Source organism: Microbacterium sp. Au-Mic1 (assembly GCF_021341785.1).
GTDB lineage: Bacteria > Actinomycetota > Actinomycetes > Actinomycetales > Microbacteriaceae > Microbacterium.
Genome location: NZ_JAJTTF010000006.1, coordinates 228,994 through 286,348 on the forward strand (window position 1 = coordinate 228,994; position 57,355 = coordinate 286,348).

50 protein-coding genes (2 of these 50 running past the window's edge) are annotated in these 57,355 nt (G+C 70.4%); 24 read left to right on the top strand and 26 right to left on the bottom strand.

The window, feature by feature from the left end:
* The 4 genes in view from LXM50_RS10345 to LXM50_RS10360 are tightly spaced (at most 2 nt apart) and all read right to left on the bottom strand, a layout consistent with a single transcriptional unit that may run on beyond the window.
* Positions 1-134, bottom strand: partial view of a GNAT family N-acetyltransferase gene (locus tag LXM50_RS10345; RefSeq protein WP_233311236.1) — the start only. The gene continues 412 nt to the left of window position 1, outside the view; the window shows 134 of its 546 coding nt (coding positions 1-134); the start codon lies at positions 132-134; its stop codon lies off the left edge, out of view.
* Positions 131-1,780: a cytochrome b/b6 domain-containing protein gene (locus tag LXM50_RS10350; RefSeq protein ID WP_233311237.1), complete on the bottom strand. Its 1,650-nt coding sequence runs from the start codon at positions 1,778-1,780 to the stop codon at positions 131-133. Before LXM50_RS10350 ends, LXM50_RS10345 begins: the two co-directional genes overlap by 4 nt.
* Positions 1,781-1,782: 2 nt before the next feature.
* Positions 1,783-2,763: an electron transfer flavoprotein subunit alpha/FixB family protein gene (locus LXM50_RS10355; protein WP_233311238.1), complete on the bottom strand. Its 981-nt coding sequence runs from the start codon at positions 2,761-2,763 to the stop codon at positions 1,783-1,785.
* Between the two features lie 2 nt (positions 2,764-2,765).
* Complete coding sequence (locus tag LXM50_RS10360) at positions 2,766-3,542, bottom strand: electron transfer flavoprotein subunit beta/FixA family protein (RefSeq protein ID WP_233311239.1); 777 nt, start codon at positions 3,540-3,542, stop codon at positions 2,766-2,768.
* 220 nt (positions 3,543-3,762) lie between these two features.
* Between LXM50_RS10360 and LXM50_RS10365 the strand changes: the two genes are divergently transcribed.
* The 3 genes from LXM50_RS10365 to LXM50_RS10375 are packed head-to-tail and all read left to right on the top strand — an operon-like array spanning position 3,763 to position 5,232.
* A complete protein-coding gene (locus LXM50_RS10365) occupies positions 3,763-4,299 on the top strand; it encodes a MarR family winged helix-turn-helix transcriptional regulator (protein ID WP_233311240.1) in 537 nt (178 codons plus the stop codon).
* Positions 4,299-4,781, top strand: coding sequence for an SRPBCC family protein (locus tag LXM50_RS10370; RefSeq protein ID WP_233311241.1), 483 nt, complete (start codon positions 4,299-4,301; stop codon positions 4,779-4,781). Before LXM50_RS10365 ends, LXM50_RS10370 begins: the two co-directional genes overlap by 1 nt.
* A 10-nt stretch (positions 4,782-4,791) precedes the next feature.
* Positions 4,792-5,232, top strand: a complete 441-nt coding sequence (locus tag LXM50_RS10375; protein WP_233311242.1) for a YdeI/OmpD-associated family protein — start codon at positions 4,792-4,794, stop codon at positions 5,230-5,232.
* A 181-nt stretch (positions 5,233-5,413) separates the two neighbouring features.
* Here LXM50_RS10375 and LXM50_RS10380 read toward each other — a convergent pair whose 3' ends face one another.
* From LXM50_RS10380 to LXM50_RS10430, 11 genes are all read right to left on the bottom strand, one after another.
* On the bottom strand, positions 5,414-5,947 hold the full coding sequence (locus LXM50_RS10380) for a putative immunity protein (RefSeq protein ID WP_233311243.1): 534 nt from the start codon (positions 5,945-5,947) through the stop codon (positions 5,414-5,416).
* A 5-nt stretch (positions 5,948-5,952) separates the two neighbouring features.
* Positions 5,953-6,735, bottom strand: coding sequence for an enoyl-CoA hydratase-related protein (locus LXM50_RS10385; RefSeq protein WP_374107823.1), 783 nt, complete (start codon positions 6,733-6,735; stop codon positions 5,953-5,955).
* 251 nt (positions 6,736-6,986) lie between these two features.
* Positions 6,987-7,871 carry a 3-hydroxyisobutyrate dehydrogenase gene (gene mmsB, locus LXM50_RS10390; RefSeq protein WP_233311245.1) on the bottom strand — a complete coding sequence of 295 codons (885 nt, stop codon included), beginning with the start codon at positions 7,869-7,871 and terminating at the stop codon, positions 6,987-6,989.
* Complete coding sequence (locus LXM50_RS10395; protein WP_233311246.1) at positions 7,868-9,055, bottom strand: acyl-CoA dehydrogenase family protein; 1,188 nt, start codon at positions 9,053-9,055, stop codon at positions 7,868-7,870. The genes mmsB and LXM50_RS10395 overlap by 4 nt, the downstream gene beginning before the upstream one ends.
* 38 nt (positions 9,056-9,093) lie before the next feature.
* Positions 9,094-10,608, bottom strand: coding sequence for a CoA-acylating methylmalonate-semialdehyde dehydrogenase (locus LXM50_RS10400; RefSeq protein WP_233311247.1), 1,515 nt, complete (start codon positions 10,606-10,608; stop codon positions 9,094-9,096).
* Between the two features lie 304 nt (positions 10,609-10,912).
* Complete coding sequence (locus LXM50_RS10405) at positions 10,913-12,436, bottom strand: hypothetical protein (RefSeq protein ID WP_233311248.1); 1,524 nt, start codon at positions 12,434-12,436, stop codon at positions 10,913-10,915.
* 233 nt (positions 12,437-12,669) lie between these two features.
* Positions 12,670-14,193, bottom strand: a complete 1,524-nt coding sequence (gene araA, locus LXM50_RS10410) for an L-arabinose isomerase (protein WP_233311249.1) — start codon at positions 14,191-14,193, stop codon at positions 12,670-12,672.
* 68 nt (positions 14,194-14,261) lie between these two features.
* Complete coding sequence (locus tag LXM50_RS10415; protein WP_233311250.1) at positions 14,262-15,845, bottom strand: xylulokinase; 1,584 nt, start codon at positions 15,843-15,845, stop codon at positions 14,262-14,264.
* Positions 15,842-16,564 (bottom strand): L-ribulose-5-phosphate 4-epimerase, encoded by a 723-nt coding sequence (locus tag LXM50_RS10420; protein ID WP_233311251.1) that lies wholly within the window; start codon positions 16,562-16,564, stop codon positions 15,842-15,844. Before LXM50_RS10420 ends, LXM50_RS10415 begins: the two co-directional genes overlap by 4 nt.
* A 249-nt stretch (positions 16,565-16,813) precedes the next feature.
* Positions 16,814-17,854, bottom strand: coding sequence for a LacI family DNA-binding transcriptional regulator (locus tag LXM50_RS10425; RefSeq protein ID WP_233311252.1), 1,041 nt, complete (start codon positions 17,852-17,854; stop codon positions 16,814-16,816).
* A 135-nt stretch (positions 17,855-17,989) separates the two neighbouring features.
* On the bottom strand, positions 17,990-19,237 hold the full coding sequence (locus LXM50_RS10430; protein WP_233311253.1) for an FAD-binding protein: 1,248 nt from the start codon (positions 19,235-19,237) through the stop codon (positions 17,990-17,992).
* 79 nt (positions 19,238-19,316) lie between these two features.
* Between LXM50_RS10430 and LXM50_RS10435 the strand changes: the two genes are divergently transcribed.
* The 5 genes from LXM50_RS10435 to LXM50_RS10455 all read left to right on the top strand — a co-directional run bounded on the left by LXM50_RS10435 (position 19,317) and on the right by LXM50_RS10455 (position 25,217).
* The gene (locus tag LXM50_RS10435) at positions 19,317-20,363 is read left to right on the top strand and encodes a LacI family DNA-binding transcriptional regulator (protein WP_233311254.1); all 1,047 of its coding nucleotides are present in this window, start codon (positions 19,317-19,319) and stop codon (positions 20,361-20,363) included.
* Positions 20,364-20,483: 120 nt separating this feature from the next.
* The gene (locus tag LXM50_RS10440; RefSeq protein ID WP_233311255.1) at positions 20,484-21,818 is read left to right on the top strand and encodes an extracellular solute-binding protein; all 1,335 of its coding nucleotides are present in this window, start codon (positions 20,484-20,486) and stop codon (positions 21,816-21,818) included.
* Positions 21,815-22,768, top strand: a complete 954-nt coding sequence (locus LXM50_RS10445; protein ID WP_233311256.1) for a carbohydrate ABC transporter permease — start codon at positions 21,815-21,817, stop codon at positions 22,766-22,768. The genes LXM50_RS10440 and LXM50_RS10445 overlap by 4 nt, the downstream gene beginning before the upstream one ends.
* Positions 22,765-23,661, top strand: coding sequence for a carbohydrate ABC transporter permease (locus tag LXM50_RS10450; RefSeq protein ID WP_233311257.1), 897 nt, complete (start codon positions 22,765-22,767; stop codon positions 23,659-23,661). Before LXM50_RS10445 ends, LXM50_RS10450 begins: the two co-directional genes overlap by 4 nt.
* A gap of 20 nt (positions 23,662-23,681) precedes the next feature.
* Positions 23,682-25,217, top strand: coding sequence for an alpha-N-arabinofuranosidase (locus tag LXM50_RS10455; protein ID WP_233311258.1), 1,536 nt, complete (start codon positions 23,682-23,684; stop codon positions 25,215-25,217).
* 132 nt (positions 25,218-25,349) lie between these two features.
* Here the strand turns inward: LXM50_RS10455 and LXM50_RS10460 are convergent, their stop codons facing one another.
* From LXM50_RS10460 to LXM50_RS10485, 6 genes are read right to left on the bottom strand one after another with little or no spacing between them, the layout of a single operon-like run.
* Positions 25,350-26,510: an ROK family transcriptional regulator gene (locus LXM50_RS10460; protein WP_233311259.1), complete on the bottom strand. Its 1,161-nt coding sequence runs from the start codon at positions 26,508-26,510 to the stop codon at positions 25,350-25,352.
* A gap of 37 nt (positions 26,511-26,547) precedes the next feature.
* The gene (locus LXM50_RS10465) at positions 26,548-28,116 is read right to left on the bottom strand and encodes a glycoside hydrolase family 43 protein (protein ID WP_233311260.1); all 1,569 of its coding nucleotides are present in this window, start codon (positions 28,114-28,116) and stop codon (positions 26,548-26,550) included.
* On the bottom strand, positions 28,113-30,545 hold the full coding sequence (locus tag LXM50_RS10470) for a glycoside hydrolase family 3 N-terminal domain-containing protein (RefSeq protein ID WP_233311261.1): 2,433 nt from the start codon (positions 30,543-30,545) through the stop codon (positions 28,113-28,115). Before LXM50_RS10470 ends, LXM50_RS10465 begins: the two co-directional genes overlap by 4 nt.
* Before the next feature lie 2 nt (positions 30,546-30,547).
* A complete protein-coding gene (locus LXM50_RS10475; RefSeq protein WP_233311262.1) occupies positions 30,548-31,438 on the bottom strand; it encodes a carbohydrate ABC transporter permease in 891 nt (296 codons plus the stop codon).
* Positions 31,435-32,442 (bottom strand): carbohydrate ABC transporter permease, encoded by a 1,008-nt coding sequence (locus LXM50_RS10480; RefSeq protein ID WP_233311263.1) that lies wholly within the window; start codon positions 32,440-32,442, stop codon positions 31,435-31,437. The genes LXM50_RS10475 and LXM50_RS10480 overlap by 4 nt, the downstream gene beginning before the upstream one ends.
* A 9-nt stretch (positions 32,443-32,451) precedes the next feature.
* Positions 32,452-33,744, bottom strand: a complete 1,293-nt coding sequence (locus LXM50_RS10485) for an extracellular solute-binding protein (RefSeq protein ID WP_233311264.1) — start codon at positions 33,742-33,744, stop codon at positions 32,452-32,454.
* 147 nt (positions 33,745-33,891) lie between these two features.
* Between LXM50_RS10485 and LXM50_RS10490 the strand changes: the two genes are divergently transcribed.
* From LXM50_RS10490 to LXM50_RS10540, 11 genes are all read left to right on the top strand, one after another.
* Positions 33,892-34,887, top strand: coding sequence for a LacI family DNA-binding transcriptional regulator (locus LXM50_RS10490; protein WP_233311265.1), 996 nt, complete (start codon positions 33,892-33,894; stop codon positions 34,885-34,887).
* A 117-nt stretch (positions 34,888-35,004) separates the two neighbouring features.
* Complete coding sequence (xylA, locus tag LXM50_RS10495) at positions 35,005-36,195, top strand: xylose isomerase (RefSeq protein WP_233311266.1); 1,191 nt, start codon at positions 35,005-35,007, stop codon at positions 36,193-36,195.
* Positions 36,196-36,197: 2 nt separating this feature from the next.
* The gene (locus tag LXM50_RS10500) at positions 36,198-37,538 is read left to right on the top strand and encodes a xylulokinase (RefSeq protein WP_233311267.1); all 1,341 of its coding nucleotides are present in this window, start codon (positions 36,198-36,200) and stop codon (positions 37,536-37,538) included.
* A 10-nt stretch (positions 37,539-37,548) separates the two neighbouring features.
* Complete coding sequence (locus LXM50_RS10505) at positions 37,549-38,514, top strand: acetylxylan esterase (RefSeq protein ID WP_233311268.1); 966 nt, start codon at positions 37,549-37,551, stop codon at positions 38,512-38,514.
* 245 nt (positions 38,515-38,759) lie between these two features.
* Positions 38,760-39,917 (top strand): ROK family transcriptional regulator, encoded by a 1,158-nt coding sequence (locus LXM50_RS10510; RefSeq protein WP_233311269.1) that lies wholly within the window; start codon positions 38,760-38,762, stop codon positions 39,915-39,917.
* A gap of 58 nt (positions 39,918-39,975) precedes the next feature.
* A complete protein-coding gene (locus LXM50_RS10515; RefSeq protein WP_233311270.1) occupies positions 39,976-41,310 on the top strand; it encodes an ABC transporter substrate-binding protein in 1,335 nt (444 codons plus the stop codon).
* Positions 41,310-42,317: a carbohydrate ABC transporter permease gene (locus tag LXM50_RS10520; RefSeq protein WP_233311271.1), complete on the top strand. Its 1,008-nt coding sequence runs from the start codon at positions 41,310-41,312 to the stop codon at positions 42,315-42,317. Before LXM50_RS10515 ends, LXM50_RS10520 begins: the two co-directional genes overlap by 1 nt.
* The gene (locus LXM50_RS10525) at positions 42,314-43,195 is read left to right on the top strand and encodes a carbohydrate ABC transporter permease (protein ID WP_233311272.1); all 882 of its coding nucleotides are present in this window, start codon (positions 42,314-42,316) and stop codon (positions 43,193-43,195) included. Before LXM50_RS10520 ends, LXM50_RS10525 begins: the two co-directional genes overlap by 4 nt.
* Before the next feature lies 1 nt (position 43,196).
* Entirely contained in the window at positions 43,197-44,471 is a 1,275-nt protein-coding gene (locus LXM50_RS10530) for a 6-phospho-beta-glucosidase (protein WP_233311273.1), read from the top strand.
* The gene (locus LXM50_RS10535) at positions 44,459-45,508 is read left to right on the top strand and encodes a BadF/BadG/BcrA/BcrD ATPase family protein (protein WP_233311274.1); all 1,050 of its coding nucleotides are present in this window, start codon (positions 44,459-44,461) and stop codon (positions 45,506-45,508) included. Before LXM50_RS10530 ends, LXM50_RS10535 begins: the two co-directional genes overlap by 13 nt.
* Before the next feature lie 117 nt (positions 45,509-45,625).
* A complete protein-coding gene (locus tag LXM50_RS10540) occupies positions 45,626-46,222 on the top strand; it encodes an antibiotic biosynthesis monooxygenase (RefSeq protein ID WP_233311275.1) in 597 nt (198 codons plus the stop codon).
* 80 nt (positions 46,223-46,302) lie between these two features.
* Here the strand turns inward: LXM50_RS10540 and LXM50_RS10545 are convergent, their stop codons facing one another.
* From LXM50_RS10545 to LXM50_RS10565, 5 genes are all read right to left on the bottom strand, one after another.
* Entirely contained in the window at positions 46,303-47,430 is a 1,128-nt protein-coding gene (locus LXM50_RS10545) for a bifunctional 2-methylcitrate synthase/citrate synthase (protein ID WP_233311276.1), read from the bottom strand.
* 33 nt (positions 47,431-47,463) lie between these two features.
* Positions 47,464-48,375, bottom strand: coding sequence for a methylisocitrate lyase (gene prpB, locus LXM50_RS10550; protein ID WP_233311277.1), 912 nt, complete (start codon positions 48,373-48,375; stop codon positions 47,464-47,466).
* Positions 48,375-49,901 (bottom strand): MmgE/PrpD family protein, encoded by a 1,527-nt coding sequence (locus LXM50_RS10555; RefSeq protein WP_233311278.1) that lies wholly within the window; start codon positions 49,899-49,901, stop codon positions 48,375-48,377. The genes prpB and LXM50_RS10555 overlap by 1 nt, the downstream gene beginning before the upstream one ends.
* Positions 49,898-50,647 (bottom strand): GntR family transcriptional regulator, encoded by a 750-nt coding sequence (locus LXM50_RS10560; protein ID WP_233311303.1) that lies wholly within the window; start codon positions 50,645-50,647, stop codon positions 49,898-49,900. The genes LXM50_RS10555 and LXM50_RS10560 overlap by 4 nt, the downstream gene beginning before the upstream one ends.
* A 96-nt stretch (positions 50,648-50,743) precedes the next feature.
* Entirely contained in the window at positions 50,744-51,724 is a 981-nt protein-coding gene (locus tag LXM50_RS10565) for a DMT family transporter (RefSeq protein ID WP_233311279.1), read from the bottom strand.
* Positions 51,725-51,763: 39 nt separating this feature from the next.
* On the opposite strand from LXM50_RS10565, the gene LXM50_RS10570 reads away from it, so the two are divergent.
* From LXM50_RS10570 to LXM50_RS10590, 5 genes are all read left to right on the top strand, one after another.
* Entirely contained in the window at positions 51,764-52,300 is a 537-nt protein-coding gene (locus tag LXM50_RS10570) for a CGNR zinc finger domain-containing protein (RefSeq protein ID WP_233311280.1), read from the top strand.
* A 197-nt stretch (positions 52,301-52,497) separates the two neighbouring features.
* Positions 52,498-53,775 (top strand): ABC transporter substrate-binding protein, encoded by a 1,278-nt coding sequence (locus LXM50_RS10575; RefSeq protein WP_233311281.1) that lies wholly within the window; start codon positions 52,498-52,500, stop codon positions 53,773-53,775.
* 95 nt (positions 53,776-53,870) lie between these two features.
* On the top strand, positions 53,871-54,806 hold the full coding sequence (locus tag LXM50_RS10580; RefSeq protein ID WP_233311282.1) for a carbohydrate ABC transporter permease: 936 nt from the start codon (positions 53,871-53,873) through the stop codon (positions 54,804-54,806).
* On the top strand, positions 54,806-55,723 hold the full coding sequence (locus LXM50_RS10585; protein ID WP_233311283.1) for a carbohydrate ABC transporter permease: 918 nt from the start codon (positions 54,806-54,808) through the stop codon (positions 55,721-55,723). The genes LXM50_RS10580 and LXM50_RS10585 overlap by 1 nt, the downstream gene beginning before the upstream one ends.
* 2 nt (positions 55,724-55,725) lie before the next feature.
* A protein-coding gene (locus tag LXM50_RS10590) for a hypothetical protein (protein WP_233311284.1) crosses the window boundary here: on the top strand, positions 55,726-57,355 show its 5' portion. The gene runs 314 nt beyond the window's last position; only the first 1,630 of its 1,944 coding nucleotides appear in the window; the start codon lies at positions 55,726-55,728; the stop codon falls past the right edge of the window.

A 57,355-nucleotide genomic window follows, 5' to 3' on the forward strand; every position in this document is an offset into this window, starting at 1 on the left:
TCGTCCTGGAAGAGCGCGACGAACGCCTCTTCGTCGGCGCGTTCGTAGGGGCGCAGGCGCAGGCGCTCCGTCGCGAGCTCCGCTGTCGGCGCCGCCGTGACGCCGTCCCGGGGTGCCGCTCCGTCTCCGGTCACCGGCCGGACACCTGCCCGAACATCTTCGCGATGGGGGCGAGCACGAGCGGGCGCGCAGCGACCCAACCGCCGGCGATGACGACGAGCGACAGCACGAACACCCAGAACCCGGTCCACGTGACGGCATCCTGCGCGGCGAACATGTGGTTCAGGTTGCGCAGCATGCCGGTGAGCAGCACCAGCGCCACGTGCACCACGATGAACGCCGTGAAGAACAGCATCGTCGGGAAGTGCACGGCGCGCGCGATCTCGATCGGATACGCCTTCGACAGCCCCTCCGCCTTCTTCGGCCACAGCCCCGACATCCGGAATCCGGTGGCGATGGCCACCGGCGCGGCGAGGAACACGATCGTGAAGTAGGCGAGCTGCTGCAGGCTGTTGTAGTTGACCCAGCCGTTCTCGGTCGGCCAGTCGAAGGAGACGTACTGGAGCAGCGCCGAGAGCGCGTTCGGGAACACGTCCCAGCTCGTCGGCACGATCCGCATCCACTGCCCGGTGACGAACAGCAGCACGACGAAGATCACGCCGTTGACGATCCAGAGCAGATCGAGCCCCTGGTGGAACCACAGCGTGAGACTGATCTTGCCCTTCGGGTTGCCCCGTGGCGTCCAGAACGCCGTCGGCCGCTTCTCGCTGCGCACGCGCAGGCCGGAGCGGATGATCAGCGTCATCAGGAACACGTTGAAGAAGTGCTGCCAGCCGATCCAGCCGGGGATGCCGACGGGTGCCCCTGCAGGCAGGTGGTACTCGCCGGGGTAGGTCGTGAGGAAGTCCTGCATGAACGGCAGGCTGAGGAACGCCCGCACGATCGCGATCGCGGCGCCCGCGAGCACGGCGAGGCCTGCCGCGGCGAACAGCCCGCCGATCGCCTGCGGCCAGGTCGGTCGGAGCTTCGACGCTGCGGGCTCGGTCGCGAGGCGTCGCGGGGCCGAGCCGTTCCAGACGGTCCGCGTGAACGGCAGCGGCGCGGAGACATCTGGGCGCACGGCGACCGCGGACTCGGGCGCTGCCGCCGCGACGGCGATGGCGGCCGCCTCCGTTGCCGCGGGGGCGACCATGCTCTCGGCGACCACGGCTGCCGTCCCGGCCGGAGGCCAGGGCTCTCCCCCGACGACGCGCGGCAGACCGCGGCGCAGTGCGGATCCGGCCTGTGCCGGGGCAGTAGCGGCCGCAGCGGCCGGCGACGTCCTCGCGGTCACCGGGACCGCCGCGGTCGTCGCGCCCGTCGAAGCCTCCGAAACGACGACATCGCTCTCTTCGACGAGCTCGGGGACCGGGCTCGCGGCAGCCAGGACTCCGACCGCACCGGCAGGGGGCCAGGGCTCCCCGCCCGCGACCCGCGGCAGACCACGGCGCAGCACAGCCCCGGCAGGCGTGGACGCTGTCGCCGCACCCACGAGGTCGTTGAGCGACGACGCCGCAGGCGTCGGAGACGAAACGTCGTCCGCGCCGTGCCGCGTTTCGTCTCGCGGCGGCTCCGCCGGTGCTCGCTCACCGACCACGGCGGTGACGGTGTCCGCAACCGCAGCCCCGACGGGCTCGGCGACCGCCCCCACCTCGGTCTCGATGCCCGCCGCGACCACCCCGGCCGGTGGCCAGGGCTCGCCGCCGCGGGTGCGGGGCAGTCCCCTGCGCAACGTCGCCATCGCTACTTCTTCCGTGCGCGCAGCTGTTCGATCAGCTGGGGCACGACCGTGAACAGATCCCCCACGATGCCGAAGTCGGCGACATCGAAGATCGGAGATTCCGGATCCTTGTTGATCGCGACGATCGTCTTCGCGGTCTGCATCCCGGCGCGGTGCTGGATCGCGCCGGAGATACCGAGCGCGATGTACAGCTGCGGCGAGACCGAGACACCGGTCTGACCGACCTGGTGCGCGTAGGGGATGTATCCGGCGTCGACCGCGGCGCGGGACGCACCGATCGCGGCGCCGAGCTCGTCGGCGAGGTCCTCGACGAGGGAGAAGTTCTCCTTGGATCCGAGACCACGACCACCCGCGACGACGACCTTCGCCCCGCGCAGCTCAGGCCGGGACGACACCGCCTCCACGGCCTCGACCGGCTCACCCGTCGCGGCCGCAGCACCGGATGCCTCCACGGCGAGCGCCTCGACCCGGGCATCGGCCACGGCCTCCGCGCGGGCGTCGACCGCGCCCTGACGCACCGTGATCACCGGGGCACCGAACGTCGGCGCCGAATCGGTGAGGAACGCGCCACCGTAGACGGAGTGGTGCGCGACCACGCCATCGTCGTCGCGGGAGAGGCCGATCGCGTCGACCGACAACGCCAGCCGTTCGCGCACGGCGAGGCGCCCGGCGGCGTCGCGGCCGGCGATCGAGTTCGACACGAGCACCGCGTCAGGGCCGACCGCGCGGTACGCGGCCTGCAGCGCGTCGACCACGGGGACCGTCACAGCCCCACCATCGATGTCCGCGGTGAGCACGACCTGCGCGCCCGCGGCTATGGCGGCGTCGACCGCTGCCTGCGCCGTTCCTACCGGGGCGGCCACGAGCGCGACCGGGGAGCCCAGTTGCGCCGCAGCTCCCAGCAGGGCCGCGGTCGAGGGCGCCGCGGCACCGGCCGGGGTCACGTCGACGAGGACCAGGATCGGCTTCTCGGGGTACGCCATGCTCACACCAGCCTGTTCTGCGCAAGGAACTCGACCAACTGCGCGGCCGCGTCCCCCTCGTCCGTGATCTTCACGCCTGCCGCACGCGGCGGCTTCTCGGCCACCGCGGTCAGGATCGTCTGCGGCGCCTCCGCCGGGTCGGCGCTCACGCCGAGGTCGGCCAGCGACAGCACCTCGAGCGGCTTCTTCTTCGCCGCCATGATGCCCTTGAAGTTCGGGAACCGCGTGTCCGGGAGCGCCTCGGTGATCGAGATCACCGCCGGCAACGGGGCGCTCACCTGCTGGGATCCGAAGTCCGTCGCGCGCGTGCCCGACACGGCGTCGGTCGCGATCGTCACCGCACTGAGCGCCGTCGCCTGCGCGAAGCCGAGATGCTCCGCCAGCATCGCCGGGATGACCCCGCCGGACCCATCCGTGGAAAGGTTGCCGGTGATCACCAGATCCGCCCCACCACGCCGGATCGCCGCCGCAAGCACCGCCGCGGTCACACCCAGGTCCGCACCACGCAGTCCCTCATCGACCACATGCACCGCGGAACCGGCACCGATCGCCAACGCACGGCGGATCGACGCGGTCGCCGACTCCGGGGCCATCGACAGCGCCACGACCTCGGTCCCGGGGTTCGCATCGGCGTAGCTCAGTGCGACCTCGAGAGCGCGCTCGGTGATCTCGTCGAGCACGACCTCCCCCGCGCCGCGGTCCGCCAGACCCGTCTCCAGGTCGAGCTTGCGATCCCCGTAGGTGTCGGGAACCTCTTTCACCAGGACGTAGATCTTCATCGAACCTCCGTTTGCGCTTGCGCTGAGTCTACCGGGCGACCGTAGTGGAATTCGATCTCAAGATAGGTGAGATTCAGTCTCAACGTGCGCGAGGGGCGATCGCACCCGCATCACGTCGCACGCCGGTCGTCTGCGCGTCGGCCGCTGCGCCCCCGATGGTGCCGTCCGGGACGCCAGCGAGCCGACGCGGATCCGATTCCCGCCCCGGTAACGTAGGGGAATGGCCCGTCCGCACCCCCTGCCCGTCGACCCGCTCGCCGAGGCGAAGCGGCAGTGGCTCGCGCACGGCTGGGACCACGCCGCCGACGGCATGTCGCTGGTCACCTCGGTCATGCGGGCCCAGCAGCTGCTGCTCGCCCGGGTGGACGTCACCCTGCGCCCGTTCGCGCTGTCCTTCGCACGCTACGAGGTGCTGCGCCTGCTCGCGTTCAGCCGCACCGGCACACTTCCGCTGTCGAGTGTGGTCGCGCGCCTCCAGGTGCACGCGACGAGCGTCTCCAGCACGGCGGACCGGCTGGTCCGCGACGGCCTCATCGCCCGGCACCGTGACCCGCACGACGGCCGCGCCGCGCTGCTGGAGCTGACGGAGACCGGACGCGAGCTCGTCGAACGCGCCACCACCGCGCTCAACGACGAGGTGTTCACGGATCCGGGGATCTCCCCCGAGGACGGCGCCGACCTCGTCGCCATCGTCGCGCGCATGCGCAAGGCAGCCGGAGACTTCGCGGATCCGCGCCCGCAGCCGGATCCGCTCTGATGGGCTCGTTCGTCCTGGAGCGGACGATCGCCGCTCCCGTCGAGCGGGTGTTCGCCCTCTCCGTGGACGTGGACGTGCACGTCGACTCGATGGCGGCGCACGACGAGCGCATCGCCGACGGCGTGCACGCCGGGCGGATGGCGGAGGGCGACATGGTCACCTGGGACGCTCGGCACTTCGGGATCCGCTTCCGGATGACCTCGCTCGTGTTCGACGTGGATGAGCCGCACGCGTTCTCCGACCGGCAGATCCGCGGACCGTTCGCCGAGTTCCGACACCGCCACACCTTCGAGCCGGCATCGATTCCTGCCGCGCCCGCACGGCCCCGCGGGCGCGGCACCCTCATGCGCGACGAGATCGTGTTCCGCTCCCCGTTCGGCCCGATCGGGCGGATCGTCGACGCGCTCGTGATGAGGCGGCACCTGATCCGGCTCATCCAGCAGCGCAACGACACCCTCGCCGCCCTGGCGGAGCGGTCGTAGGCTGGCCGGCATGAGCGAACTCCGGATCCGCACCGTCCTCGAGCCCATGGGACCGGCGGGTGCCATCGTCCTCACCGACGCGCAGGTCGCCGAGATCAGCAGCGCGAAGGCCTTCCCGGTCGCGGTGACGATCGGGCAGAACACCGCACGCCTGCGTCTGGCACGCATGGGCGGCAAGAACCTCATCGGCTTCAGCAAGGCGAACCGCGCCGCGATGGGCATCGAGCTCGGCGAAGAGTTCGATGCGGTGATCGCTCCGGACGCCGCGGAGCGCACGGTCGACGTGCCCGACGCCCTGGCGTCTGCCCTCGCCGACGCCGGTCTCACCGCCGCCTACGATGCACTCAGCTTCACCCGTCGCAAGGAGATCGCCGTGTCGGTCGCCGACGCCAAGCAGGAGGCGACCCGCGACCGCCGCATCGCCAAGGCCCTGGACGAGCTGCGCGGCTGAACGAGCTCTCGCCTCGGCGACGAGTCACCCCGGCGAACGGCGTGACCCCCTTCCAGGTCGCTCGCTGGTCCCGTATCGCCCCTTCGCAGACACGGAAGGGGCGATACGGGACCAGCGAATGGGAGCGGGATGCCCGATTCGGCCTGCTCTCTCGGAGGACTGACCCGGAGTCTCAGCGGGCTCAGTCGCCGTCGTACACGTAGGCGTCGAAGCGCGCCGGGATGCTCATGCGCTGCCAGGCGAGTTCCTCGTCGCGGCGGGAGCGGTCGCCGGGGAACGCGCGGGCCGTGTGCCGCGGCACCTGCCGGCTGTGCCCGGCGAGGTGCGCGACGGCCACCGCCTGCCCGCACACGCGCGCGGCGGCGACGGCGCTCGGATCCTGCGCCTGGCGAGCGGCTTCGTGGCAGGCGAACGCCTTCTCCCGCACCGCATCGATGTCGAGCTCGCCACGCAGGAACGCCTCCGCGGCGGCGAGCGCCTCCCTCGGACGGTCGTCGTCGGGGCGCTCCGCCTGGAACAGCGGCAGCAACCGCTCGGCGCAGGCGATGGTCCAGCCGACCAGCTCGCGTCTGTCATCCTCGGAGAGACGCAGATCCTCGATGTCCGGCAACGCGCCGTCGGCGAAGAGCGGCACCACGTTCGAGGCCTCCTCGCGCCCGGATGCGCCCGCGCGGGACCGATCCGGGAAGGATCCGAGCGAATGGATGTCGGACACGACGATCACCGGTTCTCGAACTGCGGCGGGCGCTTCTCGCGGAAGGCGGCCATGCCCTCCTTCTGGTCGGCCGTGTCGAACAGCGACGCGAAGGCCTCGCGCTCGATGTCGAGTCCGACCGCGAGCGTGGTCTCCATGGCGGCGTCGAGCGTCGCCTTCGCGGCGATGATCGAGGGCAGCGACTTCGACGCGATCGTCTCGGCGAGCGTCGAGGCCTCGGCGAGCAGTTCGGACGTCGGCACGACGCGAGAGACCAGCCCGGCCCGTTCCGCCTCCTCGGCGCCGATGATCCGCCCGGACAGCACCAGCTCCGCAGCCTTGTAGTACCCGACCGCGCGGATGAGCCGCTGCGTGCCGCCCATGCCGGGGATCACTCCGAGGTTCACCTCGGGCTGGCCGAACTTGGCGTTGTCCGCGGCGAGGATGATGTCGCACATCATGGCGAGCTCGCAGCCGCCGCCGAGGGCGAAGCCACTGACGGCGGCGATCACGGGAGTGCGCACGGCGGCGAAGTCGCGCCACACACCGAAGTGGTCGGTCGCGGTGATCTCCGCGGCGGACATCGCCTCCATCTCCTTGATGTCGGCGCCCGCGGCGAAGGCCTTCTCGGATCCGGTGACGACGATCGCCCCGACCCCGGAGTCCGCGTCGAAGGCGGTGGCGGCGGCGGTGACCTCGTCGGCGACCTGCGAGTTCAGCGCGTTGAGCGCCTGCGGCCGATTCAGGGTGATCCAGCCGACTCGTCCGCGCTGTTCCGTGAGGATCGTCTCGTACTCGCTCGTGGCCATGGTCATCCTTTCGCCGCACCTTCGTGGCGCTTCCAGTATCCCCGATGTCGGTGAACGCACGGTGTCCGTGTCGCTACGGACCGCGCTTCCGCCCCGTTTCCCTCCGCCCTGCGTCTTCCCCTCCCCGGGACGGCGCCTGTCCGGGGAGGGAAAGACGCGGAGGGGAGGGGAACACGTGACGCGCATCCGATAGCGACGCGACGCGGATCCGATGACGACGCGACCCGGATCCGATGACGACGCGGATCCGATCAGGACGCGTCGCGGATGTCGGTGATGATGCCGGAGAAGTCGCGACCGGCGCCCGGGCCCGCCGCGAACGCCGCGTAGATCTGCTGCGCGAGCCGGCCCATCTGGGCGTCCGTGCCCGTGCCTTCGATCGCCTGCAGCGCGAGTCCCAGGTCCTTCGCCATGAGTGCGCCCGCGAATCCCGGCTGGTAGTCGCGGTTGGCGGGGCTGGTCGGCACCGGGCCGGGCACGGGACAGTTCGTCGTGATCGACCAGCACTGGCCCGACGCCTGCGACACCACGTCGAACAGCGCCTGGTGCTCCAGCCCCAGTCGCTCGCCGAGCACGAACGCCTCGGCCACGGCGATCTGCGAGATGCCGAGGATCATGTTGTTGCACACCTTCGCGGCCTGCCCGAGCCCGGGCCCGCCGCAGTGCACGATGCGCTTGCCCATCGCCTCGAGCAGCGGGAGCGCGGCGGCGAAGTCCTCGTCCGAGCCGCCCACCATGAAGGCGAGCGTGCCGTTCTCGGCCCCCACCACGCCACCCGACACGGGCGCATCGATGTTGCGGTGGCCCGCCTCGATCGCCAGGGCGTGCGCGACGCGCGCCTCGTCGACCGCGATCGTCGAGCTCTCGATGAACAGCGTGCCGGGGTCGGCCGCGCCCAGCAGTTCGTCCTGATAGGCGGCGATCACGTGCTTGCCTGCGGGGAACATCGTGATGACGACCTCGGCGCCGGCGACGGCGTCCACGCCGAACTGCGCGACCGGCAGCCCTGCGGCCGCGGCGGCGTCGACGGCGGCGGACACCACGTCGAAGCCGATCACCTCGTGCCCGGCGGCGAGCAGGTTCTTCGCCATCGGCAGGCCCATGTGGCCGAGTCCGAGGAACGCGATGCGCGTCATGATGCGGCCCGCATGGAGGCGGATCCGGAGGGGCGCAGCATCTCGCGTCCGACGATGAGTCTCATGATCTCGTTCGTCCCTTCCAGGATCTGATGCACCCGCAGATCGCGGACGACCTTCTCGATCCCGTAGTCCTGAAGGTACCCGTACCCGCCGTGCAGCTGAAGGGCCTTGTTCGCGACGTCGAAGCCAGCGTCGGTCGCGAAGCGCTTGGCCATCGCGCAGCGCATCGTCGCGTCCGGCGCCTTCTCGTCGACGGCCTGCGCGCCGTCGCGCACCATGAGCCGCGCGGCCTGCAGATCCGTGCGCATGTCGGCGACGGCGAACAGGATGGACTGCTTCTCGGCGAGGGGCTCGCCGAACGCCTCGCGCTCGTGCACGTACTGCACGGCGCGATCCAGCGCCCACTGCGCGCCGCCGATCGAGCAGGCCGCGATGTTGAGGCGACCGCCGTTGAGCGCGCTCATCGCGATCGCGAAGCCCTGCCCCTCGGATCCGAGCATGTTCGTCGCCGGAACACGCACGCCGTCGAGGATCACCTGACGCGTGGGCTGGGCATGCCAACCCATCTTCTTCTCCGGCGCGCCGAAGCTGAGGCCCGCGGAGTCTCCCGGCACGAGGAAGGCGGAGATGCCGCGCGCGCCGGGGGCACCGGTGCGCGCCATCACGATGTAGACGGCGGCCTCGCCGGCGCCCGAGATGAACTGCTTCACGCCGGTCAGCACGTACTCGTCGCCGTCGCGGGTCGCACTCGTGGCGAGCGCCGCGGCGTCGGATCCCGCCCCCGGCTCGGTGAGGCAGTAGCTGCCCAGCCCCTCCATGGTGGTGAGCTCGGGCATCCAGCGCGCGAGCTGCGCGTCCGTGCCATAGCTGTCGATCATCCAGACGACCATGTTGTGGATCGAGATGTAGGCGGCGATGGTCGGATCGCCCTTCGCGAGCTCCTCGAAGATCGCGACGGTGTCGACGCGCTCGAGCCCGGTGCCGCCAGACTCCTCTCGCGCGTAGATGCCGCCGAGGCCCAGCTCGCCGGCGCGCACCAGGGTGTCGCGCGGGAACAGGTGCTTCTCGTCGCGCTCGGAGGCGAACGGGGCGAGCTCGGTCTCGGCGAACTCGCGCACGGCGCCGAGGATGGCGGCGCGCTCTTCGCTGGTCATCGTGATCGGGGTGGCGACGGTGGTCATGTCGTGTCCTTCTGGTGTTCCTGCTGCGTGCGGCGGGGTCAGTGCATGGTCGGGATGACGAAGCTGGCGCCTTCCCGGACGCCTGCCGCCGGCCATCGCGAGGTCACGGTCTTGGTTTTCGTGTAGAAACGGAAGGCGTCGGCGCCGTGCTGATTGAGGTCTCCGAAGCCGCTGCGCTTCCACCCGCCGAAGGTGAAGTACGCGATCGGCACGGGGATCGGCACGTTCACGCCGACCATGCCCACGTTGACGCGGGCCACGAAGTCACGAGCCGCGTCGCCGTCGCGCGTGAAGATGCCGACGCCGTTGCCGAACTCATGCTCGGAAGCCATGCGCAGCGCCTCCTCGTAGTCCGCCGCGCGGGCGATCACGAGCACCGGTCCGAAGATCTCCTCACGGTAGATCGACATGTCCGTCGTGACGCGATCGAACAGGGTCGGGCCGAGGTAGAACCCCTCCTCGTGACCCGCGACGGAGAAGCCGCGCCCGTCGGCGAGCAGCTCCGCGCCGGCATCGATGCCCTGCTGGATGTAATCGGTCACGCGCTCGACCGCGGCGCGGTTCACGAGCGGGCCGTAGTCCATGCCGGGTTCGAGCGAGGGCCCGACCTTGAGGGCGGCCACCCGCTCGGCGAGCTTCGCGGCGAGCGCGTCAGCGGTCTCCTCGCCGACCGGCACGGCGACCGAGATCGCCATGCAGCGCTCCCCCGCCGAGCCGTAGCCGGCGCCGATGAGGGCGTCCGCGGCCTGATCCAGGTCGGCGTCGGGCATGACGACGAGGTGGTTCTTCGCCCCGCCGAAGCACTGGGCGCGCTTGCCGTGCGCGTTCGCGGTCGAGTAGATGTACTCCGCGATCGGGGTGGATCCGACGAAGCCGATCGCGCGCACCCGCTCGTCCGTGAGCAGCACGTCGACGGCCTCCTTGTCGCCGTGCACGACGTTGAGGATCCCTGCCGGCAGGCCCGCCTTTAGGAACAGCTCGGCGATCCGGACGGGCACCGAGGGGTCGCGCTCGCTCGGCTTGAGGATGAAGGCGTTGCCCGCGGCGATCGCCGGGCCCATCTGCCACAGCGGGATCATCGCGGGGAAGTTGAACGGGGTGATGCCGGCGACCACGCCGAGCGGCTGGCGCAGCGAGTACACGTCGATGCCGGTGCCGACACCTGTGGAGTACTCCCCCTTCAGCAGGTGCGGGGCGCCGACGCAGAACTCGATCACCTCGACGCCGCGCTGGATGTCGCCCTTGGCGTCGTCCAGCGTCTTGCCGTGCTCGCTGGAGAGCAGGGCGGCGAGGTCGTCCATCTCATCGCGGATCAGTTCGAGGAAGCGCATGAGCACCCGCGCCCGCTTCTGCGGGTTGGTCGCCGCCCATTCCGGCTGAGCCGCCTCCGCATCGGCGATCGCCGCGCGCACCTCGTGCGCGCTCGCGAGCGGCACGCGCGCCTGCACGGCCCCGGTCGACGGATCGAAGACCTCGCCCCAGCGCCCTCCGTTCACTTCCGGGCTGCCGGGGATCTCTGATCCTCCGATGAAATGGGTGATGTCGCGGACCATCGTGTGCTCCTGGTTCTGCATCGTCGTCGACGCTGGCTCCAGATTACATGGCCACCCATGTAGTTAGAAGGTGTTCCATGTAATTCATCGACACCTGACAGCGAGTTCACCTGCCGGTCACCTTCGGCACGTACAACGGATGCTGCGCGGGCCGCAGACGCTGACCGGATCGGGTGCTCGTCTCCCCGCGCACGATGGGATCCGCCCGGCTTTCTCGCACGGGCTCCCGGCGGTCACGAACCGCAGGACCCCCGCCGAATCGGGTCGGCGGGGGTCCCCTCGTTTCGCGGGCCTCAGGCGCCGGTCACTCCCAGGTGACCTGCGGTGCGGCCTTGCCGAAGTCCACGGTCGGGGTGCCGAGGGATCCGCCGAACGTGACGGTGTAGGTCTGACCGTCACTGCCCTGCAGCTGCATGTCGACGCTGATGTAGTCGTAGGCGGACACGACCGTCGGCGAGGATCCGTTGCTCTCCGGCTGCAGCGCATCGAGCTTCGCGCTGCCGTCCGCGGTGAGCGTGCGGGTGACCGTGCCCTCCACCGGGCTCGCGCCGGAGAGGTCGATCGCGGTGATGTCCATGCCGCAGGGCGTCGACAGCGTCTTCATCGCCACGCACGCCTCGACCGAGGAGCGCACCAGCGAGCGGAACTCGGAGACGCCGGCATCGTTGAGCTTCGTGCGCACGTCGTACAGCGCGGACGCGTCGTCGTAGGACGCGATGGCGAAGGTCGAGTCGCCGTCGATCGAGAAGTACTTCGAATCCAGTGCGATCTCGTAGGTCCCGGGGAACACGTACGCATCGGTGATGTCAGCCGTGGGCACACCGTTGAACGTCGCGTCGAGGCCGCGCAGGCTGTCCAGTGAGATCGGCGTCACGCCGTTCGCGATCTTCCAGGTGTCCTTGTCCTTGTACGCCTCGTAGGTCGTGGACACCGTGCGTCCGCCCACCTCGAACGACGCGGCGACGGTGGCCGAGTACTTGCTCTCCCCGCCCTTCTTCACCGAGATGTGGCTGACGCCGCCGAGCTTCTCGGAGGCCTTCAGCACCGGATCGGTGAGCAGCTTCTTGTCTGGCACGCTCTCGAGGTAGCCCAGCGCGGCCTTCGCATCGCCCTTGGACACGGCGGTCAGATAGGCCTTCACGGTATCGGCGGCGGTCACCGAGGATCGGGTGAGCGCGGGCACCACGAGCAAGGCCACCACCAGGATCGCCACGATCAACAGGGCGGCACCGCCGCCGATCAGGCCCCAGAGCAGCCCCTTCGACGACTTCTTCGGCGGCTGGGTGCCGTCGCCCTGCCCCGGGTACGGCTGGGTGGGCTGCGCGCCGTACGGCTGGCCGGGGTACGGCTGGGTGGGCTGCGCGCCATACGGCTGTCCAGGCTGCGCGGCCTGACCCGGCTGCGCGCCGTACGGCTGACCGGAGTACGGCTGGGCGGCCTGGCCCGGGTACGGCTGGGTAGGCTGCGCGCCATACGGCTGTCCGGGCTGCGCGCCATACGGCTGTCCGGCATAGGGCTGGCCCTGCTGTCCCGTATGCGGCTGGGCGGGCTGCCCGGGGTACGGCTGGGCGGGCTGGGCGGCGTACGGCTGGCCCGGCTGGCCCGGCTGGACGCCATAAGGCTGCACCGGGGAAGGCTGCCCCGGCGGCGGGAATGCCTGTTCCGGCGCAGGCGGCACCTGCTCCGGAACGACCGGTGAAGCGGACGCGGGGTTCCCCGCCTCGCCCTCGGTCGGCACCGGTGGCACCGGCGGCGGGGTCGGATCCTTCGACCCGGATCCGAAATCGAGCTCATGCCCGCCCTGCGGCGGTTCCCCCTCTGTGGCCATGGCTTCAGACTACCGAGCGGCCCGACGCAGTTCGATGGGCAGAACTGCCCGCGTTCCCGGCCGGACTCAGGGTCGCGGGCGCCGCAACGAGGAGGCGGTCACAGCGCGTGGATGCGCCAGCTCACGGCATGCACGGCGCCGGGTCCCAGCACGACGAACCGGCCCCGGGGTCGAACGCATCGGGCGTGCAGGTCATCGGCTCCACTGCGAGTCCGCCACGCTGATGTGTCACGTCACAGCCCCTGGGCGAGCCGGTAGTAAGCCTGGTTCCAGCGCACCTGCTTCTGGAACTCGCCCAGCGTGGTGCTGTCGTCGATCACCAGCAGCTCGACCTCGGCCATCTCGGCGAAGTCGCGGAACGCGTCGATGCCCACGGCCGTCGACATCACCGTGTGGTGCGCGGCGCCCGCCCTCAGCCACGCGGCCGCCGAGGTCGTGAAGTCCGGCTGCGGCCTCCACACGGCGCGACCGACGGGCAGCTTCGGCAGCGCATCGCGCGGCTCGACGTTCTCGACGACGTTCGCGGTGAGCCGGAATCGATCGCGCATGTCGCTGAGAGCGACGACGACGGCGGATCCGGGATCCGCGGTGAAGACGAGGCGCACCGGGTCGTCTTTGCCGCCGATGCCGAGCGGGTGGATCTCGAGCGTGGGCTTCTGCGTGGTCAGCGAGGGCGACACCTCGAGCATGTGCGCGCCGAGGATGAGCTCGTCACCGGGGGTCATGTCGTAGGTGTAGTCCTCCATGAGGCTGGCGCCTCCGGGCAGCCCCGCGCCCATGACGTTGGCGATCCGCACGAGCACGGCGGTCTTCCAGTCGCCCTCCGCGCCGAAGCCGTACCCCTCTGCCATGAGCCGCTGCACGGCGAGCCCCGGGAGCTGCTTCAGCGCGCCGAGGTCCTCGAACGAGGTCGTGAACGCGCTGAACCCGCCCTCCTCGAGGAACGAGCGCAGACCCAGCTCGATCGCCGCCCCGTCGCGCAGCGACTGATGCCGCTCGCCTCCGCGCCGCAGCTCGGGAGCGACCTCGTACAACTCCTCGTACTCGGCGACGAGGGCGTCGATGTCGGCCTCGCTCGCCGCGGCGACCGCGTCGACGAGCTCGTTCACGCCCCAGGTGTTCACCTGCACGCCGAAACGCAGCTCGGCCTCGGTCTTGTCACCCTCGGTCACGGCGACGAAGCGCATGTTGTCGCCGAAGCGGGCGAGCCGGAGGTCGCGCGAGGCGGCGAGGCCCGCCGCCGCCCGCTGCCAGGTGCCGAGCTCGCGCTGCACCCGCGGATCGGAGGCGTGGCCGACGATCGTCTTGCGCGGCACGCCGAGACGGGTCTGGATGTAGCCGAACTCGCGGTCGCCGTGCGCGGCCTGGTTCAGGTTCATGAAGTCGAAGTCGATGTCGGCCCAGGGCAGCTCGACGTTGGCCTGGGTGTGCAGGTGCGCGAGCGGCTTCTGCAGCGCGTCGAGGCCCGCGATCCACATCTTCGCCGGGCTGAACGTGTGCATCCACGCGATCAGGCCGATGACCTTCTCATCGGCGTTGGCCTCGAGCGCGGTGCGCTTGATCGCGGCCGAGTCCGTGAGCACCGGTTTCCATACGATCCGCACGGGCACGTCGCCGGCCTCGTCGAGGATCCGCGCGATCTGCTGCGACTGCTCGGCGACCTGCGCGAGCGTCTCGGGGCCGTACAGGTGCTGGCTGCCGGTGAGGAACCAGACCTCATAGCCGTCGAGCGAGGTGGTGAGCGGGGTGCGGGTCATCGGAGCTCTTTCGTTCTCAGGATCCGGATCCGGGGATCCGGGTGATCGTCGTTCGAGTCGTGGGCGGTTCAGAGGGAGGCGACCGCGACGGCCTCGATGGCGAGGCCGGTGCGGTAGCGGTCGAGGTAGGCGGAGAATCCGGCAACGTCGTCGGGAAGCGGATCCGCCACGGTGATGGCTGCTGCAGCGAACACTCGGCCGTCGAGATAGTCGCCGAGGCTCCGTTCGCCGGCGTGCGCGAGGTACGACGCGAGCACCGCGATCCCCCACGCTCCCCCTTCGGACGCCGCCTCGCCCACAGCGACGGGCGCGCCCAGGGCACCGGCGAGGAAGCGCTGCGCCACGCCCGCCGTGCGGAACATGCCGCCGTGGGCATACATCCGATCGAGCTGCACGCCCTCCGCGGCGAGAGTCCGCATGCCGAGCGCCAGCGTGCCGAACACACCGTAGAGCTGCGCCCGCATGAAGTTCGCCAGGGTGAACGCGCTGCCGGGGGTGCGCACCACGAGCGGTCGGCCCTCGGCCAGCCCGGCGATCGGCTCCCCCGCGAGGTGGTTGTAGGCGAGCAATCCACCCGCGTCGGCCTCGCCCGCGAGCGCCTCGCGGAACAGGGCCGCGAACGCGATGTCGTCGCTGACGGGAGCCCCGGCAGCCGCGGCGAAGCGGGCGAACAGCCCGGCCCACGCCGCCAGCTCACTGGCTCCGTTGTTGCAGTGCACCATCGCGACGGCGTCACCGGAGGGCGTCGTGACGAGGTCGATCTCGTGATGGCGTCCTGCGAGCGGGCGCTCGAGCACGACCATGGCGAAGATGCTCGTGCCGGCGGAGACGTTGCCCGTGCGCGGGGAGACCGCGTTGGTGGCGACCATGCCGGTGCCGGCGTCGCCCTCGGGCGGGCAGAGCGGGATGCCGGCCCCGAGGGACCCGGACGGGTCCAGCAGCATCGCCCCCGTCTCGGTGAGCGCGCCCGCGTCGGCACCCGCGGTGAGCACATGCGGCAGCAGCGCCGTGAGAGGCGCCGGCAGCCGGCCCGCGGCGAGCGCGTCGTACGCGGCGACCATGGCCGCGTCGTAGTCGCCGGTCGCCGAGTCGATCGGGAACATGCCCGAGGCGTCGCCGACGCCGAGCACGCGGCGACCGGTCAGCCGCTCATGCACATACCCGGCGAGCGTGTTCACGCCCGCGATGCGCGCCACGTGCTCCTCGTCGTCGAGCACCGCCTGGTGCAGGTGCGCGATCGACCAGCGCAGCGGGATGTTCACGTCGAGCAGGTCCGTGAGCTCGGCCGCCGCGACCGACGTGTTCGTATTGCGCCAGGTGCGGAACGGCACGAGCAGGTCTCCCGCGGCGTCGAACGCCAGGTAGCCGTGCATCATGGCGGAGACCCCGAGCGCGCCGATCGTCGTCGGGCGCACGCCGTAGCGGTCGTGCACGTCGGCGACGAGCGTCGCGTAGGCCTCCTGAAGCCCCGCCCAGACCTCGTCCAGGTCATAGGTCCACAAGCCGCCCTCGAGTCGGTTCTCCCATGCCGAGGATCCGGTGGCGAGCACGACGGTGGGATCGGATCCGATCAGGCACGCCTTGATCCGGGTGGATCCGAACTCGATGCCCAGGCTCGTCCGGCCGGCGAGGATGTCGTCGCGCGCGCTCATCGCCGGGCGTCCGAGTTCTGGCCGTACACGTTCTGGTACCGGCTGTAGAGGCGGTCGATCGCCTCCTGCGGGATCGGGATGAGCGGGCCCGCCTGCCGTGCGAGGTGCACCGTGCGCGCGACGTCCTCGACCATGACAGCGGCCTTGACCGCGTCCTTCGCATCGACGCCGATCGTGAACGGGCCGTGGTTCTGCATGAGCACCGCACGGCTGCGGTGCCCACGCAGAGTCTGAACGATCCCGCGGCCGATCGAGTCGTCGCCGATGATCGCGAACGGGCCGACCGGGATCGGCCCGCCGAACTCGTCGGCCATCGCGGTGATCACGCAGGGGATCTCCTCACCGCGTGCCGCCCAGGCCACGGCGTAGTCGGAGTGGGTGTGCACCACGCCGCCGACCTCGGGCATGTTCCGGTAGACGTAAGCGTGCGCGGCGGTGTCGCTGGAGGGGGCGCGATCGACGCCGGGGGCGCCGGGGATCGGGGCGCCGTCGAGGTCGCAGAGGATCATGTTCTCCGGTGCGAGGTCGTCGTAGCCGACCCCGGAGGGCTTGATCACGAAGAGGTCGTGACTGCCGTCTTCGGAGAGCCGGACGCGACCGGACACGTTGCCGCCGGTCCAGACCACCAGGTCGTAGCGCACGAGCTCGGAGTGCAGCCGCGCCACGTCGGCGCGCACGGTGGCGATCGCCTGCTCGATCTCCGCGGAGAAGGTGGTCATTCGGATCCTCTCGGGCCCGCCCGAGGTTCTCCTGGGCGACTGTGACCGGTCACGGGCAAGTGTGACACCACTCACCGCAAGCCGTCAAGAGCCCGACGCGTGCCTCACCGACCGCCGCGCGTCCGGGGAAGAACACGCTGCAATTCCGAGCCTCTCCCGCTCAGATCGCGCTTCCGGCTGCACGAGCGTGCCCGCAAGAGGACAGACTGCGACCCGAACGGCAGGCCTGGTCTCGTGAAGATCCGGCTGCTAGGCCGACGGCGGGACGATCGAGTCACGGGCGACGAGGACCGGCGCGATCGGATCCGTCGCGTCTGCGGCGGATCCCGAGGCCGCATCGTCATCGGCGGCACCCGTGCCGGGCCCACCCCGGGCGATGACGCGCGCGACAGCGCGCCGTGCGAGCTCCTCGAAGTCCTGCCGCACGGTCGTGAGCGGCGGCCAGGCGTACGCCGCCTCCGGCACGTCGTCGAAGCCGACGATGCTGATCTGCGCCGGCACATCCACGCCGGCCGCACGCAGACCGCCGATCAAGCCGAGCGCCATCTGGTCGTTCGCGGCGAAGACGGCAGTCGCACCGGAGGCGATCACGTCCGCCGCGGCCTCGTGGCCGGAGCGCGGACTCCAGTCGCCCGCGAAGACCGCCCCGACGGGCAGGCCGCGGGCGGCGAGCTCCTGGGCGAAGCCGGCCGCGCGCGCCTCGGCTTCCAGCCAATCCGTCGGGCCCGCGAGGTGTGCGATCCGCTCATGTCCGGCGTCGGCCAGAGTCGCCACGGCGAGGCGTGCGCCGGCCCGCTGATCGACGGAGAAGTCGGCGCGCTCGGCGGCGTGCAGGATCACGACGGGGGTCCCGATGCGCAGCGCGTCGAGCACCTCGAGGGTGCGCGCATGCGGCGCGAACACGATCATCCCGTCCACGGCCTGCGCGCGCAGGTGCTCGATCGCGTCGCGGACGGAGGCCTCGTCGCCGGAGTCGGCGAACGCCGCGGTGATCCAGTACCCGGCCTCGCGCGCCGACGCCTCGATCGCGGCCATGCTGCGCGACGGGCCGTACTGCAGCGCGTCCGAGGCGAGCACGCCGATCGTGCGCGTGCGGTGCGTGCCGAGCGCGCGCGCGGCGTTGTTCATGCGGTAGCCCAGCTCATCCATCGCTGCCACGACGCGAGCGTGCGTGTCGGGCGCGACGTCCGGGTGATCGTTGAGCACGCGCGACACGGTCTGCCGCGAGACCCCCGCGAGCGCGGCGACCTCCCGCACTCCGACGGCGCGCTGCGGCTTCGACTCACTCACGCCTGCGAGTGTACGGGTCGCGCACCCCCGCGCTCCGGCCCCGCCTCCGTCCAGGTCGCCCTTTCCGCTGTTCCGAGACTGCCGGAAGAGCCGAGAGTGCGACCTGAACCCGTCGACGGAAGACCCGATACGGCGCTACAGGCCGAGCCGCTCCAGATACGCGTTCCGGAATCGGCCGGCCGGATCCATCCGCCCCGCGAGCGCAACGAAGTCGCCCCACCGCGGGATGCGGCGGCGGATCTCCGCCGGCTCGAGCGCGGCGAGCTTGCCCCAGTGCGGACGGGCGCTCTCGGGCAACGCCGCCTCGATCGCCGGCAGCAGCGCCTCGACCGCGGGCTGGTCCCGGCGCCAGGTGAAGTGCAGTCCGACCGCGCCCTCCCCGTACGACGAACTCAGCCAGAGGTCGTCGGCGGCGACCGTGCGCACCTCGTTCACGAGCAGCAGCGGCGCGATCCGGTCGGCGAGCCCGCGGATCGCCTCGATCGCGCGCACCGCGTCGCGTCGCGGCACCAGGTACTCGCTCTGCAGCTCCTCGCCCGCCGATGGCGTGAAGCCCAGCTGGAAGTGGGGCAGCCGCTCGTGCCAGGGGCCGGGCTCGCCGAGCTGCGGGGTGCAGGCCTCCGCCGGAGCGCCGAGGATGGGATGCCGTCGCACGACGGCGGGCGTCGTCCCCAGCTGGGCCAGCAGGGCCTCGTCGAGGGCGACGCCGCCGACCCGGTTCTTGATCCAGAGCTGGTCCGCGCGATCGCGATCGGTCCAGCGGCTGAAGATGCTGACACTCGTCCCGAGCGCGGTGACCCGGTCGAACTCGGCCAGCAGCGCGTCCCACGCCGGCCCCTCGTGCACGGTCTGGGCGACGTCGTACGCCGGCTCCACGTCGAGTTCGAGCTCGGCGATCACTCCGAGCGCGCCGAGCGAGACGACCGCCCCGTCGAAGTCGTCATCGCCGCGACGCAGGGTGCGTTCGCCGTCGGGCCCCGCGAGCGTGAGCGACCGCACGGCCGCGGCGAGGGATCCGATCGCATCGCCCGATCCGTGCGTCCCGGTGGACACCGCGCCCGCGACGGAGATGTGCGGCAACGACGCGAGGTTCGGCAGCGCCAGTCCGCGGCGCTGAAGCTCTGCGCCGAGTTCGCCGTAGCGCGAGCCTCCGGGCACGCGCACGGCGTCGGGCGCGACCTGCACGACCTCCTGCGGCATCGCCGAGAGGTCGATGAGCGTGCCCGTCGTGTCGGCGATCGTGTTGAAGCTGTGCCGGGAGCCGAGCGGGCGCAACGACCCCGGCGTCGAGAGGATCTCGTGCAGCTCCTCACGGCTGCGCGGTCGTTCGATCGCCACGGCGCCGTAGTGCAGGTTCCCGGCCCAGTTCGTCCCGATGCTCATCGCCACATCATAGAACCGGGTTACATCGATAGAACGCCGAGGGGCGGCGGGACGCGAGGCCCGGGCTTAGGCTGAGCGCATGGCAGGGAGCACGCGGGCGACGATGCGCGACGTCGCGTCGCTGGCCGGCGTCTCCGCGAAGACCGTGTCGAACGTGGTCACCGGCACGGTGTTCGTGCGCGAGGACACGCGGGAGCGGGTCGAGGACGCGATGCGCAAACTCGACTTCGTCCCCAACCTGAGCGCCCGCAGTCTGCGCAACGGCCGTTCCGGAGTGATCGCGCTCGCGCTGCCCTACCTGGCGACCTCGTTCTCCGCCGAACTGCTCGACCACATCGTCCAGGCCGCCCGGCTGAAGGGCTTCGCCGTGCAGGTCGAGCAGACCGGATCCGAGCCGCGGCGCGAGCGCGAGCTGCTCTCCCGGGCCCGCGCGCACCTCGTCGACGGCCTGATCCTGAACCCCATCCGGTTGGAGGACAGCGCACTCACCGACGAGGACCGGCAGCTGCCCGTCGTCCTGATCGGCGAGGTCGAACAGCAGCTCGCCGACCACGTCGGGATCGACAGCGTGGCGGGCGCCGCAGCGATGACGCGGCATGTGATCGAACGCGGTGCCCGGCGGATCGCCGTCGTCGGCGGCGATGATCAGCACGCGATCGCGACCGCGACCAGCCGGCTCCGGTTGCAGGGCGTACGCCAGGCGCTGGCGGAGGCAGGCTTTCCCGCCGACCCCCGGTTGACCGTCAACCACGGCGACTGGACCATCTCCGGCGGCGCGGAGGCCACCAACGAGCTGCTCTCCCGCGGGGTGCCGTTCGACGCCGTGCTCGGCTTCACCGACTCCCTCGCGACGGGCGCCCTGCACGTGCTGCACAGCCGCGGCATCCGCGTGCCCGAGGACGTGCTGGTGACCGGCTTCGACGACGTCGAACTCTCCCGTTTCACCGAGCCAGCACTGTCGACCGTGCAGATCGACCGCAGCATCTTCGCCGCCTCCGCCGTCGACCTCCTGGCGGAGCGGATCGCGGACCCCACGGGCACGCCCCGCTCGATCACCGTTCCGCACCGCCTCGTCGTGCGCGAGAGCACCGCTGCGAGCCCGCGAGGCTGGGCTCCGGGCTCCTGACCCCGATACCCCGGGCAACAGGGCGACAGTTCCGTGACCGGTCTCAGATGGGTCTTGCATCCTCCATTTCATCGATGTAATGATGGGCGGCATCCCCCGATCGTCCACGAAGGAGTGACGATGACACCACCTCTCGATCTGAACCGGCGGCAGTTCCTCGGCACCGCGGGCCTGACCGCCGGCGCCGCGCTGCTCGCCGGCTGCGCTCCGTCCTCGGCCGCCGCGTCCGGCACCCGCACCCTGCAGTTCTGGCACCTTCTCTCCGGCGGCGACGGCGTGACGATGTCCGGTCTGCTGGACGGCGTGAACAAGGCGCAGACGGCTTACCGCGTGCGCCCCACGGTGCTCGCCTGGGGCACGCCCTACTACACGAAGCTCGCCATGGCCGCGGCCGGTGGCCGCGCCCCCGACGTGGCGATCATGCACGCCACCCGAGTGCTCGGCTGGGCCCCCGGCGGGCTCCTCGACGACTGGGACACCGGCCGTCTCTCCGACCTCGGCGTGGACGCGTCCACGTTCCCGGATCCGATCTGGAAGAAGGGCGACGTCGACGGCAGGCGCCTCAGCATCGCCCTCGACGCGCATCCCTTCGTGCTCATGTACAACACGGAGGTCTGCGAGAAGGCGGGCGTGCTCGGCCACGACGGTCGCCTGAAGGAGGCGGAGAGCCCCGATGAGTTCCTCGCCATGGTCGACGCGATCGCCGGAGTCACCGGCGGGCACGGCCTCTCCTACGGCTACCTCGGCGACGGCTCCCAGATGTGGCGCCTGTTCTACACGCTGTACACGCAGCACGGCATCGAGATGGAGATGCCGCAGGGTGGCTCCGCGGTGATCGACAAGGACGCCGCCGTCGCCTCCCTCGAGTTCATGCAGAAGCTGCTCGACGGCAAGAGGGCGGCCAAGCAGGCCGACTACGGCACGGCCGTGGCGGAGTTCGCGACGGGCAAGAGCGGCATGTTCCTCAGCGGAGTGTGGGAGCTGCGCACGATGCAGGCCGCCAAGATCCCGTTCGACATCGCGATGATCCCGCCCCTGTTCGGCACGCGCACGGCCTACGCCGATTCGCACTCGTTCGTGCTGCCGCACCAGTCGCACCCCGACGCGCCGAGCCGCGACCTCGTGTACCGCTTCGTGGCCGACATGCTGAAGGGCTCCTTCGGCTGGGCGGAGGCCGGGCACATCCCCGCCTTCCTCCCGGTCACCGAGTCCGCGAAGTACGCGAAGCTGCTCCCGCAGGCGCACTACTCCGAAGCCGCGAAGTACGTGCGCTACGACCCGCCCGCGTGGTTCACGGGCTCCGGATCCAACTTCCAAGGTCAGTTCGGCGCCGCCGCCCAGCCCGCACTCCTCGGCGGAGGCAGTGCCGCCGACGCCATCACCCGCTTCGAGGCCGCCGTCACGCGATTCCTCGCCCAACCCAATCCCGCCGACCCGGAAGGAGCTCGGAGATGACCACGACGGCGCCCACCACCACGACCATCGTCACCGGTCGCGCGGCGACCCGCGCGACCCGACGCCACGCCGGCGGATCCCACCGCGGCGAGCAGCTGATCGGCTGGGCGTTCCTCACCCCCTTCCTCATCGCGTTCGCGCTCTTCCTCGCGTGGCCGATCCTGCACGGCCTCTACCTGAGCTTCACCGACCAGTCCCTCACCGGATCCGGCGGCGGATTCGTCGGCATCGCGAACTACATCGAGGCGCTCGCGGATCCGGTCATGTGGGGAGCTCTCGGCAACACGGTGTGGTTCACGCTGCTGTCCACGGTCCCGCTCGTGATCATCGCGCTCCTCATGGCGGTGCTCGTCGACCGCGGACTCCCGGGCCAATGGCTCTGGCGGCTCTCCTTCTTCATGCCGTACCTGCTCGCCTCCACGGTGATCTCGCAGATCTGGATCTGGATCTTCAATCCGCAGATCGGGGCGGCGAACAACGTCCTGAAGGCGTTCGGTCTCGAGCCGATCGCCTGGCTGCAGGATCCGAAAGTCAACATGCTCGCGATCGTGATCGCGACCGTGTGGTGGACGGTCGGGTTCAACTTCCTGCTCTACCTCGCGGCGCTGCAGAACATCCCGCAGCAGCAGTACGAGGCGGCCTCGCTGGACGGCGCGGGAGGCTGGCGGCAGTTCACCTCGATCACTCTCCCGCAGCTGGGACCGGCGACCACCCTCATCGGCCTGCTGCAGATCCTCGCGTCGCTCAAGCTGTTCGATCAGGCGTACCAGATGCTCGGCGGCCTCTCCAGCGACACCACTCGCTCGATCGTGCAGTACATCTACGAGACCGGTTTCGTCGGGTACCGGTTCGGCTACTCGGCGGCGATCTCGTACGTGTTCTTCGCGATCATCATCATCCTCGGCGTCGTCCAGGCGCTGATCACCCGTCGGCGGAAGGACGCCCGATGACCACCGCGACCCGCACCCTCGTCGCCCCGGGCGCTGCGCGCGCCCGCACCCGCCGGCCGGTCGGCCGCCGCTTCACCGTTCTCACCGTGCTCGCCTTCGCGGTGCTGCTGATCCTCGCGATCGGCTGGCTCCTGCCGTTCCTCTGGGCCGTCGCCACCGCGTTCAAGACCGAGACGGACGCCGCATCCGGCGACGCCGGCTGGATCGGCGCGAGCGGACCGACGGCGCAGGCCTTCGGCGCGATCCTCTCGCAGGGCAACGTCTACCTCTGGGCGTGGAACAGCCTGTGGACCGCGACCGCCGTCACCGTGATCACCGTCGCGATCTCGGCCCTCGCCGCCTACGCGTTCTCCCGGCTCGACTTCCGCGGCCGCAGGTGGCTGTTCGTCGTCATCATCGCCGCGATCGTGGTGCCCCCTCAGGTGCTGATCATCCCGCTGTTCTACGAGATGCTGGCCTTCAATCTCGTGGACACGCACTGGGGGCTCATCCTGCCTCAGGTGGTCGCACCCGCGATGGTGTTCATTCTGAAGCGGTTCTTCGACGCGATCCCGGTCGAACTCGAGGACGCGGCGCGCGTCGACGGCGCCTCGAGATTCCGGGTGTTCTGGTCGATCGTCCTGCCGCTGTCGCGGCCGATCCTCGCCTCCGTCGCGATCTTCGTGTTCATCGGCGCCTGGAACAACTTCCTGTGGCCGTTCCTCGTGATCAACGACACCAGCCTGATGACCCTGCCGGTCGGCCTGCAGACGGTCATCAGCGCCTACGGCGTGCAATACGCGCAGGTCATGGCCCAGGCCGTGCTCGCCGCCCTGCCGCTCATCATCGTGTTCCTCATCTTCCAGAAGCAGATCGTCACCGGTGTCGCCACCAGCGGCTTCGGCGGTCAATGACCCGAACGGATCGGATACCCATGACCCACGCCCGCATCACCATCGACCGCGACTTCTCGCTCGCCGACGTCCCGCGCCGCCTGTTCGGCCAGTTCGTCGAGCACATGGGCCGCTGCGTCTACACCGGCATCTACGAGCCCGGCCATCCGGCCGCCGACGCCCGCGGCTTCCGCACCGACGTGCTCGAGCTCGTGCGCGAACTCGGACCCACCGTCGTCCGCTACCCCGGCGGCAACTTCGTCTCCGGCTATCGCTGGGAGGACGGCGTCGGCCCCGTCGCCGAGCGCCCCGTGCGCATGGACGGCGCCTGGCACACGATCGAGACGAACGCCTTCGGTCTGCACGAGTTCATGGACTGGTCGCGCGAGGCCGAGGTCGAGGTCATGGAGGCCATCAACCTCGGCACCCGTGGCGTCGAGGAGGCCCGCGCGCTGGTCGAGTACGCCAACCACCCCGGCGGCACCTACTGGTCGGACCTGCGCCGCCGCAACGGCGCCGAGGATCCGTTCGGCATCAAGCTGTGGTGCCTCGGCAACGAACTGGACGGCCCCTGGCAGATCGGGCACAAGACGGCGCACGAGTACGGGCGTCTCGCCCAGGAGACCGCCAAGGCGATGAAGCTCGTGGACCCTGAGATCGAGCTCGTCGCGGTCGGATCCTCGAACCGGCAGATGCCGACCTTCGGCACCTGGGAGCACACCGTGCTCACGCACGCGTACGACGAGGTCGACTACATCTCCATGCACGCGTACTACCGGGAGCAGAGCGGCGACGCGGCGTCATTCCTCGCCGAGGGCGTGGAGATGGACATGTTCATCGACGGCGTGATCTCCACGATCGACGCGGTCAAGGCCGCCGGCAAGCACAGCAAGCAGGTGGACATCTCGTTCGACGAGTGGAACGTCTGGGACTTCGACCGGTTCAACGACGTCGAGGAGGGCGAGGTGGCCGCGGCCGGCTGGCGCGAGCACCCCCGCCTCATCGAGGACACCTACAACGTCACCGACGCGGTCGTGGTCGGCACGTTCCTGCACAGCCTGCTGCGGCACGGCGACCGCGTGAAGATCGCCAACCAGGCCCAGCTCGTGAACGTGATCGCCCCGATCCGCTCCGAGGAGGGCGGCCCGGCGTGGCGGCAGACGATCTTCTGGCCGTTCGCGCGGATGGCGCGGATGGCGAAGGGTCGGATCATGCGGCTCGCGGTCTCGTCGACCAAGGGCGAGACCGCGCAGTACGGCGACGTGGACGAGGTCGACGCGGTGGCGACGTGGGATGAGGCCTCGGGGCGCCTCGCACTCTTCATCGCGAACCGCTCGCTCTCCTCGGAGGCGACCGTCGACCTCGACCTGCACGGTCTGCGCGCGACCGCGGTGCGTTCGGCCGAGGTGCTCACCGTGCCCGAGGGCGGCGACCGCCTCACCGCGAACCTCGAGCAGACGCCCGACGCGGTCGGGATGCGGACGCTCGACGGCGTCGCGATCGACGACGGCGCGGTACGCCTCACCCTGTCGGCGCTGTCGTGGTCGGCGGTGGAGCTCGAGGTCGCCCGGAGCTGAATCCGGGGTCGTCGAGCGCGTGAAGCGACCGAGACGAGGCGCGGAGCTCCTGCGAGGGCGCCGCGTTTCGTCTCGGTCGCCTTCGGCGTCCTCGCTCAGCGACCTCGGGGAAGGAACCGGCCGCGCATGAGCTCAGCCCAGTGGATCCGCGAGCAGGCGTTCGAAGGCGGCGTCCGCGGCGCCGATGAGCAGGCGATCGGCGCCGAGCGCGGCGGCGGCGATCTCCAACCCTTCGGCCGATGCGGCGAGCGCGCGCCGTTGCACGTCCTCGTCGAAGACCGCCGGATCCAGATCCCGCAGGATTGCGAGGAAGCCGCCGAGCACGATCATCGCCGGGTTCAGCACGTTGACGGCGTTGCCGAGGGTCGCCGCGAGGATCCGACGCTGCCGTGCGGTCTCGGCGATCGCGGGCCCCTCCCCTGCAGCGGCGAGCGCCGCGCGAAGCTCGGCATCATCGGGCGCGACGAGACCCGCGGCCTGCACCAGGCGGGCGCGGTTGACCTCGTCCTCCAGGACTCCGCCCTCGGCGCGCCGGTCCGCGGCATCCGCCACGCTCGCGGCGGTCTGCCCCCATTCCCCCGCGTAGCCGCCCACGCCGCCGATGAGCTGGCCGTGCAGGATGAGCCCGCCGCCGATGCCGCTGGCGCCGCCGTTCAGGTACACGACGTCCCCATGCGCACGGGCGGCGCCGAACAGCCGTTCCGCACGGGCGCCGAGCGAGGCGTCGTTGCCCACGACCACGTCGATGCCCAGCGCGGCCGCGAGCGGTCCCGCGATGTCGGCGTCCCGCCATTCCAGATGCGGAGCGAACCGGACCAGGCCGTCCGATGCCCGCACCAGCCCGGGAACCGCGAGGCCGACGCCCTCGATGTGGCAGCCGGCCAGCGCCCCGTCACGCCAGCCGCCCACGACCCCGGCGACGATCTTCACGACCTCCGCGACATCGGGCTGCTCGACGGGGATTCGCACCCGCTCGCGCACCGCGCCGCCCAGCGCGACCGCCCCGATCTCGATGGCGTCGATCTCGGGGTTCACCCCGATGGCGACCACGCCCGGACTGGGCGCGACCACGGGAGAGGGGCGTCCCACCCGGCGCGTGGGATCGGGCTCGTGCTCCTCGACCAGCCCGGCCTCGACCAGCCGCCCGACCAGATCCGAGACGGTGGAGCGGTTCAGCCCGGTCTCCGCCGTGATGACGGCCCTGGACCGCGGACCCGCATGGTGAACGAGGCGCAGCACCTCGGCGAGATTGGTGCGCCGCACCCCCTCGACGGTCGTGGCGCGTTCGTTCATGCGGCGTCTCGCTTCCTGCACGCGGTGGGACTCCAGGCTACCGAGCGCCGCCGCCGGACCGCGCAGGCGCGTACGTGAAGCGGGCGATGCGCACGTCCCCCCGTGGCGGGGCACCCACGCTCGTGGCGTACACGCCGACCCAAAGGCCGAGGAATCCGCCTGTCGACGACGCGTCCAACTCTCGCCCATCGGCGGTGAGCACGTCGGCACCGGCGTGCCGGAGGACGTAGTCGTATCCGCGCCCGCTCACGGCGAGCTCCACCTCGTTCGCCTCGGACAGCGCACCCAGATCCCGATGCTCCCTGTCACCCCCGAAGCAGCGCTCGGACGAGAGCCGCAGCCCGTCCTGCGTGCGCGTGACGGCGACCGCCACGTGGTCCCGCTCGGACTGCCGCAGCACGACGCCCGCGCGCTCGCGCTCGGCGAGCCCGTGCACGTCCAGCACGCAGCGCACGTCGACGTCCGCGTGCTGCTGCCGCACCCCGAGGAACGCCGGCGTGGACGGCTCGTGCAGGGTCCCCGCGCGCACGGGTAGCCGCCAGCTGTCGCCGTCCGCGACCGCCACCTCGGCGGGCAGAGCGCGCAGCGCCGTCCAGCGAGGATCCGCGGGCTCGACGACGCCCGCGACCCGGTCGTCCGGCTGCCACGAGCCGGCGGGCGCTTCCTCGGTCGCCCACGGGATCGCGACCGTATCCGGCAGCCGCCCTTCGCCCGGCGCGAACACGGGCCAGCCGTCCTCCCACGCCACGGGGCACAGGAACGTCTCCCGGCCGAGGGGATAGTGATGCCCGTCGTCCGCACGCATCGCGAGCATCACCGCGAACCAGGAGCCGTCAGGCGCCTGGACGAGATCGGCGTGCCCCGCGCCGATCACGTCGCTCGTGCGTCCCAGATGCCGGTGCGTGAACACCGGGTTCGCACGATTGCCGAGGTACGGTCCGGTGACTTCGTCAGCACGCGCCACGCTCACCGCGTGGTGGAACTCGGTGCCACCCTCGGCCGCGAGCAGGTACCAGCTCCCATCGATGCGATACAGGTGCGGACCCTCCGCCCAGACCGTCCCGTGCACCGCGCCGCGCCAGATCACGTGCTCCTCACCGACGAGTACGCGTCGGTCCGGCGAGTACTCCTGCACCCAGACCTCGGTCTGGTCGTGCCACTCCGGATCGGGGGCCAGGCGGGTGCCGTGCAGCCACACGCGCCCCTCGTCGTCGAACACGATCGACGGGTCGATGCCGGCGACGTCGAGCATCACGGGATCGCTCCACGGCCCTGCCGGATCGCTCGCGGTGACCAGGAAGTTTCCTCCCCGGGTCGGATCCTCCCGGTCGACGAGCGTGCACACCACCCAGAACAGACCGCGCCCGTGCCGGATCGTCGGCGCGTACAGTCCACCAGAGGATCCGATGCCCTCGAAGTCGAGCATCCCGGGGCGGTCGATCACGTGCCCGACCGTCTCCCACCCCGCCAGGTCGCGCGAGCGCAGCACCGGCAGACCGGGCAGGTACTCGAACGTGGACGTCACCAGGTAGTACCACTCGCCCACCCGGCAGATCGACGGATCCGGATGGCATCCCGGCAGGATCGGATTCGCGACCGCGATCACGTGACCGACACCGTCACCAGGCGGGCGTCGGCCGCGCCGACCTCGTGCACGTCCCCCGTGAGCCGCACCGGCAGAGCCGCCGTCGCCGCGCCGGGGAGCACGCGGTGCGCACGGGCGCGCTCGTTCGAGATCGCGCCCCCTGTGACGCCGGCGATCTCGCCGTTGTCGGGCGCCGGAGCGGACGCCTCGGCGTGGGCGGCCGCCCACACGCGCACCTCCCCCGGCTCGACCACCCGGGTCAGCGTGCGGTCGGTGAACGCGAAGCGCGCCGCCGGCACCGCGAAACGCAGCGTGCGGCGCTCTCCCGGCTCGAGCTCGACGCGCGCGTAACCCAGCAGCTGCGCCACGGGACGCGTCACGCTCGCCACGACGTCCCGCCCGTACAGCTGCACGACCTCGGCTCCACGGCGGGCGCCCGTGTTGGCGACGGTCACGGTCGCGGTGAAGGCGCCGTCCGTGCGGGCCTCGGCGGAGACCGCGAAATCGTCGTAGACGAAGCTCGTGTACGACAGTCCGAACCCGAACGGCCGCAGCGGGGTCGGATCCGTGGAAGTGACGTCGGAGGGGCCGCCCAGGATCGGATGCAGGTAGCTGTACGGCTGCGCCCCCGCCGATCGCGGCAGGCTGAGCGGCAGCCGGCCCGAGGGCGACGCCGCACCGGTGAGCACGTCCGCGATCGCCGTGCCGCCCTCCTCGCCCGGGAAGAAGGCCTGCAGCACAGCCCCCGGACGCGCAGCACCATCGTCGAGCGCCCAGTCGATCGCATAGGGACGACCGGAGAGCACGACCATGAGGACGGGCGTTCCGGACTCGACCAGGCGCTCGACGAGCTCGCGCTGCACGCCGGGGAGGTCGAGCGACTCCACATCGTTGCCCTCGCCGACGGTTCCCCGGCCGAAGAGCCCCGCCTGGTCGCCGACCACGACGATCGCGATGTCGGCGTCCGCGGCGGCACGCTCGGCCTCGGCGAAGCCCGACGTGTCGTCGCCGTCGACCTCGGATCCGCGCACGTGCACGATCTCCGCTTCGGGGAGCGCGACGGCAAGCGCCTCGCGCACGGTGGGCATCTCGATGCCCAGCTCATGGTCGGGGTGGTGCGCGAGCACGTGGTTCGCGAACGAGTAGCAGCCCTGCAGCGCATCCGTGCGATCGGCATTGGGCCCGATGAGCGCGATGCGTCGCGCCGACGCCGCGAGCGGCAGGACGCCGTCGTTCGACAGCAGCACGAGGGATTCCGCGGCCAGCCGCCGCGCGACCGATCGGTGCTGAGGGGTGTCGAGGTCGACCGCGACCGGGGCCTCGTCCTCGAAGGCGCCGGGCTCGAGGAGTCCGAGCTGCTCCTTCTGGGCGAGCACCCGTATGACGGCGCGATCGAGATAGGCCTCGTCGAGCGCACCGCTGCGCACCCGGTCGATCAGGGGCTCCAGGTAGGCGTCGCCGGAGGGCAGCTCCACGTCGATCCCCGCCCGCAGCGCGAGCTCGGCGGCCTCGCCCCGGTCGGCCGCGACCGCGTGCATGACCTCGAGGAACGCGATCGCGAAGTAGTCGGCCACCACGACGCCGTCGAAGCCGAGCCGCTCGCGGAGGAGCCCCGTCAGCAGGGCCGGATCCGACGCGACAGGCACACCGTCGATCTCGGCGTAACTGTTCATGACGCCGCGCACCCCGCCGTCCCGGATCGCCATCTCGAACGGCGGCAGGAAGACGTCGGCGACCTCGCGCGGCCCGGCGGACACCGGCGCATGGTTGCGGCCGGCGCGCGAGCCGGAGTACCCGAGGAAGTGCTTGAGCGTGGCGTGCACCCCGGCGGACTGCAGCCCCTGGACGTAGGCGGTGCCCACGGTGCCCACGAGGTAGGGGTCCTCGCCGATGCACTCGTCCACCCTTCCCCAACGGGGGTCGCGCACCACATCGAGCACCGGGGCGAGCCCCTGGTGGATGCCGAGCGTGCGCATCGAATCCCCGATCAGCGCCCCCATCTCGGCGACGAGCTCGGGGTCGAACGAAGCGCCCCAGGCCAGCGGTGTCGGGAAGGTCGCGGCCTTCCACGCGGCGAGGCCCGTGAGGCACTCCTCGTGCACGAGCGCCGGGATCCCGAGCCGCGTCTCGCGCTTCAACCGACGCTGCTCCTCCCAGAGCCAGGCCGCGCGCTCCGCGGGCTCGACGGGGCGAGTGCCGTACACGCGGGTGTAGTGACCGATGCCGTCGCGGGTGATGCCGGCCAGCGTGTCGTGGCGTCCTGCGGCCGCCATCTCGTTCTGCAGGGGCGCCACGACCTCGCCGCCCTGATCGAGCCAGTACCCGACGAGCTGCGCGGCCTTCTCCTCGAGCGTCATCCGCGCGAGCAGCTCCCCGACCCGCGCGGAGGCGATCGGGAGGGCCGGGATCTCGTCCGTCGCCGTGGCCTGGGTGGTCGTGTCCGAAGTCATGCTCAGCCCTTCACCGCGCCGGTCAGGCCGCCGACGATGCGGCGTTCGAAGAGGCTGAAGAAGATGAGCGCGGGCAGCATCGACAGCGAGGTGTAGGCCAGCACACGGGCGGTGTCGACCGAGTACTGCGAGGAGAAGTTCTGCACGCCGAGCGGCAGCGTGAACAGATTCGGGTCATTGAGGATGAACAGCGGCAGCATGTAGCCGTTCCACGATCCGACGAACGCGAGGATGCCGACCGTGATGACGCCCGGGAGGCTGAGCGGGATCACCATCCGCCAGAAGAAGCCGAGCCGGGAGGCGCCGTCGATCGCCGCCGCCTCCTCGAGCTCCTTGGGGATCGCCTTCAGGAACGGTACGAGGATGATGATCGTGCCGGGCAGGGCGAACGCGATCTGCGGCACGATGATGCCGGCCAGGCTGTTCACCAGGCCGAAGTTGCGGATCAGGAGGTACAGCGGGGTGATCGCGACGGTGACAGGGAACATCAGCCCCGCGGCGAACAGCGCGTACATGGCCGGCTTGGCGGCGAACTCGTAGCGGGCGAGCACGTACGCCGCCATGACGCCGAGCAGCACGGCGCCGACGGTCGTGCCGATCGCGACGACGGTCGAGTTGACCAGAGCCGTCCAGAACTCGGATCCGGCGAGCACGTCGGAGTAGTTGGCGAACTGCCAGGGCGCCGGGAAGCCGGACGGATCCTTCGTGATCTGCGAGTTCGTGCGGAACCCGCCGATGATGATGTAGAGCACCGGCGTGATGCAGATCGTCACGAGCACGATCGCGATCAGGTACAGCCCGGGGCTCCCCCACGGGGCCTTCTGCGAACGGCGTTCGCCTCTGCGCCCGCGCGGCTGCACGATGGCCGTGGTGCGGAGGGTGTCGGTGGTCATCGGCGGGCCTTTCCGCTGTCGCCCGTCAGGGCGCCGTCGGTGTCGCGCCGCAGCACGAACCGCTGATAGATCAGGGCGACGACGAGAGTGATCAGGAAGAGCATCACGGCCACCGCGTTGCCGAAGCCGTAACTGCCGGCGAGATGCCCGTTCTGGTACATGTACGTCGCCATCGTCGAGGTGCCCGCCGTGGCGGAGATGTACTGCCCCCAGATGATGTTGACGAGGTCGAAGAGCTGCAGCGCGCCGATGATCGACAGGAACGCCCAGATGCGGATCGTCGGACCCAGCAGGGGCACGGTAATGTTCCACTGGATCTTCCAGAAGCCGGCGCCGTCGATCGCCGCCGCCTCGAACAGCTCCTCGGGGATGGACTGCATGCCCGCGAGCATCAGGATGACCGCGAACCCGATGTACTTCCAGGTGATGATGACCATCAGCGTCCACAGGGCGAGCTTCGGATCCGCGAGCCACGAGTGCTGGAGGAAGCCGAGCCCGAGCTTGCCGAGCAGCGAGTTCAACGCGCCCGAGTCCTGCATCATCAGGTTCCACCCCGTGCCGACGATGACCTCGGAGATCACGTAGGGCACGAAGATCAGCACGCGGATCAGCGACCGCCCGCGGAACTTCTGGTTCAGCAGGAGCGCGAACAGGATCGCGATCGGCCCCTGCAGCACGAGCGAGAGCACGACGATCGCGAAGTTGTGCACCACCGCGTCGCGGAACGTGTGGTCCTGCCACATGTGGATGTAGTTGTCGAGACCGACGAACTGCGTCGGCCACCCGAACCCGTTCCACTTGAAGAACCCGTAGACGGAGGCCATCCCCACCGGGAGGATGACGAATCCGACGAACATCAGCAGGGCGGGCCCGGAGAGCAGCGCGATCTCGCCGCGCTTGCGCCAGTCGGCGCGTGCTCGCCGCACCAGGGCCGGGGAGACCCCGGTCCCGGTGCGGCGGTCGCTCTCAGGCACGGCCTCGGCCATCACCTGGGTGCCAGTCATCGCTCTCGCTCAGCCCCTCGCCGCGGCGTCGGTGATCTTCTGGAGGAGCGTCTTCGGGTCGCCCTGCCCGGCGAGCATCTCCACGACGCCCGTGTTCAGCGCGTTGCCGACGTTCTGCCCGAGCGCGGTGTCGAGCCAGAGCGCCACGTACGGCGCCTTGCTGTAGGCCTCCATGAGGGGCTTCAGCGAAGCGTTGTCGACCGCGCCCTTGGCGTCCTGGTTGGCCGGGATGGTCTGGAACGCCACGGCGTACTTCTCCTGCTGCTCCTTCGCCGCGACGAAGTTGAGGAACTTCTCGCACGAAGACGGGGACTTCTCGGAGCAGGAGTAGCCATCCAGGCCGCCCATCATCGCGCCCGCCTCGCCCTTGCCCCCGGAGACCTCGGGGAACGGGAACCAGTCGAGGTCGGCCAGCGGCTTCTGATCCGGGGTGAGGCTCGCGACCACGCCCGGCTCCCAGGCGCCCATTAGCTCCATCGCCGCCTTGTGGTTCGCGACCAGGCCTGCCGAGGAGTTCGCACCCTGCTGCGCCGACGTGGTGAGGAAGCCCTCGTTGAACGGCTCGACCTGGGCGAACTTCTGCAGGTTGTTCGCAGCCGTCAGCCAGCAGCCGTCGGTGAAGTCCTTCTTCGTGGCGAGGTTCGTGATGAGGTCCTTGCCGCAGGCACGCACCGCGAAGAAGTAGTACCAGTGCGCGGCCGGCCAGGCGTCCTTCGCACCGAGGGCGATGGGGGCGATGCCTGCGGCCTTGAGCTTGATGATGGCCGCCTCGAGGTCGTCCATCGTCTTCGGGGTCTCGGTGATGCCCGCCTTCGCGAACAGATCCTTGCTGTAGAAGAGGCCGCCGGGCAGCACCGCGGTGGGGACGCCGTAGACCTTGCCATCCACCGTGAACGCGCTCAGGGCAGCGTCTCCGATCGCCTTCTTGACGTCGGGGTCGATCTTGTCCGTCAGATCCTTGACCTTGCCCGCCGCCACGACGTCGGCGAGCTTGCTGCCGCCGCGGGCCATGAAGACGTCGGGCATGTCGCCCGAGTTGACGGCGGTCTGCAGTTTGCCGTCCATGTCCTCGTTCTGGATCGAGGTGACCTTCACCGTCACGTCGGGGTTGGCCTTGTGGAACGCGGCTGCCGCGTCCGTCCAGAACTGCTTGCCGTCGCCGGTGGTCGAGTTCTGCCACACCGTCAGCGTCTGCTTGCCGCCCGCGTCGCCACCACCGGAGCCACCGGAGCAGCCGGTGAGGGCAATCGCGCCCACGGCCGCGACCGCCACGGCGGCGGTCAGAACCTTGCGGATCTTCATGCTGTGTTTCTCCTCATCGTCGAGTTCCAGCACCGCGTCGGCAATTTGTTGCCGACTACAGCGAATGTGCCGTCGGCCTACTCTGGCACTCGCGTCACCCGCATGTCAAACGATATCGATAACGTTTTCGCTCGCTAGATTGAGCAGATGAGCCCCCGCATCACGATCCACGACGTGGCCCACGCCGCCGGCGTCTCCGTCGCGACCGTCTCGAAGGCGATCAACGGCCGTGACGGCGTCTCGCCGTCGACGCTCGAGCACGTGCAGGAGGTCGTGGCCCGGCTCGGATACGAGAGCTCCCTCGTCGCAACCTCCATGCGACGGCGCAGGACCGACGTCATCGGCGTGCTCGTCGCCGAGTTCGAGCCGTTCGCCGTCCAGCTGCTGCAGGGCGTCTCGGCCGCACTGCAGGGCACGCGCTTCGACGTCCTCGCCTACGCCGGGAGCGTCTCGGCGGGCGAGCACCTCGGATGGGAGCGCCGCTCACTGTCCCGCCTCGGCGGCACCCTCATCGACGGCGCCATCCTGGTCACCCCCACGACCATGCCCGCCGACGCCCTCGTGCCGCTCGTCGCGATCGACCCGCACGAGGGGCCCGACGGACCGGCCTCGGTGAGCGTGCACAACGCCGAAGGCGGCTTCGCCGCGACCACCCACCTGATCTCGCTGGGGCATCGTCGCATCGCGCATCTGCGCGGTCGTACCGACCTGGAGTCCGCACACCAGCGCGAGGACGGATACCGCCGAGCGCTCGAAACCGCCGGGATCCCGTTCGATCCCGCACTCGTCGTCGACGGCGGCTATCGCAGGGCGAGCACGACCGCCGGCGCGCACGCGCTGCTCGATCTGACGGATCCCCCCACCGCGGTGTTCGCCGCGAACGACCTGTCCGGAATCGAGATGATCCGCGTCGCCGCGGAGCGCGGCCTGCGGATCCCCGAGGATCTGTCGGTCGTGGGCTTCGACGACGTACCCGAGGCCGCGGCGCATGTGCCGCAGCTCACGACGGTTCGTCAGCCACTCGCCGAGATGGGCGCCGAGGCCGTGCGCGTGCTGCTGGCGATGCTCGACGGCGCCCCGCACGAGCACGTGCGACTGCCGGCCGAGCTGATCGTACGCGCCTCCACCGCCGCCCCACGCTGACGCACCCGCCTGCCCGACCACGCCGCAGCCACCCCGCACGCGGCGTTGCATCGACTCGGCCGCGCTGATATGTTCGCTGCTACAACATTTCATCGACGTCGCTGAAGGCGGTTCACCATGTCACTCACCCCCACCCGCGAGGACAAGTTCTCGTTCGGCCTCTGGACCGTCGGCTACAACGGCGCCGACCCCTTCGGCGGTCCGACCCGTCCCGCGCTGGACGTCGTGCACGTCGTCGAGAGGCTCGCCGAGCTCGGCGCCTATGGCCTGACCTTCCACGACGACGACCTGTTCGCGTTCGGATCCACGGAGGCTGAGCGCCAGACGCAGATCGACCGCCTGAAGGGAGCCCTGGCCGACACCGGGCTCGTCGTGCCGATGGTGACGACCAACCTGTTCAGCGCGCCGGTCTTCAAGGACGGCGGCTTCACCTCGAACGACCGTGCCGTGCGCCGCTTCGCCCTGCGCAAGGTGCTCCGCCAGCTCGACCTCGGCGCCGAGCTGGGCGCGAAGACGTTCGTCATGTGGGGCGGTCGCGAGGGCGCCGAATACGACTCCGCGAAGGACATCCGCGCGGCACTGGAGCGCTACCGCGAGGCCGTGAACCTGCTCGGCGACTACGTGACGGACAAGGGCTACGACATCCGCTTCGCGATCGAGCCGAAGCCGAACGAGCCGCGCGGCGACATCCTGCTGCCCACGCTCGGCCACGCGCTCGCCTTCATCGACTCGCTCGAGCGTCCCGAGCTCGTGGGCCTGAACCCCGAAGTCGGTCACGAGCAGATGGCCGGGCTCAACTTCGCCGCCGGCATCGCGCAGGCGCTGTACCACGGCAAACTCTTCCACATCGATCTGAACGGCCAGCGCGGCATCAAGTACGACCAGGATCTGGTGTTCGGCCACGGCGACCTGCACAACGCATTCGCGCTCGTCGACCTGCTCGAGAACGGCGGCCCGAACGGGATCCCGGCCTACGACGGCCCGCGCCACTTCGACTACAAGCCCAGCCGCACCGAGGACGAGACCGGGGTGTGGGACTCGGCGAGCGCGAACATGCGCACGTACCTGCTGCTCAAGGAGCGTGCGGCGGCCTTCCGCGCCGATCCCGAGGTGCAGGAGGCGCTCGCCGCGGCTCGTGTCGACGAGTTGTCCGCGCCGACCCTGAACGCCGGCGAGACCTACGGCGACCTCCTCGCCGACCGTTCGGCCTATGAGGACTTCGACGCGAACGCGTACTTCGGCGGCAAGGGCTTCGGGTTCGTGCGGCTGCAGCAGCTCGCCACCGAGCACCTGCTCGGCGCCCGCTGAACATGACGCTGGTGATGGGCGTGGACTCGTCCACGCAGTCGTGCAAGGTCGTCATCTTCGACGCCGCGTCCGGATCCGTCGTGCGCACCGGCCGCGCGGGGCATCCGGACGGCACGGCGGTCGACCCCGAGGCGTGGTGGCGTGCGCTGAACGCCGCGATCGCCGATGCCGGCGGCCTGGACGATGTCGGCGCATGGTCGATCGGCGGCCAGCAGCACGGGATGGTCGTACTCGACGACGCCGGATCCGTGATCCGCGACGCGCTCCTGTGGAACGACACCCGTTCGGCCGGCGCAGCACAGGATCTCATCACCGAGTTCGGCGCGACCGAGCTCGCGACGCGCACGGGCCTGGTGCCGGTCGCCTCGTTCACGATCACGAAGCTGCGGTGGCTGCGCGACGCGGAGCCGCAGAACGCCGCGCGCGTGGCCGCGGTGGCCCTGCCGCACGACTGGCTGACCTGGCGGCTGCGCGGTTACGGGCCCGCGGGGGCGTCGCCGCTCGGACCGGTGCTGGACGAGCTCGTCACCGACCGCTCCGACGCGAGCGGCACCGGCTACTGGAATCCCCTGGACGGCGGCTACGACCGAGCGCTGCTCGTGGCCGCGCTCGGACACGACGCGATCCTGCCGCGGGTGCTGGGCCCGGACGAGTCGGTCGCGGATCCGTCCGGTTGCCAGGTCGCGCCGGGCGCCGGGGACAACGCCGCCGCTGCGCTCGGGCTCGGCGCGGAGCCGGGCGACGTCGTCGTGTCGATCGGCACGTCGGGCACCGTGTGCGCGGTCAACCGCGCGCCGATCGCGGATCCGTCCGGCACGGTCGCGGGATTCGCCGATGCGACCGGGAACTTCCTCCCGCTCGTGGCGACGCTGAACGCGGCGCGTGTGCTCGACGTCACGGCGGCGCTGCTCGGCGTCGGACACGACGAGCTCAGCGATCTCGCACTGCACGCCTCCGCGGGAGCGGACGGGCTGACTCTGCTGCCGTACTTCGAGGGCGAGCGCACTCCGAACCTCCCCGATGCCACCGCGTCGCTGAGCGGCATGACGCTCTCCTCCACCACGCGTGCGAACCTCGCCCGCGCCGCCGTCGAGGGGATGCTGCGCGGTCTGTGCGCCGGGCTCGACGCCCTCCGCGGACTCGGCATCCCGCTCGAGCGCGCCCTGCTCATCGGCGGCGGCGCGCAGTCCGAGGCCGTGCGCCGGATCGCGCCGGCGATCCTCGGCGTGCCGGTGGAGGTGCCCGCTCCGGGCGAGTACGTGGCACTGGGCGCCGCCCGCCAGGCGGCCTCGGTCCTGCACCGCGATCGCACCCCGCGGCCTGACGGCGCGGGTCGCCCCTAGGCTGACGGGCATGCCGCTCACCGATCTCCCCCTGTCCGAGCTCCGCGGGTACCTCCCCGACGTCGCGGAGCCCGCCGATTTCGACGCGTTCTGGCGCGACACCCTGGCCGGATCCCGCGAACTCGCCACCCCGGCCGAGCTCTCGCCCGCGACGACCCCGATCGATGAGCTCATCGTCGAGGACCTCGCGTTCTCGGGCTTCGGCGGCGAGCGCATCCGCGGCTGGGTCACCCGGCCTCGCCGCGAGGGGCGCCTGCCGGTCGTCATCGAGTACCTCGGCTACGGCGGCGGCCGCGGCATCCCCGGCGAGCGCCTGCAGTGGGCGGCCGCGGGATATGCGCACGTGCTCATGGACACCCGTGGCCAGGGCGCCGGCTGGGGATCGGGCGGCGCCACCGCGGATCCGCACGGGTCGGACGGGGCGACGCCCGGTTTCATGACACGCGGCATCGCGCACCCCGCGGACTACTACTACCGCCGGGTGTTCACCGATGCCGTGCTGCTGGTCGATGCTGTGCGGGGCTTCGACTTCGCCGACCCCGCGCGCATCGCCGTCACCGGAGGCAGCCAGGGCGGCGGCATCAGCATCGCCGCCGCGGCCCTGCACCCCGGGGTCGCAGCGGTCATGCCCGATGTGCCGTTCCTGAGCCATTTCCGCCGATCGGTCGCGCTGACCCCCGAGCACCCGTTCCGCGAGATCGAGCGCTATCTCTCGGTGCACCGCGATCGGGTCGAGCAGGTCTTCCAGACGCTGTCCTACTTCGACGGCGTGAACTTCGCACGACGGATCACGCGGCCCGCGCTGTTCTCGGTGGCGCTGACGGACGACATCGTGCTGCCGTCCAGCGTCTTCGCCGCCTACAATCACCTCGCCGCGGACGATACGGCGATCGAGGTCTACGAGTTCAACGGGCACGAGGGTGGCGGCTTCGCCCAGTGGCTGCGTCAGACCGCCTGGCTCGCCGAGCGCTTCTGACGCGCAGACGCTCGTCCTCCTGCAGAGCCTTCGGCTCACGCACACCGGCGGGCTCATCCTTCGCACGCTCAGGTCGCAGTTTCTGCTCCGAAACGCCGGTTTCCGCAGCAGAAATTGCGACCTGCTTGCCCGGTCTCTTCGGATGCCGATCGGATCCGGATGAGATGCGGATTCGATCAGAGGGGTTGACGCGGCCTCCTCCTGAATCTATAAAGAAACTTAGCTATTAGATTTCAGGAGCTTCGATGACGTCCTCCCCCGCCCCCGGCACCCCCGGCTGGCTCGCCCTCCGCAACGATCAGGCGGCGCTGTCGCTCCTGCTCGACGAGGGCCCGCTCACGCGCAATCGCATCGGCGAACTGACAGGTCTCTCCAAGCCGACCGCGGCGCAGATCGTGACACGGCTGGAGGAGGCCGGGTTCATCCACCCCGCCGGCGAGCTCTCCGCCGGCCGCGGACCGAACGCGGTCACCTACGACGTGCGGCTGGATCGCAGCCTGGGCGTCGCGATCGACGTGGACGAGAACGTGCTGCGCGCGACCGTGGTCGATGCGCGCGGTTCCCAGCGGCCGGTTGCGACCATCCCGGTCGACGCCGCGCACCCGCGCTCGGCCGAGGGCGACGTGCGCCGCGCGATCGAGGCCGCGTGCAGCGCGGCGGACGTCGACGCCGGCGCGGTCGTCGAGATCGTGATCGGCGTGCAGGCCGCAAACGATCCTGCCGCGGATCGCCTGAACTTCACCGACACCCTCGATGGCTGGCCCATGCAGAATGCGCGCGGCGAGCTGGAGGCGGGCCTCGGCATCGCGGTCACCCTGGAGAACGACGTGAACCTCGCCGCGATCGCCGAACGCGCCGAGGGCGCCGGCGCCGACGCACCTGGCTTCGCGCTGCTCTGGCTCGGCGAGGGCCTCGGCCTCTCGATCGACCTCGACGGCACGATCCTGCACGGCGCCACCGGCGGCGCCGGCGAGATCGGCTACCTGCCCGCGCCCCGCACGGCGATGGCGATCGACCCGGACGCGGAGGACCTGCAGGAGCTGGTCGGCGGATCCGCCGTCGCGCGCTCGGCGACCTCGGCCGTCGGCGGCCCCCTCGACTACGCCGGCGCTCTCGCCGCCCTCGCGAGCGAGCCGGATCGGATCCTGCCTGACCTCGCCGCACGGATCGCGCTGGCCCTCACGCCGGTCATCGCCGTGCTGGACCCGTCGCTGGTGATCCTCGGCGGTCCCACCGGGGTCGCGGGCGGAGCCGCCCTGGCCGCCGCCGTGTCCGCCGCACTGCGCTCCTCCTCCAGCTGGGATCCCGCGGTGCGCACCACGGGGGCTCCGGCCGACGCGGTGCTGCTCGGCGCCCGGCACGTGCTCGTGTCACGGCTGCGCGGGCGACTGCTTCCCGATTGATCGCCCCGGGGCCGGTCGTCGCCGGCCCGGATCCATGTTCATGAACAGAGAGGTTCACATGAAACGCCACACCCGGCTCCGGATCGGAGCCATCGCCGCGCTCTCCGTCACCGCCGTCGTCCTCGCCGGCTGCTCCAGCGGGTCCGACACCGCTGTCGCCGCCAAGGCGCCCGACCATCTGTCCGGCACGGTCACGCTGTGGGAGTTCTTCAGCGACCGCGAGGCGGGCGTCGTGCAGTCCGTCATCGACGACTTCCACAAGAAGTACCCGGATGTGAAGGTCGACGTGCGCACCGGTCAGGAGGACGACAAGATCATCAAGGCGATCGCCGCCGGTAGCGATCTCGACGTCGCGATCTCCGGTGCCGTCGACAACGTGGGCGCGTTCTGCTCGTCCGGAGCGCTGCGCGACCTCACTCCTTACATCGCGCGTGACGGCGTCGACCTCTCACAACTGTCCGACGTCGCGCGCAGCTATACCTCCTTCGGCGGCAAACAGTGCGCGCTGCCGATGCTCGCCGACGTGCAGGGCCTGTACTACAACACCGACCTGCTGCAGGCGGCGGGCTACAGCGCCCCGCCGAAGACGCTCGGCGAGCTCGAGGAGATGGCGGTCAAGCTCACGACCTACAACGCCGACGGATCCATCAAGACCCTGGGCTTCAACCCGCTGATGGGCGCCTACGAGAACGCGCCCACCGTCTTCGGCGCCGCCGCGGGTGCGGAATGGATGGAGGACGGAAAGAGCGCGATCGCGTCCTCCCCCGGCTGGAAGGACCTGATGACCTGGCAGAGGAGCTTCATCGACAAGATCGGCTACGACAAGCTCAAGGCCTTCACCGCCGGTCTCGGCGACGAGTTCTCCGCGGGGCAGGCGTTCCAGACCGGCCAGCTCGCGATGAACCTCGACGGCGAGTGGCGCGTCGCATTCCTCGCCGATCAGGCGCCCGACGTGAAGTACGGCGTCGCGCCGTTCCCCGTGCTGGACGGCCATGAGGATCTCTACGGCGGCGGGTACTCCTCCGGGACGATCGCGGGCGTCTCCAAGGGCTCCAAGAATCCCGAGGCCGCCTGGGCTCTGCTGCACTACCTGACCTTCGACACCGACGCGGTCGTGAAGCTCGCGAACGGCCTGAAGAACGTCCCGACCACGAAGGATGCGCTCGCCTCCTCGAAGCTGGACCTCCCTGAGCAGTTCGGCACGTTCCTCGACATCGCGAAGAGCCCGCACCTGACCTCGATCCCGGCGACCGTGATCGGCAGTGCGAACCAGGTCGCGCTCTCCGGCTATTGGACCAAGTACCAGTCCGGCGGCGGTGGCGACATCGACGCGGGCCTCAAGAAGGTCGACAAGGACATCGACGACCAGCTCGCGCTGAGCGAAGGCCCGTGATGACCGCGACACTCGCTCCGGGGCGTGCGGCGACTCCTCCGCACGCCCCGGTGCCCACCGCCCGACACCCGCGCGGATCCGCCGCCCGCCGTCGCCGCTGGAGCATCGCCCTGATGCTGGCCCCCACGCTCCTGGGCCTCGCCGTCTTCTTCGTGTACCCGCTCGCGGCGAACCTCTACTTCTCGTTCACGCGGTACGACCTCGTCTCAGCACCGCAGTGGAACGGGCTGAACAACTACGTCTACTTGTTCACCAAGGATCCGCGCATCGTCACGGCCGCCCTGAACACCCTGTGGTTCGTCGTGATCCTGGTGCCGGTGCGGATCGTCTGCGCCCTCGCCGTCGCCGGCCTTCTGCTGCGCGCCCGCAGCGCCGGCGGGATCTGGCGCACGATCTTCTATCTGCCCGCACTCGTGCCGCCCGTGGCGTCCGTCGTCGCGTTCGTGTTCCTCTTCAACCCGGGAACCGGTCCGGTGAACCTCGTGCTGAAGAGCCTCGGCATCCCCGGCCCGCTCTGGTTCAACGACCCGGCGCTCGCGAAGCCCTCGCTCGTACTGCTGGGGGTGTGGGTGATGGGCGACGTCATGATCATCCTGCTCGCCGCTCTCCTGAACGTGCCGCGCGACCAGTACGAGGCCGCATCGCTCGACGGGGCGAACGGCCTGCAGAAGGTGCGCTTCGTGACGATCCCCTCGATCGCCCCCGTGCTGCTGTTCGCTCTGGTGACCGGCATGATCGCGGCCCTGCAGTACTTCACCGAAGCGGCCGTGGCCTCCGGCGTCGCATCCGGCCGCTCCGGCGCCGCCTCCGGCGGGCTGGCAGCCGACATCGGCTATCCGGAGGACTCGCTGCTCACCTACACGCAGTGGCTGTACGTGCGCGGGTTCGCGAACTTCCAGCTCGGCTACGCGGCAGCGATGGCCGTGGTGCTGTTCGTGGTGGCCAGCGTGTTCGTCGCCCTGCTGCTGCGCAAGGCGCGGGCCTTCTCCCCGGAGGACTTCTCATGACCGCGACCGCGCTCATCACGACCGGATCCGCACGCCCGCCGCGTCCGGTGCGGGGCGGCCGGAGGGCGCTCGTCTGGATCGCCGACCACACCGTGCTCTCCGTGCTCGCGGTGCTGTTCCTCGCCCCGATCCTGTTCGTGCTGTTGACCTCGTTCATGTCGAGCCGGCAGACGCTGACGGCCTCGATCTGGCCGCAGCCCTGGGATCTCTCCAACTACGTCCGCGCGTTCACCCAGGTGCCGCTGGGCCTGTGGTTCCTGAACTCGGCGTTCTACGCGGTGCTCGCGACGGCGTTCATGCTGGTCTCCTCGGTGCCCGCGGCCTACGTGCTCGCGAAGATCCGCTTCCGGGGCGCGAACATCATCTTCCTCGCGATCATCGTCGCGATGCTGCTGCCGCCGCAGGTGACGATCGTCCCGGTGTACGTGATGTTCGCCAAGCTCGGGCTGACCGGCACGCTCTGGCCGCTGATCCTGCCCAATCTGCTCGGCGATGCGTTCTCGATCTTCCTGCTGCGACAGTTCTTCCTGACGATCCCGACCGCCTACGCCGACGCGGCGCGCATCGACGGCAACGGCGAATGGGGCGTGCTCTGGCGGGTGATGGTTCCGATGACGAAGCCCGGCATCGCGTCGGCTGCGATCTTCCTGTTCTTCAACTCGTGGAACGACTACTTCGGGCCTCTCCTCTACGCCTCGGAGAATCCGTCGGCGTGGACGGTCGCCTACGGACTGTCCACCTTCCACGGCACGCACGGCACCGACTGGGGCACGACCATGGCCGTGACGATGCTCGTCACGATCCCCGTCGTCATCGTGTTCTTCTTCGCCCAGCGCGTCTTCGTCGAGGGCATCAACCTGACCGGCGTGAAGGGCTGACATGAAACTCACCGTCATCGGAGGCGGCTCCACCTACACCCCCGAGCTCACGGATGGCTTCTCCCGGCTGCGCGACCTGCTGCCGATCGACGAGCTCTGGCTCGTGGATCCGGACGACCACCGCCGGGAACTGGTCGCCGGCGTCTCGCGGCGCATGTTCGCGCGCGCCGGGCACCCCGGTCGGATCAGGGCGACCGCCGATCTCGTCGCGGGCGTCGCGGATGCCGACGTGGTGCTGATCCAACTGCGGATCGGAGGCCAGGCCGCCCGGCTCGGCGACGAGACCTGGCCGCACGAGGCCTGCTGCATCGGGCAGGAGACCACGGGCCCGGGCGGACTCGCCAAGGCACTGCGTACCGTTCCGGTCGTGCTCGAGGTCGCCGAGGCCGTGCGCCGGCATGCGAAGCCCGACGCCTGGATCGTCGACTTCACGAACCCGGTCGGGATCGTGACGCGCGCACTGCTCGAGGAGGGGCATCGCGCGATCGGCCTGTGCAATGTGGCGATCGGATTCCAGCGCCGCTTCGCCCGGATGCTCGGCGCGGATCCGGACCGGATCCGCCTGGAGCACGTCGGCCTGAATCACCTCACCTGGGAGCGCGGGGTGCTGCTCGACGGATCCGACGTGCTGCCGACGATGCTGGACGAGCGCCTGTCCGAGCTCGCGGACGAGGTGGAGCTGCCCGCCCCGCTGCTGCAGAACCTCGCGATGGTGCCCTCGTACTACCTGCGGTACTTCTACGCCCACGACCGCGTCCTCGAGGAGCAGCGGCACGAACCGCCGCGCGCCGAGAAGGTGCTGGAGGTCGAGCGGGAACTGCTCCGGCTGTACGCGGATCCGGCCGTCGACGAGAAGCCGGCGATCCTCGCCGAGCGCGGGGGTGCGTTCTATTCGGAGGCGGCGGTCGACCTCATCGCCTCGCTGCTCGGCGATCGCCGAGACGTGCAGGTCGCGAACCTGCGCAACGACGGCACGCTGCCCTTCCTTCCCGATGACCACGTCGTCGAGGTATCGGCCACGATCGGCGCCGCCGGCCCCGTCGCGGTGCCCGTCGCTCCGCTGCCGGCCGACGTGCAGGGCCTGATCGGCCACGTCGCGGGCTACGAACGGCTCGCGCTCGACGCGGCCCGGCACACCGGATCCGCCGACCGCGGGCGACAGCTCGTCGAACGCGCACTGCTCGCCCACCCGCTCGTCGGCCAGTGGGATCGCGCGGAGAAGCTCGCCGACCTGCTGATCGACCACAACCGGGATCACCTCGCGTGGGCGCGGTGAGCGGCACGGCGGTGCGGACCGGACAGGGCCACCCGGCGACGCACCCCGGAGGGATCGTCGTCGCCGTCGACGGCGGCGGCACCAAGACCGACGCCGTCGCCCTCGATGGGACGGGTGCGGTCGTGGCCCATGTGCGTCTGGGCGCGTCCGATGTGCACCCCGGACGGGAGGGGGAATCGGCCTCGGTTGTGGACGAGGCGGTCCGGAGGGTGCACGCCGAGGCCGGAGGGGGGCCGCTGCTGAGGGTCGGCGTGTTCCTCTCCGGCCTCGATCACGAGGACGAGTTCGCGGCCTTCCGCGCGCGGATCCGTTCGCTGCCGTGGTTTCTCGGCGAGGACGGCGTCGAGGCGCACGTGGAGAACGACATGTTCGCGCTGCTGCGCACGGGCACGCTCGCGCCCGACGCGGTCGCCGTCGTCTGCGGCACCGGGCTCAATGCGATCGGCGTGCGCGGCGACGGGACGACGGCCCGCTTCCTCGCCTGGGGGGCCGTGTCCGGCGACTGGGGCGGCGGGTCGGACATCGGCGCCGAGGCGCTGCGTCTGGCCGCGCGGGCGCTCGACGACCGGGGACCTGCGACCGTGCTGGCCAGGGTGATCCCCGGGCATTTCGGACGCGCCGACCTCACCGCCCTCATCGAGGACGTGCACTTCGGCCGCCTTCCGGAGGAGCGGCTGGCCGAGCTCGTACCCGTCGTGTTCGCGGCGGCCGGCGGCGGCGACGTCGTGTCGCGCGCGCTGGTGCAGCGCCAGGCCGAGGAGATCGTCGCGATGGCTGCGAGCGCCGCCCGGCGGCTGGGGCTCGAGCAGGATCCGATCCCCGTGGTGCTCGGCGGCGGAGTGCTCGCGGCGCGCCAGCCGCTGCTGCTGGACGGCGTCGTGCAGGGGCTCGCCTCGGCGCTGCCCTCGGCCGTTCCGACCGTGGTCGACGCCCGGCCCGTGGTCGGCGCGGGGCTCACGCTGCTGGAGCAGCACGGCGCGACGGACGACGTACTGCGCCGCGCCCGTGCGGCGCTCGAGCGCACCGTGCCCTCCTGAGCCGGGCGCTGCCGACGGACCGACGCACCGGGGCGGCCGACATCCGCAACATCCGGGAAACACGGGATGCGTACACTCGGGGACGCCACAAGCACGCACTCCCCCGAAGGACCCACCATGTCCGGTACGCCGTCATCCGCGCCCATCACCGTCTCGATCCGCCGCGAGGTCGACCCCGCCCGCATCGCCGAAGCCACCGCCTGGGTGCAGACCGGGGTGAATCTCGCCAGCGGCCATCCCGGCTTCCTCGGATCCGGCTGGGTGCGCGACGGGGAGGACTCGCACCACTGGCACATGCTCTACCGCTTCGCCGACGAGGCGGCCCTCGACGCGTGGGAGGCCTCGAGCGAACGCGCCTGGTGGCTGTCGATGGGCGAGGGCTTCGTGCGCAGCGAGCGCACCCGGCGGCGCACCGGGATCGAGGGCTGGTTCGACGAGCCGTCGACCGAGACGATCTCGCTGCCGACCTCGACCGGCACGACCACCGTGATGGTGGCGCCGTCGCCGCCGCGTTGGAAGCAGGCCGTGTCGATCTGGCTCGGATTCTTCCCGGTGAACCTGGTGTTCACGTACCTGATGAGCCCCGTGCCCGGCTGGAACGGCCTGCCGATCTGGCTGCGCGTGCTCGCGACCACGATCGTGCTGACGCCGATCATGACCTACTGGGTGCTGCCGTTCGTGACGCGCAGCCTCCGGCGCTGGCTGGCCCGCTGAGACGTCGCCCCTGTTTCAAAGAGCGCAAATGGCTGCATCTGCGGCCAGAAAGGCGCCATTTGCGCTCTTTGAAATCGGGATCAGGCCTCGATGTGCCTCTCCGGCACGCCGTCGTAGGCGGACAGCGGACGGATCAGCGCATTCGACGCGGCCTGCTCCATGATGTGCGCCGTCCAGCCCGTGATGCGCGCCGCGATGAACAGCGGCGTGAAGATCTCGGTCTCGAAGCCGAGCAGGTGGTATGCCGGCCCCGACGGATAGTCGAGGTTCGGGTAGATGCCCTTGCGCGCGACGAACTCGGCCTCGAGCGTCTTGTACAGCTCGGCCAGATCCGTGCGGCCGGTGTCGGCGATGAGCCGGTCGAGTGCCGCCTTCATGGTCGGCACGCGAGAATCACCGCTCTTGTAGACCCGGTGGCCGAAGCCCATGATCTTGCGCTTGTTCGCCAGCGCGTCGTCGAGCCACGGCACGACCCGGTCGGCGGATCCGATCTCCTCGAAGATGTGCATCACGGCCTCGTTCGCGCCGCCGTGCAGCGGGCCCTTGAGCGCCCCGATCGCACCGACGACCGCGGAGTACAGGTCCGCCGTGGTCGAGGCGATCACACGCGCGGTGAAGGTCGAGGCGTTGAAGGAGTGCTCGGCGTAGAGCACCATCGAGATCCGGAACACGTCCACGGCAGCATCGGACGGGAGCACCCCGAACGTCATCCAGAGGAAGTTCGTCGAGTAGTCGAGGTCGGGCCGCGGATCGATCGGCGCGAGACCCCAGCGGCGGCGCTGCACGGCGGCGACGATCGTCGGGATCTGGGCGAGCAGATAAACGGAGCGGCCGAGGTCGAGCTCGCGATCGGTCCAGCCGCCGGGGCGGTTCAGGCTCGGATCGAACGTGCCCAGCTGGCTGACCGCCGTCCGCACGACGTCCATCGGGTGCGCGTCGAGCGGGATCAGGTCGAGCAGGGCGAGAGTGCGCGGATCCAGCGGACGGAACGCCCTCTCCTGCGCCTCGAACGCGGCCAGCTGCTCGGGCGTCGGCAGCTCGCCGTTCCAGAGCAGGTATGCGACCGCCTCGAACGGCTGGGTCGCCGCAAGCTCCTGGACGGGGTACCCGCGGTAGAGCAGGCTGTTGGTCTCCGGGTTGACCTTCGAGATCGCCGTCGTGTCGACGACGACGCCCGCGAGGCCCTTCTTGATGTCGGGGTCGCTCATGTCACTCCTTCGTGCGCGGTCGCCGAGACGGGCTCAGAGACCGAGTTCCTTGTCGATCGTGAAGTTGAAGACGTTCGTGTCGAAGTGGTTGTAGGACTCGTAGTCGATGAGGTCGTACAGATCCGCCCGGTGCTGCATCTCGCCGAGCTTCGAGGTCAGATGCCCCTCCTCGTTCAGAGTATCCAGCGCGCGCCCGGTCGCCCCCATCGCGATCCGCAGCATCGAGACCGGCCAGATGACGATGCTCACGCCGGCGTCCTTCAGCTGGGACGAGCTGAACAGCTCGCTCTTGCCGAACTCGGTCATGTTCGCCAGGATCGGCACGTCGAGTTCGGAGGCCATCCGCTCGAACTCGGCGAGCGTGCGCATCGCCTCGGGGAAGATCGCGTCCGCCCCCGCGTCGACGAGGGCTTTGGCCCGGTCGACGGCGGCGTCCATGCCCTCCACGGCGCGGATGTCGGTGCGCGCCATGATGAGGAAGTTCGGATCCCGCCGCGCGTCGACGGCGGCGCGGATGCGCTTGGTCGCGGTCGACTCGTCGACCACGGCCTTGCCGTCCAGGTGCCCGCAGCGCTTGGGGTTGATCTGGTCCTCGATGTGCGTGCCGGCCAAGCCCGCGTCCTCGAGCGTCTGGATCGTGCGGGCCACGTTCATCGGCTCACCGAATCCGGTGTCGGCGTCGATGATGGCGGGCAACTCGGTCATCCGGGCGATCTGCTGCCCTCGCCCCGCCACCTCGGTGAGGGTGGTGAGGCCGATGTCGGGCAGGCCCAGATCGGCCGAGAGCACCGCGCCGGAGATGTAGACCCCGTCGAAGCCCTTGCGCTCGATGAGCCGGGCGCTCAGCGGATTGAACGCACCGGGGAAGCGCAGCAGCTCCCCCGCGGCGAGCCGCTCGCGCAGGATCCGCCGCTTCTCCGCGGCCGGCGTGGTGGAGTACAGCATCAGAACAGGCCCTTGGGCGCCGGTGCCGTGGCGAGCACGCCGGGGGCGGCGACGATCGACAGTGCCGCGACCTCGTCCGCGGCGAGTTCGGGCAGGCGCTGCACCAGCTCCAGGAAGCGCTCGATCTCGGCGGGCTCGAGCACCGGCTCAGCGAGGATCCGGAACTTGCGGATATAGTCCTCGCGGGCGAACGGCCGCGCGCCCAGCGGATGCGCATCCGCGACCGCGATCTCGTCGGTCACCGTCTCGCCGTTCGTCAGGCGGATCTCCACTCGGCCGCCGAACGCCTTCTCGGCCGGGTCGATCGAGTGGTAGCGCCGGGTCCACTCCGGGTCCTCGGCCGTGGTGATCTTGTGCCACAGGGCCACGGTGTCCTCGCGCTGCGCGCGCTCGGGCGCGTAGGAGTCGACGTGGTGCCAGGTGCCATCCTGCAGGGCGACCGCGAAGATGTACGGGATCGAGTGGTCCAGCGTCTCGCGGGAGGCGTGCGGGTCGTACTTCTGCGGATCGTTCGCCCCGGATCCGATCACGTAGTGCGTGTGGTGGCTGGTGTGGATCACGATCGAATCGATGTTGGCCGGATCCGCCAGCTCGGGCCGCTCGTTGTGCAGCTTGCGCGCCAGATCGATCCAGGCCTGCGCCTGGTACTCGGCGGAGTGCTCCTTCGTGTAGGTGTCGAGGATCGCGCGCTTGGACTCGCCGGCCACGGGCAGCGGCACGTCGTAGGACGCGTCGGGACCGTCGAGCATCCAGGCGATCACGCCGTCCTCGCCCTCGTAGATCGGGCTCGGCGAGGTCTCGCCGCGCATCGCCCTGTCGACGGCTTCGACCGCCATCTTGCCGGCGAATGCCGGGGCGTGCGCCTTCCACGTGGAGATCTCACCCTTGCGGCTCTGCCGCGTGGCGGTCGTGGTGTGCAGCGCCTGGCCGACCGCCTGGTAGATCGTCTCCACGTCGAGGCCGAGCAGTGTTCCGATGCCGGCGGCGGCCGAGGGACCGAGGTGCGCGACGTGGTCGATCTTGTGCGCATGCAGGCTGATCGCCTTCACGAGGTCGACCTGGATCTCGTACCCGGTCGCGATGCCGCGGACGAGCGCGCGACCGTCGGAGCCCACGTGCTGTGCGACGGCGAGGATCGGCGGGATGTTGTCGCCGGGGTGCGAGTACTCGGCGGCGAGGAAGGTGTCGTGGTAGTCGAGCTCGCGCACGGCGACGCCGTTCGCCCACGCCGCCCACTCGGGGCTGGTGCGGCGCTCGAGCGCGCAGCCGAACACGGTGGATCCGGATCCGTTCACCGAGACGGGGTGGTCCAGCGCCTGCTGACGGGCGGCGCTGACGGGGGCGCGGGTGAGCGAGGCGGCGGCGACGGACGCGTTGTCGATGACGCGGTTGATGATCATGTCGACGACGTCGGCGTCGACCTCGACCTCATCGGCGGCGATCTCCGCGATGCGCCAGGCGAGCTGCCCCTCGCGGGCGAGCTGCTCGTCGCTGCGATGCACACGGAGGTGGTGGGTGACGGTCATGCTCTGGCCTTCTTTCCGGATGGGGTCGTTGAGCGGGCACCGGCGGAGCCGGCGTTCGTTGAGTGAGCCGAAGGCGAATCGAAACGCTGAGACGAAACGCGGTGGTCTTCCGCGCCGGTGAGCGAGTCGAGGATGCTCGCGAGCGCGTTGTGCAGGTGGACGTGGGTGGCGTGCGCGGCGAGGTCGCCGTCCCCGGATCCGATCGCCTCGGCGATCAGGCGGTGCTCGCCCGCACTGGCGGCGAGGCGGGCGGGTTTGTCCCGGGCCATCCGGCGCACGCGCACGAGGTGGGTGCGCACGGTGCGCAGCGCCGCGGTGAGGTAGTCGTTGCCGACGGCGGCGTCGAGCGCCTCGTCGAAGCGGGCGATGAGCGCGTAGTACCGCGCGCGCCCCTCGTCGTCGCCGAGCGCTTCGGCGGCCTGGGCGAAGCGCTCGGCCAGGCCGGTGAACTCGGTGCGGTCGGCGGCGGCTGCGGCGGCGCGCGCGGTGCTCTCCTCGAGCGCCCGGCGCAGCGCGAACAGGTCGCGGATGTCGTCCGCGTCGATCGCGGCGACCACGGTGATGCGCGGCGAGAGCTGCTCGACGAGTCCGTCCGCGGTCAGCCGGCGCAGCGCCTCACGCAGCGGCGTGCGGCTCACCCCGAGGCGCTCGGCCTGCTCCACCTCGGCGAGCACGGTGCCGGCGGCGAGGGATCCGGACTGGATCTCCTCGAGCAGCGCACGGTAGGCGAACTCGCCCGCGCGCATCCCCTCCGCGACGATGGTCATGCACTCAGTGTATGCACAAACACTGTCGAACGGCGATGTCTCCGGGGAAATCTCCTAGTTCGTATACATTGAGCGTCAACTCAGCGACGCGACAGGCTCCCGAACCGCATCCGGATCCACCTCGTCGACGACGGGCTCGCCGAGCTTGACCAGCACCACGCCGACGAGCACGAGCGCGCCGCCGAACGCCTGCAGCAGATCGGGGAGCTGACCGAGGAACAGCCAGCCGAACAGCAGCGCGGCGATCACCTCGGAGAGGGCGACGAACGATGCGAAGCGGGATCCCAGCCGCCGTGTCGAGACGATGCCGAGCACGTAGGCGAGGGCCGTGGCGATCACACCGACCGCGAGCACCGGTACGAACCACGGCAGCGTGCCGAACCGGTAGGTGACATCGTGGGTGTTCCAGGCCATCGGCAGAATCCCGGTCGCGCCGGCGACGCTCAGCCCGATCGCGCCGATCAGCAGGCCGAGCCCGGCGAGCGCGATCGGCGGCAGGCCGGTGTCGCTGCGCCCCGAGAGCAGGAAGTAGGTCGCCGCGCCCACCATCGCACCGAGCGCCCACAGGATCCCCACGGGGTCGATCCGGGATCCGGTGAAGATCTCCAGCATGAGCACGAGTCCGACGAATGCGACGACGGCGCCGACCATGCCCTTGGCGCCCGGGCGCTCCCCTCGCCGGAGCCAGAGCCAGAGCACCACCGCGATCGGCGCGGTGTACTCGATGAGCAGCGCGAGGCCGACGTCCATCACGGCCACCGCCTGGAAGAAGCACAGCTGCGCCGCCGTGACCGCGAGCAGCCCGTAGACGAGGATCATGCCGGCGTTCTTGCGCACCATGCCCCAGCGGCCACGCAGGGCCAGCAGCGTCGGCACGAGCAGCACGAGTGCGGCGACCCACATCCGGACGGTGACGGCCGCACCGGGACTCCAGCCCGCATCCATGAGGCCGCGCGCCCACGCGCCGCTCATCCCGAAGGACAAGGCCGCGCCGAGCGCGAAGATCAGCCCGGAGCGCACTCCCGCGGCGCGCGTGTCATTTGCCACTGTGCTCATGACATGTGACACTACTCGTCCGAGATGTAAGCTGTCAACATGATCTTCACCGATGACACCGAGGAGACCCTACGGGCCGCCGTGTGGCTCGTGAACTCGGCCGAGGATCCCGACACGCTCACCTCGCTCAGTGACGAGGCGACCTTCCTCGGCGAATTCGGATACACCGGACGGATCGACCGCGACGACGCCGAGCTCGCAGGGCTGCGGGAGATCCGCCCGCAGCTGCGCACGATGCTGCTCGCCCCGCGCGACGACATGGCGGCGGCCGTCAACGCCGCCCTCGCCGGCGTCTCCCTCGCGCCACGACTGGCCCGCCACGGCGATGTGGACTGGCACCTGCATGCGGTCGCCGACGACCATCCGCTCCCCGAGCGCGTGATCGTGGAGACCGCGATGGCCCTGATCGACGTGATCCGGGCCGAGGAGGGATCGCGCATCTCGATCTGCGCCGACGACACGTGCGAGGCGCTCGCGCTCGACCTCTCCCGCAACCGCTCCAAGCGCTACTGCTCCACGGCCTGCGCGAACCGCAACGCCGTCGCCGCCTACCGCGCGCGCCGCGCCGAGAGCTGACGCACCCTCCCCATCGAGGCGCCTCACCGAGCACGCCCTGTGGCTCGCGCTCGAGCGGACGAGTGGAAGGCTGGGCGGAGTCGGTCGGCGCGCACTGTCGGGAAAACGCTTACTGGATTCTGTGGATCCCTTCACAAACGATTATCGATTAGTGTATCGTCGCGGATGCCCCCCACCCGCATCAGGAAGGATCAACGATGATCAAGGGCCGCCTCATCCCCGTCACCGGCATCGCCGCGATCGCCGCCGTCGCGCTCGCCGGTTGCAGCGGCGCCGCCGCCCCCGCGAGCTCCGACGCCTCCGGCACCGAGAAGGTGACGCTGCACGTGCTCGTGAACGTCACCCCGAACCTCACCGAGGAGTACTGGAACTCGCTCGTCAAGCCGTTCGAGAAGAAGAACCCGAACATCGACGTCGTCATCCAGAACCCCGGCGCCGAAGGCGTCGCCGCCGCCGTCCCCCGCCTGCTCGCCTCGGGCGACGCCCCCGATGTCGTGCAGTCGCTCGCCCCCACGGCCGAGCTCGCCCCCGAGCTCGTGGACCTGTCGAAGTACGCCTGGGCCAAGAAGGGCCCGCTCGCCGATCAGTACTCGATCGACGGCAAGAACTACATGGCCGGCATCGGCTTCCAGCTGCAGAGCCTCGTCTTCTACAACAAGAAGGCGTTCAGCGACGCGGGGATCACCACCCCGCCGAAGACCGTCGACCAGCTCACCGACGATCTGGGCAAGATCAAGGCCGCCGGCTGGGACGTGCCCGTCCAGACGGGTGGCGACTGGATGACCAGCCACACGCTCCAGGTCCTGGGACTGCCCACCATCGTGTCGAAGGATCCGAAGTTCTACCAGGACATCTCCACCGGGAAGACCACGTTCACCAAGGCGTACGGCCCCGCGGTCGAGACCTACGCGGACTGGGTCTCGAAGGGCTACATCCCGAAGGACGCCCTGGGCATCAAGTACCCCGATGCCGAGCAGGCGTTCCTCAGCGGCAAGAGCGCGATCTACACGATGGGCAGCTGGTTCGTCGGCACCCAGGCGAAGGCGACCGACTCGGCCGACATCGGCGTGTTCCGCGCTCCGGCGGAGAAGAGCTCCGAGACTCCGGCGATGGGGGCGAACATCGCGAGCCCCTACTCGATCCTGAACTCGAGCAAGAACCAGGATGCGGCGGCCAAGCTGATCGAGTACCTCACCACCGACAAGACGGCGGTCACTTCGCAGCTCAAGGTCGACGGCAACTTCCGCGACGGCTACGAGTACGAGATGACCCCGCTCGGCGAGGAGCTGCAGAAGATCGTCTCCGACACGAAGGCCGCGTCCTACACGCCCACCGGCGGCGGCTACGGCGAGCGCACCATGCCCGCCGGGTATTCCGGTGAGATCAACACCCAGACCCAGGCGCTGCTCGGAGGGACCTCCGCCGCAGATGTGCTCAAGAGCATGGACGACTGGTTCGCCGCGAACGCGAACTGACGGCGGGAAGCGACGAGATCGTGACGATGACACGTTCGAACGGGGGCGGGACGACCACCGCCCGCCCCCGGGCCACCGCACAGGAGAGGACACCCATGGGCCGGACGCCGAGCCTCATGGCCGCCCCCGCGCGCCGGCCGGTGAGCGCTGCACGGCGCCTCCGGCGCGCCCTCCCCGGCTTCCTGATGAGTGCTCCGGCGGTGGCGGTGTTCATCGCCATGTTCGTCATCCCGATGATCCTCGCCTGCGTGCTGAGCTTCACCAACTGGAACGGGTACAGCCTGCGCTTCACGTTCATCGGCTGGGACAATTACGTGCACGCTTTCCGCAACCCGCGCTCGATCCAGGCGGCGGTGTTCACGGGCGTCATCGCGATCACCGGCACCATCCTGTGCAACGGAGTCGGGCTCGCGATCGCCGCCCTGATCTCCGGATCCGGTCGCGCCAACGCGATCCTGCGCACCGTGTTCTTCTATCCGTATGTGATCAGCGGGCTGATCATCGGCTTCCTGTGGTCGGCGATGCTGGCCCCGCACGGCGCCGTGAACGGGATCCTCGAGGCGGTCGGCCTCGGTCCGCTGCCCTTCCTCACCGACCCGACCTTCGCGAAGGCGAGTGTCATCCTCACGATCGTGTGGTCGCATTTCGGCTTCAACATGATCCTCTTCCTCGCCGGCATCAAGTCGGTGCCGGCCGAGTACTACGAAGCCGCGACCGTCGACGGCGCGAGCCGCGGGGAGCAGTTCCGGAGCATCACGTTCCCCCTGATCGCTCCCGTGTTCACCGTCAACCTGGTGCTCACCCTGGTCGGGCTGCTGAAGGCCTACGACGCCGTGCTGGCGCTCACCGACGGAGGGCCCGCGGGCTCCACGCAGACCATCGTCTATCAGATCCTCAAGGACTCGTTCGCACGCTCCGCCCTCGGGCTGGGAGCTGCGCAGTCCGTCGTCCTGCTCATCGTCACGGCGGCGGTGGGCCTGGCCGTGACCCTGGTCCGCCGCCGTGCCGAGCAGAAGGTCGTGGACGACTGATGAGCACCGCCACCAGCCTCAATCCCGCCGTGCGACCGCCGCGCACCCCCCGGCGCACGCGCCACGCCGCAGGCCGCACGCGGGCGCCGCTCTTCGCTCGTCTCGCCCGGTGGATCGTGCTGACGATCGTCGCGGTCGTCATGATCGTGCCGCTGTACACGATGGTGATCAACGCCTTCAAGCCGCAGAAGGAGATCATCGAGAATCCGCTGCTGATCACGCCGCAGAGCTTCACGCCGGAGTTCCTCTGGGCCGCCATCACGAGCAGCAAGTTCAACGTGATCGCCGCCTACGGCGTGACGCTGCTCTTCGTCGTGCTCGTCAACGTGTTCTGCATCCTGCTGTCGGCGCCGGTCGCCTACGTGATCGCTCGCGGGCGCTCGAAATGGCACATGGGCCTGCTGCTGCTCTTCGTCTCCGGGTTGTTCATCCCCGGACAGGTCACCCTGATCCCTGTGGTGTTCGTGCTGCGCGTGCTCGGGCTCATCAACACGATCCCCGGGTTCATCCTGTTCGAGACGGCGGCCACCCTGCCCGTGACGATCTTCCTGTTCTCCGCCTACCTGCGGTCGGTGCCGCGCGACATCGATGAGGCGGCGGCACTCGACGGAGCCGGCCGGATCCGTGCCTTCTGGACCTGCATCTTCCCGATCATGAGGCCGGTCGTCGCCACCATCGTGGTGCTGAACTCCATCGGCGTGTGGAACGACTTCGTGAGCCCGCAGATCATCCTGGGCCCCGGATCGGGGATCTACACGGTCACGACCGGCGTGTACGCCGCTGTCGGCGAGTTCTCCACCGACTACACCCAGGTGTTCCCGACGCTGCTGCTCGCGATCGCACCCGCGCTGGTCTTCTTCGTCCTCATGCAGAAGCACATCATCGGCGGACTCGCCGCCGGAGCCACGAAGGGCTGACGATGACGGATCCGATCACCTCGCCACTGCGCGCGATCCCCGCCTGGGCGGTGCTGCAGCGCCGCCTCTTCGACGAGGTCGAGGCTGCCCGGCGGCTGTTCGCCGAGCGCTACACGCGGCCCGACGGACGCCTGCGCGGCGTCGCGGAGTTCGAGGACCGCGACGGCGTCGACGACCTGTACGAGCCCTTCTTCAATTGGCCGGCGTTCTACGCCCTCGGCGGCGCGGATGAAGCGCTCGCCGACGCCAAGCGATGCTGGGAGGGCGTGACCGCGCAGCTCACCGAGGCCGGCATGCTCACCGGGGAGTACGAGAACGGATACGACTGGTTCCACCAGGGCGAGTCAGTGCTGCTGTTCGCCGGCATCCGAGCCGCCGACCCGTCGGATGCGGCCTTCGCCGAGCGCGCGCGGCGCTTCGCGGCCCTGTTCACCGACCCGGCGCACGGCAACTACGACGCCGAGCGCAACATCATCCGCGCCCCGCACAACGGCGCGCTCGGCGCCCGGGCCGGTCTCGAGGATCCGCAGCCGGAGGGAACCCCGCACGCAGGCGGTGTGCGCCCTTATTCGGCAGATCGCGCCGAGATGCGCCCCTACGGCCTGCCGATCCACGGGCTCGACGGGATCACGACGTGGGACGACCTGGCCGACCCCGCGAACGCGCAGCGGATGGCGGACGAGATGCAGCGCCGCGCAGCGGGCGACGTCCCGGTGAACCTCGCCGCCACCTCGCTGCCCGCGCTGCGCTGGCTGGACGATGCCGACGACGCATCGGCGGCCTGGATCCGCCGCTACGTCGAAGGCTGGCTCGCCCGTGCCGACGCGAACGGCGGGCTGCTGCCCGACAACGTCGGCCCCGACGGCACGGTCGGCGCCCTGCAGGAGGGGCGATGGTGGGGCGGCCACTACGGATGGACCTGGCCGCACGGGTTCCACTCCGTCGCCATGAGCGCCCTGATCGGCGCGCTCAACCACTCGCTCGTCACCGGCCGCGACGACGCCCTGGATCTGGTGCGGCCCGCACTCGACGCCGTGCTGGCGCAGGCGATCACCGGATCCGTGGAGGACTCCACGTACAGCCTGCGCGGCGGCTGGCGCGCGCGCCTCGGCGCGGCCGCCGCGGCACCCGGCCTGCTCGTGCCGTACCGGTACGGCATCGACGGCTGGTTCGACTTCGGACCGCTGCAGCTCGACGTGCCGGTGTGGTTGTGGTGGTGGAGCCGAACGACGACCGACCGCGCACTGCTGGACCTCGCCCGCGCGGGTCTGCCTGCGCAAGCCGACCTCGTGGCGCCGTTCCGCGACAAGGAGGAGGCAGGGCACGAGGCCGGGTGGGTCGCGTACCTCAGTGGTGAGCTGCCCGACTACCCGGAACGAGCGCTCGAGATGGCGCTCGGCCAGGTCTCACGCCGCGTGGCGATGATGCTCGGCGACGATACCGACCCTGACGCGTCGCACCTGCACTTCTGGCAGCGCGTGAACCCCGTGGTCACCGAGGTGCTCACGCAGCTCGTCGGCGGAGCCCCGCAGATGCTCTACAACGGCGGCCTGCCGTTCACGGCGCTGCGCTACGAGGACGTCGACCGCGCACGCCCCGGACTCCCCCGCGACGTGGCGGCGCTCGTGCACC

Coding starts and splice junctions, on each gene's coding strand:
- LXM50_RS10580 (WP_233311282.1), top strand. CDS start 53,871: ATGGGCCGGACGCCGAGCCTCATGGCCGCCCCCGCGCGCCGGCCGGTG.
- LXM50_RS10400 (WP_233311247.1), bottom strand. CDS start 10,608: ATGGTCCGCGACATCACCCATTTCATCGGAGGATCAGAGATCCCCGGC.
- LXM50_RS10420 (WP_233311251.1), bottom strand. CDS start 16,564: ATGACCACCTTCTCCGCGGAGATCGAGCAGGCGATCGCCACCGTGCGC.
- LXM50_RS10385 (WP_374107823.1), bottom strand. CDS start 6,735: ATGGCCACGAGCGAGTACGAGACGATCCTCACGGAACAGCGCGGACGA.
- mmsB (WP_233311245.1), bottom strand. CDS start 7,871: ATGACGCGCATCGCGTTCCTCGGACTCGGCCACATGGGCCTGCCGATG.
- araA (WP_233311249.1), bottom strand. CDS start 14,193: ATGACCCGCACCCCGCTCACCACCTCGCTCGACGGCTATGAGGTCTGG.
- LXM50_RS10515 (WP_233311270.1), top strand. CDS start 39,976: ATGAAACGCCACACCCGGCTCCGGATCGGAGCCATCGCCGCGCTCTCC.
- LXM50_RS10530 (WP_233311273.1), top strand. CDS start 43,197: ATGAAACTCACCGTCATCGGAGGCGGCTCCACCTACACCCCCGAGCTC.
- LXM50_RS10395 (WP_233311246.1), bottom strand. CDS start 9,055: ATGACCACCGTCGCCACCCCGATCACGATGACCAGCGAAGAGCGCGCC.
- LXM50_RS10355 (WP_233311238.1), bottom strand. CDS start 2,763: ATGGCGTACCCCGAGAAGCCGATCCTGGTCCTCGTCGACGTGACCCCG.
- LXM50_RS10470 (WP_233311261.1), bottom strand. CDS start 30,545: ATGACTTCGGACACGACCACCCAGGCCACGGCGACGGACGAGATCCCG.
- LXM50_RS10485 (WP_233311264.1), bottom strand. CDS start 33,744: ATGAAGATCCGCAAGGTTCTGACCGCCGCCGTGGCGGTCGCGGCCGTG.
- LXM50_RS10545 (WP_233311276.1), bottom strand. CDS start 47,430: ATGAGCGACCCCGACATCAAGAAGGGCCTCGCGGGCGTCGTCGTCGAC.
- LXM50_RS10365 (WP_233311240.1), top strand. CDS start 3,763: ATGGCCCGTCCGCACCCCCTGCCCGTCGACCCGCTCGCCGAGGCGAAG.
- LXM50_RS10500 (WP_233311267.1), top strand. CDS start 36,198: ATGACGCTGGTGATGGGCGTGGACTCGTCCACGCAGTCGTGCAAGGTC.
- LXM50_RS10440 (WP_233311255.1), top strand. CDS start 20,484: ATGACACCACCTCTCGATCTGAACCGGCGGCAGTTCCTCGGCACCGCG.
- LXM50_RS10480 (WP_233311263.1), bottom strand. CDS start 32,442: ATGACTGGCACCCAGGTGATGGCCGAGGCCGTGCCTGAGAGCGACCGC.
- LXM50_RS10375 (WP_233311242.1), top strand. CDS start 4,792: ATGAGCGAACTCCGGATCCGCACCGTCCTCGAGCCCATGGGACCGGCG.
- LXM50_RS10555 (WP_233311278.1), bottom strand. CDS start 49,901: ATGACCGTCACCCACCACCTCCGTGTGCATCGCAGCGACGAGCAGCTC.
- xylA (WP_233311266.1), top strand. CDS start 35,005: ATGTCACTCACCCCCACCCGCGAGGACAAGTTCTCGTTCGGCCTCTGG.
- LXM50_RS10405 (WP_233311248.1), bottom strand. CDS start 12,436: ATGGCCACAGAGGGGGAACCGCCGCAGGGCGGGCATGAGCTCGATTTC.
- LXM50_RS10575 (WP_233311281.1), top strand. CDS start 52,498: ATGATCAAGGGCCGCCTCATCCCCGTCACCGGCATCGCCGCGATCGCC.
- LXM50_RS10540 (WP_233311275.1), top strand. CDS start 45,626: ATGTCCGGTACGCCGTCATCCGCGCCCATCACCGTCTCGATCCGCCGC.
- LXM50_RS10370 (WP_233311241.1), top strand. CDS start 4,299: ATGGGCTCGTTCGTCCTGGAGCGGACGATCGCCGCTCCCGTCGAGCGG.
- LXM50_RS10415 (WP_233311250.1), bottom strand. CDS start 15,845: ATGAGCGCGCGCGACGACATCCTCGCCGGCCGGACGAGCCTGGGCATC.
- LXM50_RS10460 (WP_233311259.1), bottom strand. CDS start 26,510: ATGAACGAACGCGCCACGACCGTCGAGGGGGTGCGGCGCACCAATCTC.
- LXM50_RS10450 (WP_233311257.1), top strand. CDS start 22,765: ATGACCACCGCGACCCGCACCCTCGTCGCCCCGGGCGCTGCGCGCGCC.
- LXM50_RS10585 (WP_233311283.1), top strand. CDS start 54,806: ATGAGCACCGCCACCAGCCTCAATCCCGCCGTGCGACCGCCGCGCACC.
- LXM50_RS10560 (WP_233311303.1), bottom strand. CDS start 50,647: ATGCGCGCGGGCGAGTTCGCCTACCGTGCGCTGCTCGAGGAGATCCAG.
- LXM50_RS10475 (WP_233311262.1), bottom strand. CDS start 31,438: ATGACCACCGACACCCTCCGCACCACGGCCATCGTGCAGCCGCGCGGG.
- LXM50_RS10455 (WP_233311258.1), top strand. CDS start 23,682: ATGACCCACGCCCGCATCACCATCGACCGCGACTTCTCGCTCGCCGAC.
- LXM50_RS10360 (WP_233311239.1), bottom strand. CDS start 3,542: ATGAAGATCTACGTCCTGGTGAAAGAGGTTCCCGACACCTACGGGGAT.
- LXM50_RS10520 (WP_233311271.1), top strand. CDS start 41,310: ATGACCGCGACACTCGCTCCGGGGCGTGCGGCGACTCCTCCGCACGCC.
- LXM50_RS10350 (WP_233311237.1), bottom strand. CDS start 1,780: ATGGCGACGTTGCGCAGGGGACTGCCCCGCACCCGCGGCGGCGAGCCC.
- LXM50_RS10565 (WP_233311279.1), bottom strand. CDS start 51,724: ATGAGCACAGTGGCAAATGACACGCGCGCCGCGGGAGTGCGCTCCGGG.
- LXM50_RS10505 (WP_233311268.1), top strand. CDS start 37,549: ATGCCGCTCACCGATCTCCCCCTGTCCGAGCTCCGCGGGTACCTCCCC.
- LXM50_RS10445 (WP_233311256.1), top strand. CDS start 21,815: ATGACCACGACGGCGCCCACCACCACGACCATCGTCACCGGTCGCGCG.
- LXM50_RS10490 (WP_233311265.1), top strand. CDS start 33,892: ATGAGCCCCCGCATCACGATCCACGACGTGGCCCACGCCGCCGGCGTC.
- LXM50_RS10435 (WP_233311254.1), top strand. CDS start 19,317: ATGGCAGGGAGCACGCGGGCGACGATGCGCGACGTCGCGTCGCTGGCC.
- LXM50_RS10430 (WP_233311253.1), bottom strand. CDS start 19,237: ATGAGCATCGGGACGAACTGGGCCGGGAACCTGCACTACGGCGCCGTG.
- LXM50_RS10510 (WP_233311269.1), top strand. CDS start 38,760: ATGACGTCCTCCCCCGCCCCCGGCACCCCCGGCTGGCTCGCCCTCCGC.
- LXM50_RS10570 (WP_233311280.1), top strand. CDS start 51,764: ATGATCTTCACCGATGACACCGAGGAGACCCTACGGGCCGCCGTGTGG.
- LXM50_RS10525 (WP_233311272.1), top strand. CDS start 42,314: ATGACCGCGACCGCGCTCATCACGACCGGATCCGCACGCCCGCCGCGT.
- prpB (WP_233311277.1), bottom strand. CDS start 48,375: ATGCTGTACTCCACCACGCCGGCCGCGGAGAAGCGGCGGATCCTGCGC.